Genomic DNA, 55367 nt, shown 5'->3' with positions numbered 1-55367 from the left:
CCGAGCTGCGCTCCCGCGTGGCGCGCCGTATGCCCGGGCTCGTCGACCGGCTGGCCGCCGACACCGTCGAAGCGCTCCACGGCGGGCCGGAGGTGCGGGATTCATGAGCGCCGTGCAGGTGGCGGGCGCGGTGCGCGCGCGGTCGATGGTCTCGCGATGCCTGGCCCCGGCCGCCGTCGCCGAAGTGGCGGGTGCCGCGACGCTGCGCGACGCGCTGGCCCGTCTGGCGGCCACGCCCTACCGCCACGACCTGGCCCCGGCGGCCGGGCTTGCCGAAGCGCAGCGGTGCGTCGCGGCGACCCTGCTCTGGCATCTGCGCGTGCTGGCCGGCTGGCAGTCGCGCTCCGGTGCCACAGCCGTACGCCTGCTGGCGTCGGGTTTCGAGATCGCCTGCATCGAGGCACACGCACGCGCACTGCAGGCGGGTGTTCCCTCCCGTCCGCCCTACCGGCTCGGCACGCTGAACACGGCTTGGCGGCGGGTCTCGGCGACAGCGTCTCCCGGCGCGTTGCGGTCCGCGCTCGCTTCCTCCGCGTGGGGGGACCCAGGCGCGCCCACCGAGGCCGCGCTCGCGACGGGCTTGCGGATATCGGCCGCGCAGCGCACCGCAACGGCGGTTCACGGGGGCGCGGCCTGGGCCGCCGGACGGGTGGCTCTGCTGGTGGCACGCGAGACATACCTGGTGGGCAGAGAGCTGCCGGCGCCGTCGGCGGAACGTGCGGCGCGGATCATCGGTCCAGCAGCCCTGCGGGCACCGCGTTACGACGATTTCGTACGCCGCCTCCCCGCCGGCGCGGCGTGGGTCGTCAGCGGCATCGAGGAGCCCGGTGAGCTGTGGAAGGCGGAGTTGCGCTGGTGGGACAGGGTGGAGCGGGACGGAAGAGGACTGCTCCGGCGAGCGGGCTTCGGCTTCGCCCCGGTTCTCGGTGCTGTTGCCGTTTTGTCCGTGAACGCCTGGCGGGTCCGGGCCGCGCTGGAGCTGGCCGCCCGCGGCGGTGGCGATCCGGAGGCCTTCGATGCGGTGGACTGAGCTGGCATTGCCCGTGCGCATGCAGCGGGTCGCGGTGGTGGCCCCCTACGAGAACCTGCGCGAAACGCTGATCCGAGTCGCCGAGAGCGGCTGCGTGCAGATCGACCTGATCGACGACCCCGCACACATCAGGCCCGGACCCGCCGCCCATCGCCTCGGCGCCCTGCGCGGCGCCCGCATGGCCCCGGTGCTGTCCGAGAGCCCGCCCGACCTCGACACCCTCGAACGCGATCACCGCGTCGACCTGCTTTCCGGCGAGCGCGAACTGGAGGAGCGGATGGACAGCGCCGTGCGGCGCGCCCAGGTCGCCGCCCTGGCGGGATGGTGTCCACGAGACCGCATGGCGGCCGCCGCCGACCACGTGGCCGGCGCCGGGGGCTCACTCGTGGCGCTGCCCCCGCCTCCGGGATCCGAACCGCCCACGCTGTTGCGGGCCGCCGGCTCCGTGCGGGGCTCCTTCGCCCCGGTGATCCGGGTCTACGGGACCGTGCCCTACACGAATCTGGACCTCACCGTGCCCGCCGGACTCGTCTACGTCGCCATGTTCGGAGTGATGTTCGGCGACGTCGGATACGGGGGCCTGCTCATCCTGGCCGCTCTCCTCCTGCGATGGGGAAGGCCGGGACCGCTGGCGAGGTGGTGCCACCTCTGGCCGTTCGTCGCGGCCGCCGGCACGGCCGGCATCCTTGCTGGAGCCGCCTACGGCGAGCTCTTCGGACCCACCGGTGTGCTGCCCGTGCTCTGGCTTGATCCTCTGCAGGAGCCCATGCGGTTGCTCCGCTTCGCCCTGGGCCTCGGTGTCGTACTGCTCGTACTGTCCTACGCGGCCGGAGCGGTCAACCGGTGGAGGGAGGGAGGGGGCACGACGGCTCTGTACGCGCTGTCAGGGCTCGCGGGCGCCGTGCTCTTCGCCGGACTGGTCTCGGTCGGCGCCGGCCTCGTCCTCGGCCGCACCAGTTGGTGGGCGAGCGGTGGCGCGGTGGCAGCCGCGGGACTGGTCCTCGCGGGAACGGGACTGTACACACTCACCCCCGGGGGCGCGCCCGGCGTGCTTCAGGCCGGCATCCAGCTCGTCGACGGCGTCATCCGCATCGGCGCCAACGTCTTCTCCTTCGCCCGCCTGGCGGCGTTCGGGCTGACGCACGCGGCGCTCGCCGCCATCGTCTGGCAGGGCACGCGCACCCTCGCGGCCCACGGTACGCCGGGGATCCTCGCGGCCGTCGTGCTGTTCGTGGTCGGCACCGCCGTCACCTTCGCCCTGGAAGCCCTGGTGGCCGGTGTCCAAGCGTTGCGGCTGGAGTTCTACGAGCTGTTCTCACGGGTCTTCGAGGGCGAGGGCCGCCCCTTCGAGCCCTGGCACCCACCCGTCCAGCGCAAGGAGACGGCGCCGTGATCGCCTGGCTCATCGCCCTGCCCGCCGTCGTGGCGGCCTTCACCCTCACCCACTTCCTGCTGCGCCGCAAGGGACGTGCCGTCTTGCGGGTGATCACCGGGGTGAACCTCCTGCTGCTGGTCGGAGCCGTCGCCCTGCTCACGGTCGCGCTGACCGACACGCCTGCCTCCGCCGGCGGCACTCAGCCGGCCGCCGCGTCGCCCGGCAACTCCGCCGCCCTGATCGGTGCGGCCATCGCGATCGCCGGAGCCTCCATCGGTGCGGCCATCGCCGTCGCGTACACCGGAGCCGCGGCCCTCGCCGCGCTGAGCGAACGACCCGAACTGTTCGGCCGGGCCATCGTCATCGTGGGACTGGCCGAAGGGATCGCCATCTACGGTCTCGTCGTCGCGATCCTCCTGATCGGGAAGGCCTGACCATGGGACGCGTCACCGCCGTCGGGGAACAGCCACGGGTCGCAGGTCTGGCCCTGGCCGGGGTGACCGTCCTGGTCGCCGAGGGCACGCAGGCCGTCCGCGAGGCCTGGCAGGCCCTGCCGGCAGACGTCGATCTCGTCATCGTCAGCGCGGCCGCGGCTGAGGTCCTGGGACCCGAACAGCTGTCGCAGGGACGTCCCCTCACGGCGGTGATGCCGGAATGACGGACTCACTGCAGCCCGTACGGGACAGCCTCCTGCGCCGGGCACAAGCGGAAGCCGACGACCTGCTCGCGAGGGCCGACAGGGACGCCGAGGCGACCTTGGCGGACGCGGAGGGCCGCGCCCAAGCGATCATCGACGAGGGCCGCCGCAAGGGCGAGGCCGAGGCCGGAAGAGCCCGTGCCGCCGCGATCACGGCGGCGCACCGGCAGATACGCGCCGGCCGGCTGGACGCACAGGCCATGGCTTACCGGGAACTGCGCCGCCGGGTCGCCGAGCGGGCCCTGGCACTCCGTGACGGTCCGGACTACCCCCGGCTCCTCGACGCACTCACCAGGCGGGCCCGGGCTCTGCTCGGCCCGGCTGCCGAAGTCCGGGAGCACCCTGCGGGAGGGGTGGTGGCCCGTGCGCCGGGACGCCGTGCCGACCTGAGCCTGGAGGCGGCGGCACTGCGGGTGGTGGACGGCGCGGGCGACGTCGTGGAGAGCCTGTGGACGCCCTGAGCCCCGGCGCCCCGTCCAGTCGCGTGCTGCGCGTCACCGGACCACTCGTCGAGATCGAGTACACCGGCGGCATGGCGATGCACGACCTCGTCCTCCTCGGAGGAACCGGATTGCGCGGTGAGGTCGTGGGCATCGAGGCAGGGGTGGTCACCGTCCAGGCCTACGAGTACACCGGCGGTCTCGCTCCGGGACATCCCGCCCGCGCGGCAGGACGCCCCCTGTGCGCCCGGCTGGGACCGGGACTGCTCGGAGGGATCTTCGACGGTCTGCTGCGCCCGCTGACCGGCATCGGCGACCGCATCCGGCCGGGGGTCCGCGTGGAAACCGCCGGCGCGGCCGGTGGTTGGCGCTTCGTCCCCGGGGTGTCCCCGCGGCAGCAGGTCTCCGAGGGCGAAGCCGTCGGGGAGGTGCGGACGGGCGGGCCGGTGTCCTTGCGCGTTCTGGTGCCTCCCGGCGTCACCGGAGCGGTGGATTGGATCGCCCCCGTCGGAGAACGGGGAGACGACGCGGCGGTCGCCGTGGTCGCGGGTACGGAGATCGCGATGAGCAGCCTCTGGCCCGTGAGACGTCCGCGTCCGGTACGGGCGCGCCGCGTCTCACGGCAGCCTCTCACCACCGGCCAGCGTGTCATCGACCTGCTGTTCCCCGTCGCCCGTGGCAGTACCGTGGCCGTCCCCGGGGGGTTCGGCACCGGTAAGACCATGCTGCTGCAGCAGGTCGCCAAATGGTCCGACGCCGACGTGATCGTCTACGTGGGCTGCGGCGAGCGCGGCAACGAGATGGCCGACGTCATCGACGAACTGGCCGCCCTCGAAGACCCCCGGACGGGCGGCAGGCTGGCCGAGCGTACGGTCACCGTCGCCAACACCTCCGACATGCCGATGATGGCCCGTGAGGCCGGCGTCCACACCGGCATGACGGTGGCGGAGTACTTCCGGGACATGGGCCTGGACGTGGTGGTCATCGCCGATTCCACCTCCCGGTGGGCCGAGGCGCTGAGGGAGTTCGCCTCTCGCTCGGGCGAGCTCCCGGCCGAGGAGGGGTATCCGGCGGGCCTCGCGTCCAGCATCGCCGCCTTCTACGAGCGCGGGGGCGCGGTGACCACGCTCGGCGGTGCCCACGGATCCGTCACCGTCATCGGCGCGGTCTCGCCGCCCGGGGGCGACATGACCGAACCGGTCACCGCCCACACGGAGCGCTTCGTGCGCTGCCTGTGGTCCCTCGACCGCGACCTCGCCTACGCGCGCCATTATCCTGCCGTCTCCTGGGCGGGATCGTTCTCCCGGGACGCCGCGACCCTGACCGAAGGACCGACGGCGGGCGACGCGTCCCGCTCGCGGCAGCGCCGGCGTATCGGCGCCCTGCTCGCCGAGGCCGACCGGCTGGCCGCACTGGTCGACCTCGTCGGCATCGCGGCACTCCCGGCATCGGAGCGCATGAGCGTGCTCGCGGGCCGCCTCGTCAGGGAAGGGCTGCTCCAGCAGAACGCGCTGTCCGCGCAGGACGCCTTCAGCGGCCCGGAGAAGACCGCCGCGCTCGCCGAGGCCGTGCTGGCCGTCACCGACCGGTGCCGCGAACTCGTCTCCGCCGGAGCGAGTCCCGAGGCCGTCGAGCAGGTCGACTTCGGGCCGCTGCTCCGCGCCCGTGACGCGGCCGGACCTCATGACGCCGCGGAGGTGACCACCCGGCGCGACGCGGCGCTGGAGGCACTCGACGCGCTGTCGGAGGCCGCGGCATGACCGCATGGGGCCAGGTGGAGTACACGGACGTCCGCGACGTGCGCGGACCGCTCCTGGTGGTCGAGGGGGTCGAGGGCGTCGGCTGGGACGAGTTCGCGGTCATCACCCTGGGCCCGGGGGAGCGGCGGCACGGCCTCGTCCTGGAGGCGGACCGGGACCTCGCGGTGGTGCAGGTCCTGGAGGGCACGGCGGGAATGGACCCACAGAGACTTCGCGTCGCCTTCACCGGCCGCCCCTTGCACATCCCGGTGGGGCCGGGGTGGCTGGGCCGGGTGTGCAACGGCCGCGGCGAGCCCGCCGACGGCGGTCCGCCGGTCACGGCGGCGGAACAGGCGGCCGTGGCGGGCGACCCGATCAATCCGGCGCGACGTCGGCCACCCGCGGAACCGGTGCTCACGGGTGTGGCGGCGGTGGATGGGCTCACCACCCTCGTCCGCGGCCAGAAACTGCCCGTCTTCTCCGCCGCGGGGCTTCGGCATCTGGAACTCGCGGTGCAGATAGCCGCCCAGGCCACCGTCGGCGGCGAGCCCTTCAGCGTGGTTTTCGCCGGCATGGGCCTGACGCATACCGACGCGTCGTTCGTCAGGGACACGTTGGAGGAACGCTCGGCCGGCCGCGAAATCGTGCTGCTCGTGAACACCGCCGACGAGCCGGTGATCGAACGTATCCTGGCCCCGCGTGTCGCCCTGACCGTCGCCGAGCACCTGGCGTTCACCACGGGCCGGCACGTTCTCGTCGTCATGACGGACATGACCAGTTACGCGGAGGCGCTGCGTGAGGTGTCCGCGGCCCGCGGGGAGGTCCCGGCCCGCCGCGCCTACCCCGGATACCTCTACAGCGACCTCGCGTCGCTGTACGAGCGCTGCGGGCGGCTGCGGGACCGGCCCGGCTCCGTGACCGTGCTGCCGGTGCTGACCATGCCCGCGGGGGATATCACCCACCCGGTTCCCGACCTGACGGGATACATCACCGAGGGACAGATCGTGCTCTCCCGCGATGCGGAGGCACGAGGCGTCTATCCGCCCGTGGACGCCTTGGCGTCGCTCTCCCGCCTGATGCGCAAGGGCGCCGGTCCCGGCCGCACCCGGGCGGACCACCTGGTCGTAGCCGCCCAGCTCCTGGCCGCCCTGGCGCGCGCCCGCCAGGTCGGCGAACTGGCCGAACTGGTGGGGCTCGGGTCGCTCAGCCCGGGTGACCGCCGTTTCCTGGAGTTCGACGAAGCCTTCCTGCGCCGATTCGTCGATCAGCGGCCCGACGAGGCGTTGACCATCGACCAAGCCCTCGAACGCGCGTGGGACGTGCTGCTCACACTCGGCCCTGAGCAGCTGACGATGCTCCCACCGGAACTGCGCGACGCTCACGGTGTGCGGAGGGAGTGACTCACATGACGGGCGGCTGCCCCGCACCGGGACGAGCGGCGCGCCTGCGCCTGCGGCGCAGTCTGCGCGTCGCCTCCCGTAGTGCCGATCTCCTCGAGCGCAAGCTCCACCTCCTCCACAGGGAGCGCGACGCCCTCGCGCGGACGCAGCGGGAGTGCGCCGTCGCCTGGCGGGCCTGCGTCGCCGACGCCGAGACATGGCTGCTGCGCGGACTGGTGATCGGGGGTGAACACGCCCTGGCTGCGGCCGCCACCGGTGCGGGCGGCCCTGCCGCTGTCGCGGTGGAGTGGACCACAACGCTCGGAGTGCACCGGCCGGCCGCCGTGACGGTCGAGTTGCCGCCGCGCGCGCCGGACGCGGCGTCTCCGGGCAACGCGGCCCTGGTGCGAGCCGAGGCCGCGTACCGGGAGGTGGTGAGATCGGCCGCCGCGAACGCGGCGGCTCAGTCGGCGGTACGGATCGTGGAGGCCGAGATGCGCCGCACACAGCGGCGGGTGCGTGCGCTGCGTCGCCACTGGATTCCGCGCCTCGAAAGCGAACTCGAGCGCGTGGACCGCGTCCTGGAGCAGGCCGAACACGAGGACGCGGTGCGGCTGCGGCGGGCACAGGCACTGCGCGGACGCGGCAAGGGAGGCCCCGCGGACAGGGGCTGACGGCGGCGGCCCGCGGTCCCGTGCCGCGTCACCCGCGCGGCACCAGGGTCACCGGGTATGCCGCGTGCTCCAGCACGGCTCGGACGACCCGTCCCAGCGAGGCGGAGGGGGGCTCTGCCGCGGCGCGGACGGACGCGACCGCGGGCGCCATGCTCTCCGGACGGTGGTGTGAGGCTCCATGCGCCGAGCATCCCCGGGGCCGCATCACGTCGCCGGGCGTACAGGGCGGCAACATGTGGTGCGGCGCGCGGCGCAACGCCCGTCAGCTCTCGGTGATCTCGACGTGCCTTGACGTGGCGCTCTGGGCCTTGGGGACGGTGACGGTCAGGACGCCGTCCGACAACTGGGCCTTGACCTGCTCGGCGTTGACGCCGGAGGGGAGCAGGGCGCGGTACTCGAAGTGTCCCGTTCGCCGGGTGCTGCGGCGCAGGACGCCTTCGCGCTCGCGCTCCTTGTACTCGCCGGTGATGCGCACTTCCTGGTCGTCGACCTCGACGTCGATGTCCTCGCACTTGATGCCGGGCAGTTCGGCCTCGATCACGTAGGCGTCGTCGGTCTCGTGCATGTCCGCAAGTGGCGACCAGGCGCCTGCGGGCGCCGCGGCGGCGGCGGATGCCAGCAGCTGGTTCATCCGATCGAAGAGTTCGTCGAACTCGGCGGCCACCGGCTCGCCCCAGCCGAGAGCGGGGAACCTCTCCATGAGCCGGGCGGGCCGGCGGTGGGCGGGCAGTGTCATCGCGGTTCACCTCCGCGACAGGACGGCAATGGGCTCGTATCCATAGTGCGCCCGCCTCGTCGGACGGGGCCAGCCGAGGGCGGTCCGCCAGGACGGGACCGGGCCTGCCACGGCCGGCGCGTCCGGTCTCCCGCTCAGCCGGGTTCCATGTAGGGGCGGCGGAAGGGCGGAGCCTGGACGGTCCCCCAGGGGCGCATGGCGGCCAGCGCCTGCGCTACCGCGGATTCCAGGGGGCCGCTGGTGTCGATCGTGACGGCTTCCTCCCACGGGGGTTCCGCGGCAGCGAGCGCGCGGGCGATGGCGAGGTCGGCGTCCGATGCGCCGGGGCCCCGTACACGCAGCCGGGCCGCCGACAACTCGTCGGGCACCGCGCAGTGCAGGGCGACCAGGTCGGCGTCGGCGTGCTCGGCCGTGCGCAGCGCCGCTTCACGTTGTCCCGGATCGGACCAAGTGGCGTCCAGGACCACGGACTCGCCGTGGGAGAGCAGGACGGCCGCGCGGTCGAGGAGTCGCTCGTACGTCCTGCCGGTCCATTCGGGGGTGTACAGGCCCTGGAGGTAGTCGGCGGCCGCGGATTCCTCCACCGGGATGCCGGCCAGTTCCTTGCGGAGGCGGTCACTGCTGAGCAGGGTGAGACCGAGCCGGTCCGCCAGGGCCCCGGCGAGAGTCGACTTGCCGCTGCCGGGCAGGCCGCCGACGAGGGTGAGGCCGACAGCGGAGGTCCGCAGGTGGCGCAGTGTCGTGGTGACCAGCCTCCGGTATGCCGCGGCGGCCCCGCTCGCGCCCTGCTGCGCCTGGACCAGGGAGACCTTGGCGCGGACGAAGGCGCGATAGGCGACGAAGTGGTGCCACAGGGAGCGGGGGGCCGGGTCCCCGGAGTACTCGCTGTAGCGGCTGAGGAAGAAGGAGGCGGCCTCCGGCGCGCCGAGCTGTTCCAGGTCCATGGCCAGGAAGGCGGCGTCGTCGAGGCCGTCGACGAAGCGCAGGTGGTCGTCGAACTCCAGGCAGTCGAGGACGCGGGGGCCGTCGTCGAGGCAGAACACGTCGTCGGCGAGCAGGTCTCCGTGTCCGTCGACGATGCGGCCCTGCTCGATGCGGGCCTCGAACAGCGGGAGCCGGCCCGCGAGATAGCGGCGGACGAGCCGCTCGACCTCGTCGAGGTCGTCGCGGACGCCGTCGGAACGGTCGCCGCCGGTCAGATCCCGTACCTGGGCGAAGCTCGCCGCCCAGCGCGCGGCCAGCGCGTCCCGGGTGCCCTGCTCGTCGACCTCGCGGCTTCGTTGTGCGTCGGCGTGCCTCGCGGCGAGCTGTCGGGCGACGGCGCGCAGGACGTCGTCGACGGCGGCTCCCTCGTGGACGAGCCGGGACAGGCGGCGGTCCGCGGGCAGACGTCGCATCACGACCATCGGTTCCGGCGCGTCCGCGTCCGGACTGCGCATGTCTCCCACGCCGAGGTACACGTCGGGGGAGAAGCGCCGGTTGAGAGCGACCTCGCGCTCGCAGGCGGCGCGGCGGGCCGCTACGGAGGTGTAGTCGAGAAACGTCAGGTCGACGGGCTTCTTGACTTTGTAGGCATGGTCGCCGAGGAAGATCACCACCGCTGTATGGGTCTCGCAGATCTCCGCGCGCGGTAGCGAGGGCACTGCGGGTCCGGGCTCCGGTCCAGGCCGGAGGACGGACGCATCGGGCTGTGGCGGTGCTCCCGTCACGTCGGTGCTCGGGCCGCGCTCAGTCATGGGGGACGACCGCCACGGGGCAGCGCGCGTGGTGGACGGCGGCCGCTGCCACTCCGCCGAGGTGCGGCGAGAGGGCGGGACGGTGCTCGCGTCGGCCGACGACCAGCAGCGCGGCGTCGGCCGCCGCGTTCACGACCGCCCTGGCCGGGCTCTCCAGACGCACGGTTTCGGCCGCGAACACCTGCGGGAACTTCTCGCGCCACGGACGGAGGGCCTTCTGCAGTTCTTTGTGCGCGTCCTTGCGGATTTCCTCGGCGAGATCGTGGTCCACGCCCCAGGGCACGTGTGCGTGCAGAGGCAGGCTTCGGCCGTGGACCGCGCGGAGCGGGGCGCCCCGTGCCGCGGCGCTGGTGAAGGCGAACTCCAGCAGGTCGTCGCAGGGCCCGTGCAGTTTCAGTGCGGCCACCACCGTCCCGCCCGGTCCGTGGGACGGCGGCTCCCCGGTGCCAGGGCTTCCGGTGCGCACCAGGACGACAGGGCACGCGGCCCGCGCGACGACGGGCATGCTGATGTCACCGAGGAAGTAGCTGGCCACGGGATCCAGCCCTCGCGAGCCGAGGACGATCATCTCGGACTCCGATGCGGCCTGGATCAGGGCGTTCTCGGCATCGTCGGCGACCAGGTTGCCGACGATCGTGAGACCTGGATGGCGGTCCTGCAGTTCGGCGCGCGCGTTGTGCACCAGTCGTTTCGCCCAGTAGTTCTGGTCGACTTCCGCCGGGAGGCGCGTCGGTTCCGGGGCGAGCATGGGCCAGGCGTGCAGCAGCCGCAGCGTGAGCCTGCGCCGTTCGGCTTCGCCGGCCGCCCATCGGGCGGCGGCGAGGCTCTCGGGCGAGCCGTCGAGGCCCACCGTGACGACCGGATCCATCGTCCCTCCGTTCCGTGAGTGCCCCGCGTCGCGGTTGCGGGGTGCGGTGGGCGGGGCGGACGGCCGCTTCTGCTCCTGGCACCGGACCGGTCCGCGCCACCTTCGAGGACTACCGCACGGCCCCGTCCGGCGCACCCCGGACGGGGCCGCCGGAGTACCGCCGGGTCCTTTTGCGGGCGCTGTCGGTTCACTCGACGTCGAGCACGTCCGCCACGGGTCGGCGTGGCGTGGCGGCGCCCTTGGGTCCGTACCCCAGTCGCAGCACCATCTGGGGGTGGCCGACGGGTGCCCCCGGGTCGCGTACCGCCCAGCGCAGGTCGGACCATTCGAGTGCCTGGGACGTGAGCGCGGTGGACAGGCCGTCGAGGGTGGCCGTGAGCAGTACGCGTTCCATCGCCTGCCCCGCGCGCAGCCAGTCCACCGGCCGGTCACCGGCGGTGCAGAGCAGTGCGAGGTGCGGTGTGTCCTCGAAGGCCGCCGTTTCGCGTCCGGCGACGGGACGCCTCCCGGCGAAGTCGCGGACCGGAGTGTGTCCGCGCCGCTCGCCCGGGCCGAACGCGTACTCCGGCACGCCGTCGTCGGCCGTATCCGCCTCGGTGCCCCTGCGGGTCCAGTGTTCGAGCTCCTTCAGGCGCCCGGGGTCGGCGGCGTCGCGCCCTTCCGCGTCGTGGACCAGTTCCAGCAACTCCCTCGCGTGCCAGGCGCCGGGGAAGAGGAGCTGCGCGTCCTCTTGGCGAGCCGCCTCCTGCAGCGCCGCCCGGACGGCCGGGGGGATCTCCCTGAGCTCGAACGGGGAGCGGCTGGTGTGCCGGCGGTGTACCGCCGGATACAGCTGCGCGAGAGCGGAGTCCGGGCGTTCCGTGCCGGCCAGGCGCACCGTCGCGAGGAGGTCCCGGTCGTGGGGGTCGGGAAGCAGCGTGACGACTGCCTCCCAGCCCGCGTGGGCGACCGCGGTCCGCAGGTTGCACAGGGCGGCACCACACCCCAGGTGGAGCCCGCGGTCGTCCGGGTCCGTGAGGGGCATCCGCCGCGACGGGTCGGCACGTACGTGCAGCGTGCTTTCCGCCGGGAGGAAGCGGAACCTCCAAGGCTGCGCGTTGTGCATGGACGGAGCCGCCGTGGCGGCCTCCACCAGGGCTGTCGCGGCGCTCGTATCGATTGCGTGCACCGGCACTTGACCGTCTCCTTCCGCTCCGTGCTGGCTCCCGTGTTCACGGGCCTGGAAAGCGCCTGGGACCTCACGTCGTGTGCGCGACGAGGAAGTCCGCGCTGTCCGAGAGCGTGGTGAGCGCGGGATAGTCGTCCTCGTCGATGTCGACGCCGGTCCGTTCGACGAGGGTCTCGACGAACCCGAGGAAGTCCAGGGAGTCGAGTTCCAGGACCTCCCGGAAACTCTCGTCCGGTCCGAGGCCGGTGAAGTCGGCGTCCGGCGCGATCCGGGCGATGGATTCCTTGACGGTGTCCAGGGCTTCGGTTCGGTTCACAGCTCCTCCGGTCGTTGCAGCAGCCGGTCCACCGTCGTCAGGTAGCGGCCGCCGATGGCTCCGTCGGTGGCCCGGTGGTCGGCCGAGAGGGTGGCCGTCACGGTCGGCCGTACGCCGAGGAGCCCGTCGACGGCACAGGGCCGCTCGACGACGGCTCCGAAGCCCACCAGGGCCACCTGCGGCGGATGGATCACACCGAAGACGGATTCCACCCCTTGATCCCCGAGATTGGTGACCGTGATGGTCGCCCCTGTGGTTTCCGAAGAGCGCAACCTCCCGGCGCGCGCCCGGTTCACCAGGTCCTTCAGGGCGGTCATGAGATCGGCCAGCGGCAAGGTGTCGGCGTCGTGCAGCGCGGGAGCCAGCAGACCGCCGCCCCGCAGCGACACCGCCACGCCGAGGTGGACCCCCGGCCCCGGGACGAAGGCGTCGTCCTGCCAGAACCCGTTGAGTTCCGGGACCTGCTGTGCGGCAATGGCCGCTGCCTTCAGCAGCAGTGCCGCCGGTACCAGGCGCCGGGAGGCCGGGTGGCTGCGGTTCTGCTCGCGCATCCAGCCCAGAGCGCGTTCGAGGTCGATGGTGGTGGCCAGGTAATAGTGAGGGATCTCCCGCTTGGAGCGGGCCATCAGGCCGCCGATGGTGCGGCGCATGGTTGCCGGGCGGTCTTGTCGTCGCCGGTCCCGGAGCGCGTGTGGTTCCGGCCGCGGCGCCGGGGTTCCGGCTGCCTTGCGCACGTCGGAGGCGCGCACCACGCCGTTACTGCCGGTGCCCGAGACGTCTTCGAGACGTACCCCGAGTTCCTCGGCGAGGCGGCGGGCGAGCGGGGAGGCGTGGACGCGTCCGGGGGGCGGGGGCGCGTGTTCGATGTCGGCCTTGGTGACGCGGCCGCCCGGCCCGCTGCCGTGGAGACGGGCCAGGTCGATGCCCTTCTCGTGGGCGAGTGCGCGGACCAGCGGGGTGGCCGCGGGCTCGCCGGCAGCGGTCGGCCGCGGAGGGGGAGTCCGCTGTGTCCTGTCGGGACGACTCGCCGCCGTCGGTTCCGTGTGGGGCGAGGGTGCCGGCCGGGCGGGGTGCGCCGGTCGTGTCACCCGCCGCGGGGACCGGCCAGCACCGATGACCGCCAGCGGAGTGCCGACGGGAACCGTCGTCCCGGGTTCGACGAGCAGACGTTCGACGGTTCCGGAATGGAAGCACTCGGCCTCGATGGTGGATTTCGCGGTCTCGATCACCGCCACCACGTCACCTTTGTCCACGTGCTGACCCGGTCGTACGAGCCACTCCTGCACGAGACCCTCGTCCATGTCGGCGCCCAGTGACGGCATCGTGAACTCGGCCATGTCAGCCGACCACCCGGTGTGCCGCGGCCACGATGTCGCCGACCTGGGGGAGCGCTGCTTCTTCGAGTCTCCGGGCGTACGGCATGGGCACCTCGGCGCTGCACACGCGCTCCACCGGCGCGTCGAGTTCGTAGAAGGCCTGTTCGGTGAGGCGCGCGGAGACCTCGGCGGCGAGGCTTCCGCTGCGCCAGCCTTCGTCGACGACGACTGCCCGGTGCGTCCTGGTCACGGAAGCGGTGAAGGTGGTGTCGTCCAGGGGCCGGAGGGTGCGGAGGTCCACGACTTCGGCGCTGATGCCTTCGCCGGCCAGCTCGTCCGCCGCGGCGAGGGCCTTCTGCAGCGACCCGCCGTAGGCGACGACGGACACGTCGTCGCCCGAGCGCCGGATGGCGGCGGTGTCCAGTCCTGCCGAGGCGTAGTCCGGGTGGAGCTCGCCGGAGGCGTTGTACAGGGAGCCGTGCTCGAAGATCAGTACCGGGTCGGGGTCCGCGAGTGCCGGGGCCAGCATGCCGCGCGCGTCCTCCAGGGTGGCCGGGGCGAGCACGCGGATGCCGGGGATGTGGGCGTACCAGCCTTCGAGGCTGTGCGAGTGCTGGGCGGCCAGTTGGCGTCCGGCGCCGGTGGTCATGCGGATGACCAGCGGGACGGAGAACTGCCCGCCGGACATGTGCAGCATGGTGGCGGCGGTGTTGAGGATCTGGTCCAGGGCGAGCAGGCTGAAGTTGACCGTCATGATCTCCACGATCGGCCGCATACCGGCCAGGGCGGCGCCGATGCCCGCTCCTACGAAGGCGGACTCCGACAGGGGGGTGTCGCGAACCCGCTCCGGACCGAACTCCTCCAGCAGACCGAGACTCACGCCGAAGCAACCTCCGTACCGGCCCACGTCCTCACCCATCAGGAAGACGCGGTCGTCCTCGCGCAGGGCCTCACGCAGTGCTTCGCGCAGAGCCTCGCGGTAGGTGGTCTTCGTTCCGTTCCCGGAGTCGCTCACGGCAGGCTCGCCCCCTCCGCCTGTCGGGGCGGACTCGTCACATAGCGCAGGAGTTCCTCGACCGGTTCGGCCGGAGCCCGCTCGGCGGCGTCGACGGCGGCTTCGATCTCCTCGCCGATCCGCTGCTCGATCCCGGGGAGTTCCTTGTCGACGGGTTCCCCCGCGGCGCGCATCCGTGCCAGGAGGAGGTCGATCGGATCGCGCTCCTTCCACCGCTCGATCTCGGTCTTTTCGCGGTAGCGGTCGGGGTCGTACATCGAGTGGGCGCGGAAGCGGTAGGTGCGCAGCTCGAGGAAATGGGGGCCGCTCCCCGCCCGGATGCCCTCGACCGCCCGGCGGGCCGCGCTCGTGACGGCGTGGACGTCCATGCCGTCCACGGCCCAGGCGGGCATGCCGTAGGAGGCCGCGCGCATCGCCAGGTCCGTCTGGGCGTGTTCCCTGGGGAGCGCTGTGCCCATGGCGTACTGGTTGTTCTCGCATACCAGCAGCAGGGGCAGATCCCACAGCGCGGCGAGGTTGGCGGTCTCGTGGAACTCGCCCTCGGCCATGGCCCCGTCACCGAAGAAGCAGCACGTCACGCGGGGCCGGTCGTTCATGCGGTCGGCGAGCGCGAGGCCTGCGGCCAGCGGCAGGCCGCCCCCGACGATCGCGTTGCCCCCGTAGAACCGGTGGGCCGCGTCGAACAGGTGCATGGATCCGCCGTGCCCGCGACTGCAACCGGTCACCTTGCCGTACATCTCCGCCATGACCGATTCCGAGGAGATCCCGCGCGCCAGGGCGTGCCCGTGCTCGCGGTAGGTGGACACCACGGCGTCCTCCGGCGCCAGGGCGGCGCAGACGCCGACAGCCACGGCTTCCTCCCCGATGTACAGGTGGACGAAGCCCCGGATCTTCGCCGCGCTGTACAGCTCCACACAGCGCTCCTCGAAGCGGCGGATACGCAGCATCGCGGTCAGCGTGTCACGGTCGTGCGTGCTCTGGGGCGCGGACTTGCGGGGGCGTGTCCGCGGGGCGCGTGCGGCGGTCACGGTGATACCTCCAGTGTCGAGGTGTCCCCCTCGGGCAGTCCGAGCTCGCGGGCCCGCAGCAGGCGGCGCATGACCTTGCCGCTGCGGGTCTTGGGCAGGTCCTGGTCGAACGCGATCTCGCGGGGGGCCACGGCCGGGCCGAGCCGACGCCGGGAGAAGGCCAGGAGTTCCTGCCGCAGAGCCTCGTCCGGTCGGTGGCCGGGCCTGAGGGAGACGAAGGCCTTCACGACGGCCCCGGCCACCACGTCGGGTCGGCCGATGACGCCGGCCTCAGCGACCGCCGGGTGCTCCATGAGCGCGCTCTCCACCTCGAACGGCCCGATGAGATGCCCGGCCGACTTGATCACGTCGTCGGCGCGTCCGACGAACCAGTACCACCCGTCGGCGTCCTGCCGCGCCACGTCCCCGGTCAGGTACCAACCGTCGGCGAAGGCGGCGTCATAGCGTGCTGTGTCGTGCAGGTAGCCCCGGAACATCGACGGCCAGCCGGGCCGTAGAGCGAGTTCGCCCTCCGTCCCCGGTTCGCGTACGACGGTGACGCGGCCGTCGGTCACCCTGGCCCGGCCGTCCTCGCCGCGCTCCAGGACCGCCGCCTCGATGCCCGGCAGGGGGCGTCCCATGGAACCGGGCCGGATCTCGGTGCCCGCGAAGTTGGCGATCATGATGGCTCCGGTCTCGGTCTGCCACCAGTTGTCGTGGATCGGCAGGCCGAGTGCCTCCTGGCCCCACAGCACCGCTTCGGGATTGAGGGGTTCCCCGACCGAGGCGATGAAGCGCAACGCGGACAGGTCGTACGCACCGGCCACCTCATCGGCGACGTGCGGCGACGTGCACCGCATCAGCATCCGCACGGCCGTGGGGGCGGTGTACCAGACCGCCACTTTCTCCTCGGCGAGGATCCGGTACCAGCGCCGTGCGTCGTAGTCGCCCTCGTCGACCACTACGGTCACGCCGTGGACGAGGGGGGCGATGATGCCGTACGACATGCCGGTGACCCAGCCGGGGTCGGCCGTGCACCAGTACACGTCACCAGGGTGGAGGTCAAGGGCGTAGCGCGCCGAGGCATGGTGGGCGACGACGGCCTCGTGCACATGAACGGCTCCCTTGGGCGTCCCCGTGGTGCCGCTCGTGAAGTGGAGCAGGGCCATGTCCTGCGGATCCGTGGGAGGAATGGTGAAGTCGTCGTGGGCGGCAGCCATGAGATCGTCGAACGAGACGGTGCCGGGCAGCGGCTGCGCCGGGCGCGGACCGGTCAGCAGCACGTGTTCCAGACCGGGCAGTTCGTGGCGCCGGTCAGCGACCTTGCGGCGGTAGAGCGACTCCGTGGTGACCAGGACACGCGCGTCGCCGAGCCGCAGCCGCTGTGCCACCGGGTCCGGGCCGAAGGCGGAGAAGAGCGGGCACAGCACACTGGTGTTCTTCAGGGTGCCCAGTACGGTGACGTAGAGCTCTGGGCAGCGGCCGAGCAGGGTGAAGACGCGGTCGCCGCGTCCTGTGCCGAGGGCCTGCAGGACGTGGGCGAACCGCGAGGACGAGCGGGCGAGGTCCGCGTAGGAGACGGATCTCGTGGTGCCGTCACGCGCCACGCAGCGCAGCGCGATCCGCCCACCGGAGCTTCCTTCCGCGTGCCTGTCCACGGCCTCGTGGGCGATGTTCAGGCCGCGGCCGTCCGGAAGGCCCGTGAGGGCGGCGCGCGCCCGCGCCCACGAGAAACCGCGGCAGGCCTGCTCGTAGTCGACCAGGTTGGGCCTCACGCGCGGGTGCGGGTCCTTGCGGATCGTCTCCCATGCCACAGAACACTCCCTCCATGGCCCAGTCACGAGACTTGCCGAATCGGAGCGGAAAGGCACCGGCCGAACGGCTCCGCCACCATGGGCCGAGCGGCCCGCGCGCTCGGGTCACGTCCTGTCCGACGGGGGCCCTTCCAGATGGCGGACGTGTGCGTCGGGTCCCGGGAAGACGAGAGACGTCCGGTCCGTGTCCGACCAGCGGACGTCGTACGGCGGCGTTCCGTCTTCGTGGTGGAGTCCGACGATCTCTCCCTCGCGCCGGGTGGCCCCGGTGCTCGGGCTCTCCACGACGAGCTGGTCGCCTAGGTGGGCGTGCATCGCCATCTCCCGTCCTGCGTCGGATGTGACATGTCGTACCGGCTGTCAGGCTCCCCGCGGCTGAGCCGGGTGGAAAGTGATGAATGTGGGAGTGCCGTCCTGCGCGACGATCCGCACAGCCGCCTCGGGCACGTCCGTCGTGACGATGTCGATCTCCCGGGGGTGCATGATCATGTGGCGGAGGACGACCGGGTACCGCGGCGGCCGGCCGCCGACCGCGGCGATCACCGCGTCGTCCCTGGGGTCGTAGTCGAGATAGGAGAAGGGCAGTCGCTCGGCTTCGTGCTGCGGTCCGAGCGACGGTTCCAGCACCTCGATGGTCACCAGGTCCCCGTCATGACGGGCGGTGATGCCATCGAGCACCATCTTCCAGTCGCTGCGGTCGAGTACTTCGCTGTCCATGATCGTGGTTCCTGTACGCCGGCCTTCCCCGTCGGAGGCGGAACCGCCGCCGGATTCCTCGTCACCGCCGGCGCCAAGCCCGGACGGGAGGTGCCACGACGGTCACACACATGCCTACCACCATGGTGCTACGCGAGCGGGGGACGCACCTCCGAAGAGTCACCCACGGCGGGCACGGAGCGGATGGGCCGTCCGGCCCACGAGCCGGACCGCTCGGCACTGCCGTCGTCCAGCGGTAAGCGATGCACTGGGAGAAGCGCGCCGGATCCCGTGCAGGTGCCTCGTCCGCCCGGCGGACGGGCACGAGGCCGGCGGGGCGGGCGTCCCGGATCCCCGAGGAGGCGGCAGCGATGTCCCGAGCGCTCACCACGGATCTCTACGAGGTCACGATGGCCCTGTCCTACGTCCACGAGGGCATGACCGCGCCCGCGACCTTCAGCCTGTTCGTCCGGGACCTCCCCCGCGAGCGGGGTTTCCTCGTCGCCGCCGGTCTGGACTCGGTGCTCGACTACCTGTCCGGCTTCCGCGTGCGTCCGGAGGACGTCGCGGCTTACGCAGACCTGCTGCACCGGCCGCGGGCCGACCTCGCTCCCCTGCAGGGCATGCGGTTCGACGGCGAGGTCCGGGCCGTGCCGGAGGGCAGGATCGTCCTGGGCGGCGAACCCCTGCTGGAGGTGACCGCGCCCCTGCCCCAGGCCCAACTGGTCGAGAGCTTTGTCCTCAACCAGATCAGCCACCAGACCGCGATCGCCTCGAAAGCGGCCCGCTGCGTACTCGCAGCCGGCGGACACCCGGTCGTGGACTTCTCCCTGCGCCGCACCCACGGCATCGAGGCGGGTATGAAAGCGGCCCGGCTGGGCGCGATGGTCGGTTTCGCCGCGACGAGCAACGTGGCCGCCGCCACCGCCTACGGTCTGACCGCCACCGGCACGATGGCCCACTCGTATGTCGAGGCCTTCCACGACGAGGAGACGGCCTTCCGTGCCTTCGCGGCAACCCACCCCGGGCCGGTGACCTTCCTCGTCGACACCTACGACACCGTGGCGGGTACGTCCACCGCCGCACGCGTGCTCAGGGAGCTGGGCCCGCCCCAGGGCTGCGCAATACGGCTGGACAGCGGCGACCTCGCAGCCCTCGCCGTGATCACCCGCCGCGTTCTCGACGAAGCCGGCCTCCCCGACGTACGTATCGTCGCGAGCGGCGGCCTCGACGAGTACCGCATAGAGGAACTGATACGCGCCGGCGCACCGATCGACACCTACGCCGTCGGCACGCGCGTGGGAGTGTCGGCCGACGCTCCGTACCTGGACTCGGCTTACAAGCTGGTCGCCTACGACGGTCGTCCCGTGATGAAACTGTCCACGGCCAAGGTGACCGCTCCCGGGCCCAAGCAGGTCCTCCGGCGTTCCTATGGCGCCGACGTCGTCGCGCTGAAGGACGAGGATGTCCCCCCGGGCGCAGAGCCGCTGCTGGTCACCGTCATGTCGCACGGCCGGCGGACTTCGAAGCCGGAACCCCTGGCCTGGGCGCACGCGCGGTTCGCGGCCGACCTCGCGGCCCTGCCGCACAACGCCCGAAGGATCCGCGGCCCCATTCCGCCGCAGGTCACCCGCTCGGCCGCCCTGGAAGAGCTCACCCAGCGTGTCCGCCGCCGGATCGAGCACGACATACTGGCCACCACGTAGGTGAGGCGGCGTGCGGGTTCCCGGGTAGGCGGCCGTGCTGGACGCGCTCGGCGTCCGTGGGGTCCGCCCGTACATCGTCCGGCGACGTGTCAGCCGGGCCGGGCGGTCACCGCGATCCAGGCGCTCCAGCCGATCGGCTGGAGCGCCCAGTAGCTGACAGCCCGGTACAGCAGCGTCGCCGCGATCGCCTGCGCCGGTTCGAGTCCGCAGGCGACCAGGAGTGCGGACAGACCCGCCTCGACCACCCCCAGGCTGCCCGGGGTGAGCCGCAGGCTCCCGGGGAGCTGGGTGAGGGCGTAGGCGAGCAGCAGCCCGCGCCAGGGCACCGGAATACCCAGCGCCCACATGCAGCAGACCAGGCACGCGGCATCCAGGACCCAGTTCAGCAGGGCCAGGCAGGCCGGCCACAGCCACGGGCGCACGCCGGGCTGAAGGGTGCGGGTCTGTACCGCCACCGCAGCCAGTGCCTCCTGACCGCGGCGCACCCGAGGCGAGCGACGGCCGGCAGACGCCCACGCCCGCCTCACCGCGCCGCGGAAGCGAGCCGACCGGGACAGGCCCAGGACGGCCGTCGCAGCGGCCGCCGTGACCATCAGGACGCCTGCGACAGGCCGCAGGAACGCCGGGGTCCCGATCGCGCCGAGGCCGAACATCCCGCCGGCGGCCAAGGCGGCCAGTCCGAGGGCCGACAGCGCCCCGGCGGCGACCAGCACGGTCGCGGCCAGGGCCGGTGACACACCCCGGCGGCTGAACTGGCGATACGACCACGCCGTGGCGAAGGCCGCCCCGCCGGGCAGGGCACCGGCCACGGCATTGCCCGCCACGGTGATCCCGAGCACGCGGCGCAGGCTCCAGCACACCCCGCCGGCGGCCAGCAGCCGGCGCGGCACCGCAGCGGAGCACAGCAGCGAGACGGCCTCGCAGGCCACGGCGACCGTCAGTTCAGGCCCGCGAACTCCGGCGATCAGGCCGTACGCCTGAGCCAGTTCGCGCCGATGGGAGCCTGCCAGGAACACCACTCCGGTCACGAGGACCGCTGCCCCCGCCCATCGTGCCCATCCGGGCCAGCGGCCCCGCGGTGCCTGTCCGGCGGCCGGCCCGGTCTCCTCAGGCTTGGGCACGGCGAACTCCATGTGGACCCGGGTGGACACACAGGGTCACTGCTGTCACGGAGCGTGTGCCTTTCCGCCCCGTATGACCGTCATATGAGCACAAGGGCCACAATGCCGCACCCGCTCCGCGGACGCGGGGCGGCCACGCGGTGCCGGGGCGGCCTCCCGCGGCCTTCGGGGACAGCTCCCATCACCGGCTTGTGGCGACGAGCGGCTCGATCCTGCTCGGCGTACGGAAAGTCCGGCACGGGGCGTGCGGCCTGCGGGCTCTGTCTCCTCGGTTGGCCGTGTCCGCCGCTTCTGGACTGGCGGGTTGCCGACCGGTCTGTTGCGCTGAAGGGAGATCGGACGAAGGAGGTGGGCGGCTGTGCAGGGTGACCCGGACCGGTCCGATCCGGCGGCCGGAGACTCCTTCGACGGTGACAGCCTGGCCGGCCGCGTCGCGCTGCGGCGGGAGCAGTTGGGCATGTCCCGGGAGGAGTTGGCCACCAGAGCCGGGATGTCGACGGCGTATCTGGGCCAGGTCGAGCAGCTGGGTGCAGGCTTCGACCCCGGCGCGCTCATGCGTCTCGCCGTCGTTCTCGAGGTGTCGTACGAGGAACTGCTGACGGGCTCCCGCGAGGCACCGCCGGGGCGGGGCGGCCCGGCGGCCCGCCCCGTCCTTCAGCGGCTGTCCGAGCGGGAGTGCTGGGACCGGATGGGTACGCACGGGATCGGCCGGCTGGCCCGCGCGGCCGGTACGGGCAACGAGGCTCCCGTCCTGGTGCCCGTCAATTTCCTGGTGGATGGGCGGACGGTCGTCTACCGAACGGATCCGGCCGGCGCGGCGGCAGTCGCCGCCGGAACCGAGGTGGCCTTCGAGACCGATTATGTCGACGAGGCGGGGGGTGTCGGCTGGAGCGTACTGGTGACGGGTCCCGCCGAGCACATCACCGACCCCGCCGCTGTGGAGACCCTCAGCCGGCGTCCGGGGGCCGATCCCTGGGCCGGGGGCAGGCGCGAGCTGTGGATCCGCATTGCCCCGCGCCAGGTGAGCGGCCGTGCCATCCGGGCACTACCGGAGGCCGAGGATCCGGGGAGGGGGGCCACCGGGGAGTAGAACCGCCGGGTACGGCCGATGCGAGTCTTCTCGGCAGTACCTGCAGCACCAGGTTGACGGTCCTGCTGCGGCCCGGTGCATCCATGGCGGTGGTCGCGTTTCGCGTCTCGCCCACCGATCGCCTCCGCAGTCCTCGCCTGGGAAGCAGGCGGTGGATGTGGTGTCCGGGGCGAGTCGGGGCACGGTAGCGCAATCCACTGAACAGGCCGTGCTCGCCGGGCGCGGTCAGCCCTTGACGATGGTCCTCTCGACGTCGGGAAGTCCCTTGTCCCACCAGTGTCCGTACCGTCGATAGACAGCCGGATCGCGGTCAGCGAGCAGCGCTGACAGTCTTTCCGCCTCCTCGGTCAGACCTTGCCACGCAACCTTGCCGAGCCTGCGGAAGGCGGTCAGTTCCACTCCGCCCTCGGCTGCGCGCCATACTCCGACGACCTGCCCGTCGACGAGCAGGCAGGGCAGCACGTCGCCGTTACGCCGGACGACCAGGGGCCGGTACTCCGGGGGCATGACCCGCCCGGGGACGGCGTGAGCCAGCAGCGTGCTGTCCCACATCGGCAGCAACCTCGGCGGCGCCGGGGCGTCATCGGCGGGCACGGAAGCGTCGGCCAGGTCGAACAGGGCAGCGCGGCTGGGGCCTGGCACCCGTACTACCTGGTCGCCGAGTTCATGCAGCGCTTTGGTTATCGCGGTGCGGGTCAGCAGGGTGAACCGGGCGAAGTCCTGGGTAGACGCGGGCCCGAACGCGCGCAGGTAGGCGAGCAGCAGGCGCTGGACCCCAGCGTCGGCTTCCTGCGGGGCGGCCGCAGGGGCCGCCGGGGAGGCGCGGTAGGTGTTCGGCTGTGTGAACGACCACGGGCCGCCGGTCGGTGCATGATGCACTGGCGCGAACGTACGCAGCGCCCACCACACGCGGTGTGCGTGCTCGCCGTGCTTCCCTGTGACCTCGGCTTCCACCTGGGCGCCGGTGCGGGGCCGCTTCAGGAACCCGGCGAGCTCTGGGAGCAGCGCGTCGGCGTCGGTGGGGGTCAGCCCTGTTGCGGTGAAACGGCGGTCGTACAGCCGTGACGCCCGCAGAGTGCTCAGCATGGCAGCGCGGTAGGGCTCGTAGTCCTCGGCATGGACGACGTGCAACGTGATCCGCATGAGGGTCGCCTTCACGATCCGGCCGTGCGCGAATGCTGCGTCGAGATCCTCGGGCACGAAGTCCTGCACGCGGTTCCATAGCGCCAGGTACGGCGACGCTGGTGCCTGCGCCTGCAGAGCGCAGACCCGGCGAACCGCCTCCGCCACATCGAGGCGCTGGCGTTCGAGCAAGAGCTGACGGTCCAACATGGCCAGGGCGAGCTGTCGCGCGGTGAGGCTCATGACCGGATCATGCCACCTTCGGCTCTGGCGGGAATCAAGTGGATCTTCGATCCTCTCTGTCGGCTGTCGGCACGGCGTTTCCGACGTGAGGGTCTGTACGGTCAACGGCTCTGGCCCAGCCGGTGGTGACGCCCTGTGATGACTCACGGGGTGGGCGCGGCGGCCTCCCGTGCTGCCGGGAGTGCCGATGCCGACATCGCGACGCTGTGAGTGCCGCTCGTCGTGTCCACCGCGTTCAGGAACGCCTTCAGAGGTCGCAGCCCACTCCATCGGCGCGATCGTGCGCGGACCAGTATGCGGTTGCCGGGAGACCAGTGCCTTGGCGTTCGGCTGCGGCTCGCCGCCGTGCCGGTCAGCTGAAGGGGCGTTCGCTGTCCAGGAACCGGGACACGTGGTTGACGAACAGCTCGGGGTACTGGAACAGCGCGCCGTGCCCGGAGTCGGGGTAGATGATCAGCTGCGCACCCGGAATGTGCTGCTGCAGAATGTAGGAGTTGATCGTCGGCACCATGATGTCGTGGCTGCCGTTGACGATCAGGGTGGGCTGCTGGATGGTCTTCAGCTCGCTCCACCGCTCACCAACCGGCTCGCGCCATTTGCCCATCGCCCCGGCCTGGGCCTTGGCGACCTGCATCGAGCTCGGCGGGTCGACGTCGACGGTGCGCTGGTGGCGCCGCGCCCAGAAGTCCTTGCCGGCCTGCTGGCTGGCTTCGGACGGCTCGAAGAACAGGAACATGTACCCATCCTCGGTGATCTCCGGATCATGCCCGGCCACCTCGTATATCTTTGGGTCCTGTCCCTCGAAGTCTCCTGCCCGCGGTCCCGTGCCGACGAGCACGAGCCGGCGCACGAGCTCGGGGTGGCGCAGCGTCAGAGTCTGGGCGATGTAGCCGCCGATGGAGAAACCGAGAACGTCGGCCTGCGCAATGCCCAGCGCCCGGATGACGGCCGCGCTGTCGTCACCGAAGCCCTCGAACGTCTCGGGCACCTGGCCGCTGGACCCGGCCACCCCGGCGTAGTCGAACAGGATCACTTCCCGGTTCGCGGCCAGCCCGTCGGTGACCGCCGGGTCCCAGTTGTCCATCCCGCCGCGGAAGTGCACCAGGAACACCAGTGGGGTGCCACCCGGCTTGCCGAACCGGCGGTATGCGTGGCGTACTCCCGCCGCCTCCACGTACTGCGTGGGTGCGGTGAGGTGCGTGTGCGACATGCTCTGCTCCTTTGTTTCCCGTACTTGTCATGCCTGGACCCTGTCGTCCATGTCCGGCTCCGCCCTTGCCCCCTGGCGGTTGCCGGGAGACCAGTGCCTTGGCGTTCGGCTGCGGCTCGCCGCCGTGCCGGTCAGCTGAAGGGGCGTTCGCTGTCCAGGAACCGGGACACGTGGTTGACGAACAGCTCGGGGTACTGGAACAGCGCGCCGTGCCCGGAGTCGGGGTAGATGATCAGCTGCGCACCTGGAATGTGCTGCTGCAGAATGTAGGAGTTGATCGTCGGCACCATGATGTCGTGGCTGCCGTTGACGATCAGGGTGGGCTGCTGGATGGACGCCAGCTGGCTGAACCGCTCACCAACCGGCTCGCGCCATGCCATGATGGCCGCGACCTGGGCCTTGGTTACTTCCGGCCCGCTGAGCGGGTCGACGTCGACGATGCGCCGGTGGCGCCGCGCCCAGAAGTCCTTGCCGGCTTGCTGGCTGGCTTCGGACGGCTCGAAGAACAGGAACAGGAAGTCCTCCATGGTCGGCACCGGATTCCCGGCCACCTCCAACGCCTTCGGATCCCGGCCTTCGGCCTCGCCGCCACGCGGCGCCGTGCCGACGAGCACGAGCCGGCGCACGAGCTCGGGGTGGCGCAGCGCCACCTCCTGTGCGACGTAACCGCCGATGGAGAAACCGAGAACGTCGGCCTGCGCAATGCCCAGCGCCCGGATGACGGCCGCGCTGTCGTCACCGAAGCCCTCGAACGTCTCGGGCACCTCGCCGCTGGACCCGGCCACCCCGGCGTAGTCGAACAGGATCACTTCCCGGTTCGCGGCCAGCCCGTCGGTGACCGCCGGGTCCCAGTTGTCCATCCCGCCGCGGAAGTGCACCAGGAACACCAGTGGGGTGCCACCCGGCTTGCCGAACCGGCGGTATGCGTGGCGTACTCCTGCCGCCTCCACGTACTGCGTGGGTGCGGTGACGTGCGTGTGCGACATGCTCTGCTCCTTTGCTGCCCATTCCGGACGTGCCAGGACCCTGGCGTTCAAGTCCGGCTCCGCTGGAAACCGATCTGTTTCCTTGCGCTCTGTCGAATGAAAACCGATCGGTTCCCACCATTCCCGAGGTCCGGCGCGCCTCGCCCCCGGGAAACCCCCGGGGGTTCGTCCCGTGACCGGACCCCCGGGGGTTCGTCGTGAGCGGACCCCAGGGGGGCATCGCACTCGCGGTGGAGCCGCCGTGACTCTGGGTCGCGTACGGGCGCGGATGATTGCCACCTCCGGCGGCGGTGAATTCCGCGTGCCGAGGGTGGCATCAGAGGGCCGGGCAATGATTCTGGCGTCACATGGATCCGCGATTCAGCCCGCCGGACACCCGACGGTGCGGTGGGCGCCGCACTGGGGCACGCTGAGTGCATGCGGTCGCTGTCCCGCTCGTCTCCCGGGCCGGGAGCGGGCAGCCATAGCAGGGCCCTCCTGACACTCGCGCAGGCTGTGCCCTTCGTGATAGCGGTGGGCGTGCTGGCAGTCGAGCTCTCACCCGCCCACTTTCTGGTGACCGGCCCTGTCCTCACCGCGGTGCCGGCGCTGGCGGCGCTGACCATGGGCCCGAAAGGCACGCTGTCGGCGGCGGCGGTCGCTCTGGCCGTCGACGTGACCACTGCCACCTACAACCATGCGTGGGGTACCCAGCAGGTTTTCGGCAACTTCCTGGGTCTGCTGGTGGTGTCGGTGGCCAGTGTGATGCTGAGCAAGGCGGTGCGCGCGCGTCGGCAGAGTGAGCTCGATCAGGTTCGCCGGATCGCCGTGGCGGCACAGGAGGTCATCCTGCGGCCTGTTCCCGCGCGGTTGGGTCCGGTGCGAGCGGCCAGTTTGTGCCTCGCGGCGGGGACGGGGGCGCAGGTGGGCGGGGATCTGTACGAGGCGGTGCTGACACGGTACGGCGTCCGATTCATCGTGGGAGACGTGCGCGGCAAGGGGCTGAACGCCATGCGGGCGGTCGCGGTGGTGTTGGGTGCCTTCCGGGAGGCCGTCCACTACGAGGACGACCTGGTGGAGGTCATGAACCACTGCGCGGCCGCGCTGCTGCGGGAGGCCGCCGTGCCGGGGGCGTTCGAGCAGGAAGCCGTGCTGGAGGGATTCACCACCGCCCTGTTGGCCCAAGTGCCGGACGCCCCGGGCGATTTCGTGGTGCAGCTGATCAATCGTGGCCATCCGCCTGCGTTGCTGCTGCACCAGGGCAGGGCGCAGGCCCTGTCGTCTTCCTGCCCCCTGCCGCCCTTCGGCCTGGAAGCCCTCTGCACCGGTCCCTCTCCCAAACCCGAGAGCTATCCGTTCCTTCCCGGCGACCGTCTGCTGCTGTATACCGACGGAGTCACCGAAGCCCGCAACCGCGACAACGACTTCTTCGCCCTGCCGGAGGCTGTGGAGGCGCTGCAGGCCAGCGCCCCGGTGGAGTTTCTGGAACGACTGCACAGGCAGCTGCTCCGCCACACCGGGGGCCGCCTGGCGGACGATGTGGCGGCGATCCTTGTTGACCGGCTTGACGAGGCCGACTACGCCGCCGGCATGCGGGGGAACCCCCGCTGACCAGCTGCCGACGCCCTTGAGGCAGGCTGTGGGCACCTGCCGGGCCCGTGGTCGGCGGCGGTGTCCGCGGCCGCGGTCGGATCCGCCTCCGCCGCCCGGTCCCTGCCGTCGGGGTGGCCGGCCGCCTCGTTCTTGGCTGATCAGGGGGGCTCGGTCGCCGAGGCCCTCGCGGGCCGGCTCCTTTGGCCTCGGTAGCCTTGTGGACGCGCCCGGTGCGGCCGTCGACCACCCGCCGGCAGCCCGTCCGCTTCCAGCCGGTGGAGCATCGGATGCAGGGTGCCGGGGCTGAACCGGTAGCGTGCATGGCCAGTTCGTCGGTCATCCACGGAGCGCAGATCTCTCCTCGGCCACGTGGGGCAGGATGTGCCGCCGCCCCGCACCCCGCTGGAACTCTCGCATCCCGGCCCACCTCGAGCAGGGACGAGACCGATTGCGGCTCCCGATCCTCTCCCCGGAACGCCGGATCTCTCTCAGCAGTGCCCGGCACCCGGATCGTGAGGCGACATCGGGTGCCAGTCTTTGCTGCGCTCGGCGGCCCGCAGTCGCGTGACGGTGGCATCCAGGTAGCGGGTCGTGCCGGCACGGAGGCGTTCTGAGGTCCAGGCCGAGTGCGCCAAGCTGGTTCTCCAGCCGTTCGCGATATGCCTGCACGTTCCGCCCGTGCCTGCCGTGGCAGATGTGTCCCATGCGTGGGCCGATCGGTGCACCGGCCGGGTCCGGACGGCCCCTGGGCGGTCCTCGCAGGCGGAGCGAGGCTGGAGAGGACAGGCCTGCCTCCGCCGGGTACAGGCGACGTGGCCGGAACGGCCTGGAAGGGTGATGGTCATGTCCAGCACGAGCAGGCGGACCGTCGCGGCGCTCGCGGCCCTCGCGCTGGCCGGCACGCTGGCCGCCGGATGCGCGGCAGGCGACAGTACGTCCAGCGGTGCCTCGCACCGCGCGGCGGCCGTGCCAAGTCTCTCCGGCAGCGATTGCTGGGCGCCGGGCACATCGGGCGACGGCTGGGACGGCTGGGACTCATGGGGGCCCGGCACGGGGCCGGGCATGATGGGCCGCGATGACTGCGTGTGGGGTCCCGGCATGATGGGCGGGCACTATTGGCAGCGCGGAGACGGCACCCCGGTGAAGTCCCTGGACCGGGCCCGACAACGGGCCGGCGCCTTCGCCGACCGACTCGACCTGCGTGTCGGTGAGGTCATGCGGTTCTCGAAGAACTTCTACGCCGAACTGGAAACCCCTGGCGGGAAGCTGGCCACCGAGATCCTCGTCGACCCGGCCGACGGTGATGCCGGGATCGAGTACGGCCCGGCGATGATGTGGAACACCCAGTACGGCATGCACCACCGCGGCCGGCCCCAGACCCGGATCTCCCCCGAACAGGCCCAGGACCGCGCCCAGCGGTGGCTGCGCGACCGCGGCAGCGACCTCACCGTCGGCGAGGCTGAGGCATTCCCCGGCTACTACACGCTGCACACCATGCGTTCGGGGAGGATCAACGGCATGCTGTCGGTCAACGCCTCCACTGGTGCCGTGTGGAACCACACCTGGCACGGGACCTACATCGCCACCAGCGAGCAGTGACAGGCAACGGAGAAGCCACGACCGTCCCCGAGCCATGACTCGTGCGTCCCTGCGAACGCCGCCCGGTGGGGACCGGCCGGCTCGCGTTCACGTTCTTCGCCCGTCTCGGACCAGCACCGCGGGACAGGTGGCCGGATGGATGCTCCTCCCCACCGGCGCGACGGTGGCCACCGGGACCGCGTGGGCCCTGCCGGCGACCGGCACCGTGCCGTACGCCCCGGCGGAACCGCGGTGGTGGCCACGCCCCCCGTCCGCGCCCCGAACGAAGCGGTACGGCCTGCCTTCGGCTGGGACCCCACCGGCTCGCCGGGGGAGCGGAGCGCGGGGCGCCCTGCTGCGGAGACATGCCCCGGCCGAACCTCGACAGTGCCCGGACTGCTGCGGATCGGCTCTGGTCCGGTTCGGTGGCGGCCCCGCAGCCCCTGGGGGGACGCCGGGGCGAGCCGCGGGCAATCGAACAGGCCGGGGGCCCCGCCTCGGGAATTTCTGAGGGGCGACGGGCTTGAGGGGCCCGTCGTGGACCGTCTCGGGTCACAGCGACCCTTTCAAGATCGGCGACTCCTTCTCGCAGGCCGGGTCGAGGGGCCTTGAGGCATGGTCGTCCCTTCCGGGTGGTGGCCGGGCGCGTTATTCGACGTGCTGGAGCACGGTGGTGAACTGCCAGTCGACCGTGTTGTGGTCTATCGCTTCGTGTACCGGTGAGTCGCTCATCTCGCCGGTGATCCCGGCGGCTCCGGAGCGGGCGTTCTTGATGTTGTCGTAGGCGACGATGTCCAGGATCGTGCCGTCGCCGCGCAGGAGGATGCGGCGCCACTGGAAGCCGGGCCGGCGTTTGAGGTACTCGTTGATGTCGGTGTTGGCGGCGACGAAGTCCTCCGGGGTGAGGCCGGGCGCGGGCCGGAGTGTGGTCACTTCCAGGATCTCGGTCATGGCGGGGGTGTCTCTTCCGATGGTGGGTGATCGTGGCCGGGCGGGTGTCACCCGTCGGCGTCGGCTCCAGCGTGAAGGACGGGTCGGCAGGCAGGAAGGCAGCGTCTTCCTGGGTGTGCGGCACCCAGGAAGCGGCCAATGGTCCGGGTCGGGCGGTGACGGTTCAGGCCGGTCCTGTCGCTGAGGCCAGATAGGCCATGGCCTCCTCGCTGCGGCTTCCGGGCTCGGGAGTGCCGACGAGCAGTGTCTGCCCCGGCGCGTCGATCACGTCGAAGGTCTGGTAGGTCAGCTCGATCCGCCCCGCCTCGGGGTGCACGAACACCTTGAACGCCCGGGGCAGGCTTCCCACGCTGTGCTCTTCCCACAGCACGTGGAACTCCGGTGAGGTCTTCGTGAGCTCGGCGACGAGTTCGTTGATGACCGCGTCGCCGGGAAACCGGCCGGCGTTCAGGCGCAGCGCGTGCACGGTGCTGCGCCGCAGCAGTTGCCAGTCGGTGAACACCGTCTTTGCCTGGGGGTGGGTGAAGAGGATGCGCGGCATGTTCCGTTCTGCCCCGAACGGCGACAGCAGCGCGTCGGCGATGGGGTTGGTCGCCAGCACCTCGAAGGCCGGGCCGAGTACGTAGGCCGCCGCGGAAGGGAAGGCCTCCAGCAGGTGCAGGAGGGACGGGTGCACGCGATCCCGGGGGGTGTCCGGTCCGAGCCCGGGGTTCAGTCCCGCCAATCGGTACAGATGCTCGCGTGCATCGGGTGTGAGGCGAAGCGCGCCCCCGATGGCAGCGATCACCTGCGCGGAGGGATTGCGTTCACGCCCCTGCTCGAGGCGGGCGTAGTAGTCGGCGCTCACCCCGGCGAGCACGGCGACCTCTTCGCGTCGAAGGCCGCGGACACGTCGCTGGGATATGCCGCCGGCGAGTCCGGCGTCCGAGGGCTCCACCCGTGCGCGGCTCGCGCGGAGAAAGGCCCCGAGTTCGTTGTCGCGCGTCGCCATGGCACCGATGCTAGCGAAGCTCGCCGGATCCGCGACGCGGCGATCGGGGACCGTCAACCCCATGACCATGCGCGCTGTCCTGTTCTGCTCGCGGCACCTGCGCGGGGCAGGCCCGCGTTCCGCGGCCATCGGATGCCGTCCTCGTCCCGTTTGGGCCGAGGGCGTGTCCCGATTGCCGGAGCGAGGCCGGGCCCGGGGCGTCGCCCTTCGTGCGGGTACCGGTCGAGCCACCAGTGTCCGTCGACGCCTCGCGACGAAGAAGGCAGTGGGTGCCTGGGTGTGGCGCACCCAGGCACCCACTCCCTTCCCGGATCCGTCCCGGCGTTCTTGAGTCATGGGGGCGGCGGTCGCCGCCGGAACACCCGAAGGATGAACATGACCACATCACAATCGAAGGCCGTCCTGATCACTGGCGCCAGCAGCGGCATCGGCGAGGCAACCGCCCGCCGTCTCGCCGGACTCGGGCATCGAGTACTCCTCGGTGCCCGTCGGACCAAGCGTCTCGCCGCGCTCGCCGAGGAATTGCGGGTCGAGGGGGCATCGGTTGCCCACCGCGAGCTGGACGTGACGAGCCTTGACTCCATGCGCGCCTTCGCCGCCGCCGGCCTGGAGGAGTACGGCCGCATCGACGTGTTGATCAACAACGCCGGCGTGATGCCGCTGTCGCCGATCGCCGATCTGCGCATCGCCGAGTGGGAGCGGATGATCGACGTCAATCTGCGTGGCGTTCTCCATGGCATCGCCGCTGTGCTGCCTCAGATGCAGCGGCAGGCAGGAGGGCACATCGTGAATGTGTCCTCGGTGTCCGGGCACCGGGTGGACCCGACCGCGGCGGTCTACAGCGCCACCAAGTTCGCGGTGGCGGCACTGTCGGAGGGGCTGCGGCAGGAGAGCCGGGACATCCGCGTCACCGTCGTCAGCCCCGGCTTCACGCAGAGCGAACTGACGCACCACGGCGGCTCGGCGGAAGCCCAAGCCGCCGCCCGAGCGGCGGCCGAGCAACTGGCGATCCCCGCTTCGGCCATCGCGGACGCCATCGCCTTCGCCGTCGACCAGCCCGCGAACGTCGACGTCAACGAACTGATCGTGCGGCCCACCGCTCAGGGCTGACATCGACCGCCGACGAGGATGGAGACCGGTCGGACGTGATCAGCAGGGGTGCGGGGGTGGCCCGCCGTGGCTCCGTCGGTGTCCAGCCCGACGCCGGCGATGCCGAGGTCACCGGACTGTCGATGACAGCCCGGGGCCGCCGGCGGTCGACCGCCGCTCCCCGGCTCCACGTACCACCTGATCGTCGACCGCTGTGGAGAGCTTGTCCGCGGCCGTCACGGGCGGAACCCGGTACGACGTCACACGACCGGCGGTGTTCTCGGGGAGGACTTCGGATGGGACGGTCCATGTGCCGGCGGCGTCCGAGGTTCCGGACCGCACATGTGCACCCGTATCGTTCCACGCGAAAGGCCGGGATGAGGCGCATGCTGGAGATACGGATTCGTCCCGGCCTCCTCCACGGCCGGCGGCGAGCCGCTCGCAACGGGGCTCCCGTCGAGAGGGCTGCGGTGGGATCCCCGCGTCAGGGACCAGACCTCGCCAGCCCCGTCTCTTATGACCGAGCCCGCCGACTCCGGTATCCAGCGGTCGGCTTCTGCGCCGCGACTTTCGCAGGTGCCTGAGCAGGGGCCGATGGTCGCCGTGGTCGCCATTGGTGGTGCGCTGGGAGCGTGTGCACGGTATGGCGCGGGCTTGCTGTGGCCGACGGTGCCGGGCGCCTTTCCGTTGACCACGCTCGCTGTCAACGCGGTGGGCTGCGCCGTGATGGGCGTCTTCATGGTGGTGATCACCGAGATGTGGGCCGCACACCCGCTCGTGCGGCCGTTTTTCGGAACCGGCGTACTGGGGGGCTTCACCACCTTCTCCACGTACGCGGTCGACATCCACACTCTGGTGCAAGGCGGTCACGCAGCAGCCGCCCTGGCCTACCTCGCGGCCACGCCCGTGCTCGCGCTGGCCGCGGTGTGGACCGCGGCGACGGTGACCCGACGTCTGAACGGATGGAGGCAGCCATGACACGCCTGCACGGCACCGTGCTGCGGTTGACCGTTCTGATCGGCGACAACGACACCTGGCACCACAAGCCACTGTGCACGGAGATCGTCCACCGGGCGCACGAGGCAGGCTTGGCGGGGGCCAGCGTCTTCCACGGTGCGGAAGGCTTCGGAGCCTCCTCCCTGATCCACACCACGCGGCTCCTCTCCCTGAGCGACAACCTTCCCGTGATGGTCGTCATCGTGGACCAGGCGGAACGCATCCGTGCGTTCCTGCCGCAGCTCGACGAGCTCGTCACCGAGGGGCTGGTGACCTTGGACGAGGTCGAGGTCATCCGCTATGTCGGACGGGGAGCCGAACGGTGAACTGGGTCTTGGTCATCATCGGAGCCATGGTCGGAGCACCCTTGCGGTACCTCACCGACCGTGCCGTCCAGGCTCGGCACGACACGGTCTTCCCGTGGGGCACCTTCACGGTCAACGTCACCGGCTCCCTGATCCTGGGAGGTCTGGCGGGCGCTCTGACCTACGGCGCCGCATCCCATTCGGCACAGCTCCTGATCGGCACCGGTTTCTGCGGGGCGCTGACCACCTACTCGACCTTCTCCTACGAGACGTTGCGCCTGGCCGAGGGCGGAGGGCGGTTCCTGGCCGCCGCCAACGTCGTCGCCAGTGTCGTCGCCGGCCTGGGAGCGGTGTTCACCGGTGCGGCACTGGCCCAGGCGATCTGGGCTTGAGTTCCCGGCGCCCGGCTCGGGCGCGGCCCCACGGCCGGCATCACCATGCGGTTGCCTTGACCGTGTGCCGACCCGCACGGACGAGGGGGGCGCGATCAGCGGCGCGGCGGTGGAATCGGTCCACACCAGCACAGCGGCTCGTTCGCGGCCAACCCGAGGAGCGCCACGCTCTGACTTCGCGATGCTCAGCAGACGCTCGTCACGAGGCGATCGAGCAGACAGCGGACGTTGACCCTGATTCGCGGGCCTGAGTGGTTCCGGAGGCCATGGCGCGTTCGGGCGGCAGCTCACGCGCAGCCGCCGAGGCGAAGCCGCGGCCTCTGGGCAGGGGCGCGATACGCATCCTGGATACGCGGTCAGCGGCCCCGGCAAGAGCGGCGCAGGCGGCAGCCGGCGGCGAGGCCGGCTTGGCTGCCGCCGATGACCACCACAGGGACCTGGTGGATCACTTCGCTGATCGGCCGAAGACCAGCGCGACCAGGGCCACGCCGACGACACCGCCGACCACCTGCATGCCGATGAAGCCGGGCACGGAGGCCGGGGCGATCCCGGCGAAGGTGTCGGAGAAGGCCCGGCCGATGGTGACGGCGGGGTTGGCGAAGGAGGTGGAGGAGGTGAACCAGTAGGCGGCGCCGATGTACGAGGCAACGGCGACCGGCGCGAAGTGCAGCCGCCGTGTGCGGGCAAGCCCGAAGATCAGCAGCACCAGGCCGGCGGTGGCGACGACCTCGCCGAGCAGCAGATGCCCGGCCGATCGGTCGTGCGTGGACCACTTCACCAGCGGTTCGGCGAACATGGCATCCGCCAGGACCGCGCCGGCGATCGCCCCGGTGACCTGAGCCGGTATGTAGGCGGCGGCTTCGCGGGCCGTGACGCCGTCGCCGCCCTCGCGGCGGGAGGTCCACCACTCGGCGACGGTGACGACCGGATTGAAGTGCGCCCCGGAGACCGGGCCGAGCAGGGCGATGAGCACGCCCAGGCCGAAGACCGTGGCGATGGCGTTCGCCAGCAGCTGGACGCCGACGTCCTTGCTGAGCTCGGTGGCCTGGACACCGGAGCCGATCACGATGGCGACCAGGGCCGCTGTGCCGACCAGCTCGGCGGCTGCCCGGCGGGTCAGCGGGACGCGCGGCGCGGGGACGACGGCGGAGGCGGATTCCGCCGTGAACTCGGGGGCGGTCTCGGTGGCGCTCAACGGGACTCCTGTCGGCGAGGCGCGGGGGACGGGGATCAGGGGCAGGCGCGCTTGGTGTTCGTCTCGGCGGTGGCCCGCGCGGTGGCGGCCAGATCGGCGAAGCCCCTGGCCAGGCTTTCGATGACCTCCGGCCGCAGCCGGTAGTACGTGAACCGGCCGCACGGCTCGGTCTCGACAACACCGGCCTCTCTGAGCACCTTGAGGTGATTGGAGAGGTTGGTCTGACGGGCGCCCGTCTCCTCCACGAGATGCGTGGTGCACAGCGTCTCGCGGGCGAGCAGGCTCACGATCCGGAGCCTGAGCGGGTCCGCCAGGACCCGGATCAGATCAGTGTCGACTGACGTCAGCATGGGCTGATACTGTCACATCGGCCGGGGCTGATGCCAGCCCGGGCATTCCGTCGTAGACAAGAGAGACCGCCATGTCCGACAAGCCCTCCGTGCTCTTCGTCTGTGTCCACAACGCCGGCCGCTCCCAGATGGCCGCCGCGTGGCTCACTCACCTCGCCGGGGACCGCGTCGAGGTTCGCTCGGCCGGCTCCGACCCGGGCGACCAGGTCAACCCGGCCGCCGTCGAGGCGATGAAGGAAGTCGGCATCGACATCTCCGCCGAGATCCCGAAGGTGCTGACCGTCGAGGCGGTCCAGGCATCCGATGTGTGCATCACCATGGGCTGCGGCGACACCTGCCCGGTCTTCCCGGGCAAGCGGTACCTGGACTGGGACCTGGAGGACCCGGCCGGTCGGGGCGTGGAGGCCGTCCGCCCCATCCGTGACGAGATCAAGGTCCTCATCGAGGGTCTGATCGCCGAGATCGCCCCGGAGCCTGCGGCATGAGCGAGCAGGTCCGCGAGGTCGTCGTCATCGGCTCCGGCCCCGCCGGGTACACCGCCGCGCTCTACTCCGCCCGCGCCTCCCTGAATCCGCTGGTCGATGCCGGCCCCCAGCGTCTCCGTCGACCGCGACCCGGTGAGGCCCCGATCACCCCGTCCGGCAGCGTCAGGGCGGGGATTTCCGCCGGATGGCCGTCCCGGGACCTCCTCGGGGAATCGAGTCGGCCCCGACGCTGACGGTGGAGGCTCGCACCCGGGCGCGGCGGTTGGCGCGCCAGATCAGCGGGGTTCCGACCGCGGCGGGCAGTAGCCAGTAGGTCAACGGGGGCAGCCGGTCCCAGACCGGTAGGTGGGGGCCGTTGTCGACGTAGAACGCGGTCAGCATCGCGACGTAGGAACCGCCCATGCCGATGATGTGCGCCGCATCGCCGGGCCAGCGCCGACGTCTGGCCGTACGTCCGAGACATGCCCCGGCGAACGCCGCCGCGCCGATCAGGAACAGGCGGTAGTCCTCGCGCGGGCGCACAGCCGTCAGGGCCGTGGCGGTGGCGAAGACCACGCAGATCGCCCAGAAGTACACACCGCCGAGATTGCCGTGTCGCCCGCGGCCCTTACGCCGCACCAGCGCGGCCGCCGCTCCGGCCACCACGGCCACCAGTGCCGCCACCACGTGCACGGCCAAGAAGCCAAGAAGGACCGGCGAGCTCTCCGGTACGTGGATTCCGAACAGGTCCATCCACCCGCCCCTATAAGTAGTGTGGCTACCTAGATAGGAACGCTACCGCTCGGTCTCTGGTCCGGGAAGCCCTGGACGAGTAGCGTCACTACGCATGAGGGCAGAAGTACTGAAAGGTCACCTGGATGCCTTGCTGCTGGCCACGCTCGAAGAGGGCCCCCGGCACGGCTACGCAGTCAGAGAGGCACTCCGCGACCGCTCGGCCGGACGCATCGACCTGCCCACCGGCACCATCTATCCGGCGCTGCGCCGCCTTGAGGAGTCGGGCCTGATCACCGGCACTTGGGATACCGACGGCCCCCGCCCCCGCCGCAGTTACACGCTCACCGAGGCCGGCCGCACCGCCCTGGCCGGCGAGCGCACCGGCTGGCAGGAATTCTCCGCGCTCATCACGACCCTGCTGGAAGGCCGGCCGTGGCCACGCCCCACCTGATCGGCGCCTACCTTGACGCCCTGCGCGACCGGCTGCCCGCCGACATCGCCGCCGAACTGGCCGACGGCCTGATCGCGTCCTACGACGACCTCCGCGAACAGGGGCATGCCCCCGACGCCGCAGCCAAGGCGGCCATCGCCGATTTCGGCACCCTCGAACAGGTCACCGACGCCTTCGCGCACATCGCTCCCGGGCGCCGCCTCGCCCGCAGACTGCTCGCCACCGGCCCCTTGGTCGGCGGCTGCTGGGCCACCGTGCTGCTCACCACGCCGACCTGGCAATCCATCCCTGCCGTCGTGCACGCGGCCGTGCCGCTGACTCTGCTCGTGGTCATCGGCCTGCTCGCGGTCGCCTGGCGCGGACCGTACCGCCGCATCCGGCCCGCCGCGACCGCGGCCGGTACCGGCCTGGTGACCCTCGACGCCGGAGCGCTGGCCATGCTCGCCCTTCTCGCGCCGCCTCTTACCGGCCCCCTCCTGCTCGCGGCCACCGCAAGCGCCTGCCGGCTTGCCCTGACTCTGCGCGCGCTTCCGCGTCTCCGCACAGTCGCGTGATTCGACGCACCCTCCACTTTTGAAGGTGAGGACCCTGTGCCCAGGGCTCGATGAGGGCTGAGCGGATGATCTGGCGCACCTTGTCCGGACCGTCCCCGGTCCACCGTGCACCTGGCACCCGGATCCCGCGGCGCTCGCGACTCGGGACATCGGCATGCGCGCGGACGGTGTGCGGACCGCCGGGCGATGCGGCGAGGTCTCAGGCCGTCGTGGCGCCGGCCAGGAGCCTGCCCATCGCGGCCACTACCGACGGCTCGACGCGGTAGTAGACCCATGTGCCGCGCCGCTCGGAGCTCAGCAGGCCGGCTTCCTTGAGCTTCTTCAGGTGGTGGGAGACGGTCGGCTGGGAGACGCCGACGTCGGAGATGTCGCACACGCACGCCTCGCCGCCCTCGTGGGAGGCGACCGCGGAGAACAGGCGGAGCCGGACCGGGTCGCCGAGGGCCTTGAACATCTTGGCGGCCCGCTCGGCCTCCTCCGCGTCCAGGGGCCGCTCGGTCAACGGCGGGCAGCACGGCACGACGACCTCGGAGTCCAGGACCGGCAGCAGCTCCACATTCGACATGCTTCTATGTTGACATACGTCGAACCAAAGAGGCCAGGGCGCCCGGTCCTCGCCCCTGGTGGCCGAGGTTTCCAGCCGGTCGGCGGTTCACGGCGGCGTCCCTGCCGGTCTGCGCATCGCGTTCGACGACAGACTGCTCCGCCGGCCCCGGGGAGCGCCGGGCCGCGGGGCCGAGGGGGGTGCCGTAGCGGTGGCGGGGCTGCCGTGGGCGCCCAGGGTGTCATCGAGGGAGGCGGGGTGGGACGCGTCCGGCGGAAGGCGGTGGCGAGAAGGGTGGCGCCGGCCTCCTCCGTGATGCCGTCGCCGCCCCCCCGACTGGTCGACCCCCGTCACCGCGACATCGATCCGCTCCGTGGATGAACCTCCTGTTTCTATGGATGTCTATGTTGACGTTCGTCAAAGTAGCTGCCACTCTGGCGGCACAAGCATCGACGGATGTCGAAACACCGAGGAGTCGTCGTGAACGCGCCTGTCACCACCGAGCTGCCTGTCGTCGTGATCGGAGCCGGGCCCGCGGGGCTTGCCGCGGCCGCCGACCTGCTGGAGCGAGGTCTCGAGCCCCTGGTGCTGGAGGCCGGCCCGGTCGCGGGCAGCGCGGTGCGCGAGTGGTCGCACGTGCGGCTGTTCTCCACCTGGGCCGAGGTCACCGCCCCGGCAGCGGAGAAGCTGCTCGCCCCGACCGGGTGGGTCCGTCCGGACGGCGCCACCTACCCGACCGGGGGCGACTGGGCCGAGCAGTATCTGCAGCCGCTCGCCGGCGTCCTCGGTGACAAGGTCCGCTACGGCGCCACCGTGACCGGGGTCTCCCGCGCCGGACGGGACCGGATCGTGGACGCCGACCGGGAGACGCAGCCTTTCGTGATCCAGGTCGCCCACGCCGACGGCCGCGAGGAGCGCGTCACCGCCCGCGCCGTCATCGACGCCTCCGGCACCTGGGCCGTGCCCGGCCCGGCGGGAGGCAACGGCCTGCCCGCCCTGGGCGAGAAGGCGGCGGCCGACCGCATCTCCTACCGCGTCCCGGATCTGAACGACCCCGCCGTGCGGGCCCGGTACGCGGGCAAGCGCACCGCGGTGATCGGCTCCGGCGCCTCCGCGTTCACGGCCCTGGCCCATCTCGCCGACCTGGCCAAGTCCGAGGGCGGCACCGGCACACACGCCGTGTGGATCCTGCGGCGCGGCATCTCCGGCTCCACCTTCGGCGGCGGCGCGGCCGACCAGCTCCCCGCCCGCGGGGCTCTCGGCCTGGCCGCCAGGGCCGCCGTCGACAACGGCCACGCCGACGCCGTGACCGGCTTCCGCACCGAGGCCATCGAGCGCGACACCGACGGCCGCCTGGTCCTGGTGGCCGAGGACGGACGCCGCCTGGAGCCCGTCGACGAGGTCATCGCACTGACCGGGTTCCGTCCCGACCTGTCGTTCCTGTCGGAGATCCGGCTCGGACTGGACGAGCGCCTGCAGGCCCCGACCGCCCTCGCCCCGCTGATCGACCCCAATGTGCACTCCTGCGGCACCGTCCACCCGCACGGAGTGAACGAACTGTCCCACCCGGATCAGGGCGTTTACCTGGTCGGCATGAAGTCCTACGGCCGCGCCCCGACCTTCCTGGCCATGACCGGCTACGAGCAGACCCGCTCCATCGCCGCCGCCATCGCCGGTGACCGCGAGGCCGCCGAACGCGTCGAGCTCACCCTCCCCGACACCGGGGTGTGCGGCGGCGCCGGCCTGTTCGACCAGCCCGACACCCCCCAGGACGCGGGTGGCGGCTGCTGCGCTGCCCCCGCCGTCCTGCGGATCGCCGTCGGCGCCCCCGCCACCACCAGCAGCGGCTGCTGACCCCCACCCACCCGGAGAGAAGAGGCACGTCATGTCCCGCGTACAGCTGGCCCTCCGCGTTCCCGACCTTGAGGCGTCCATCGCCTTCTACAGCAAGCTGTTCGGCACCGAACCCGCCAAGCTCCGCGACGGCTATGCCAACTTCGCCATCGCCGAACCCCCGCTCAAGCTCGTCCTGTTCCAGGGCGAGCCCGGCGAGGACACCCGTATGGACCACCTCGGCGTCGAAGTCGCATCCACCGACGACGTCACCGCCGCCACCCGCCGACTGGACCAGGCGGGCCTGGCCACCACCGAGGAGACCGACACCACCTGCTGCTACGCCCTGCAGGACAAGGTCTGGGTCCACGGCCCCGGCAGGGAGCCCTGGGAGGTCTACGTCGTCAAGGCCGACGCCGGCGACCTGACCGAGCAACCGGCCGGCACCTGCTGCAGCACCGGCACCGCCCCGGCCGAACCCGCCGCCACCGCAGCCGGCGGCTGCTGCTGACCCCGTGACGGAGCTCCGATCACGCGCGGCCCGGATCGGAGAAGGGGGCCGGTCCGGGCCGCGCGGCACCCCGCCCGAGCAGCGATCAGTGCCGCTGGACGCCGGTGTCCCGGGGGGAACCGTTCGGCCCCGGCGTGCATCTGACCCGGACCCCGAGACGGTGTACCGGCTGTGTGGGGGTGCGGTATGCGAGTCCGCGAGCGCGGCCGCCGACGAGGAGCGGATGCTGCTGCGCGTGCCACTGCCGGATTCGGTGGGCTCCGAGCGGGTCACCGTGCGTCTCACCGTCACGGGCAAGGGCAGCCGCAAGCCCTTTGTGGACGAACGTACTCAGGTCACGCTCAGGAAGTCGCAGCCCAACGGGCCGCAGTGTGAGCCCACCGCTTACCAGGCGAGTCTCCGCTACGAGCCGGCGGAAGGCCTGGTCGCGGCAGCTTGAGCGCCCTCGTCGCGGGGCGGACTTCGGCGGCCGGCGGACTGCAGCAGATCACGAACTGCAGGCCGTCGAGGGAGGAAAGCCATACGATGTGCCGCTTCGGGCGGCGACGCAGCCGCGGCGTGAAGGCTGCTGTTGGGGGACAAGACCGCCGCTGTCCACGGCTCGGCCGGGACGATTGTGCGGACAGGGCCCGAACCCTCGGCCGCAACCGGTCGCAGGCTTGCGGGGCTTGAGGAGCCGGCCCAGGAGAGTGAGTCCGCAGGTGGCCGCCGGAGATTGTCGTCCACAGCTCGACGAGCTGGACCCGGAGGCCGTCGAGCGGCACGCTGCCAAGGTGGTTCGGACAGCATGCCGGCTCGACCTCTCCGTCAACGCCGTCAACACGCATGGGGGACCGGCCTACTGGCGGCCGCCCGCATCCAAGCGTCAGGGAGGCGATCCATGGAGGCTCTGCGTGCCGGCGCCCGCTTCCGGCCGGCTCAGACGGCGGTGGCGTTGATGATGACGGGGATGTTGCCTCGGGTGGCCTTCGAGTAGGGGCAGAGCTGGTGGGCGGCGTTGGCGAGTTCGGTGGCCGTGTCCTGGTCGACGCCGCCGAGTTCGAGGTTGAGGACGGCGGCGAGGGAGAAATCGCCGTCGCTGTGGTTGAGGGTGATCTCGGCGTTGATCTCCGTGCTGGCCAGCTTGACCTTCCGGTCGGCGGCAGCCCGACGGACGGCGCCGAGGAAACAGGCGGACCAGGCGGCGGCGAAGAGCTGCTCGGGGTTGGTGGCGGTGCCCGCGCCGCCGAGTTCCTTGGGGAGGGACAGGGGGGTCTCCAGCAGACGGTCGTCGGAGCGGACGCGGCCGCCGTTGCGGCCCTCGCCGGTCACGTTCACGACGGCGGTGTAGCTGTTCGACATTGCATGTCCTTTCGGGGGTGCGGAATGTTGCGGGTCTCTTGAGCCGGAAAGCCGACCGGCGGGCGCGCTCACCCGTGTCACCTGCTCAGGAGGTGATCCAATAGTTGCAACGCGTCCATCACCTGTCAAGGTGGTGACGATGGAAGGGGGGTGGGCAAGGCCCGGCCACTGCGGGTTGGCTGCCGGCGTCCAACCTCTCTTTGAGCAGGCGTGATTGAGGTGCGGAATGCCGGTGTGTCATCGGTTTTCAGCCCAGTAGTTCGGCTGAGGTGGTCACGATGTTGTGGGGGACGTGGTGGCCGAGGCCGTGTTCGAGGTAGTCGACGTGGTATCCCGCGTCCTCGAGGGCGGTCACGATGCGGTGGCTGGCCCGTGTGACGGGCAGGGTGGTGTCGTGCCGTCCGTGGGAGACGAAGATGGTCGGCCGTCCTGTCCTGCACCCGGGTGGGACGTGCCCGGGGGAGTAGGCCAGCACGCGGGTGAACAGGTTGCCGTTGGCCAGGCCCAGACCGAGGGCGTAGGAGGCGCCGTCGGCGAACCCGGCGACGGCGACGCGGTCGCGGTCCACCCGGAAGTGACCGAAGACGGTGTCCATGGCGTGCTGGCTGCTGACCGCGTCCTTGCCGAATCGGCCGCCTCTGACGGCATCCCAGGTCATCCGGTCGGAGCGAGGGGCAAGGAGCAGGACTTTGCGCCGCTCGGCTTCCGCGCGCAGCAGCGCGATCATGTCGCCGGGCGCGCCCCCGGTTTTGTGGAAGGCGACCAGTAGCGGGGCCGGCCGGAACGGGAGCCGGGTCGGCACGTACAGGAGGGCGGGTTTGGTGGGGGTGGCCAGCTGGTGCAGGCCGGGTGACAGCGGGGCGTGGATCGGGGGTGCCGGATGGACGTTCAGGACACCGTGGATGAGATCCGGTGAGGCGGTGCGCATGGTTTCTCCGTGAGGCGAAGCTCTCTTCGCTGGTGATGGGGTTGGTGCGTGGCGTGAGCGGGGCGGTGGCGTTCCCTGAATTCCCCGGGCAGGGGACACGGCGCCATCGGTCATGTGCGGGTTCGTCGCAGGCTGGGAGGCTTGGAGAACGACCTGCATCTGCCGGACGGTCCCGGTCTCTTCGTGTGCGGCGCCGGCCGCGCACCTGCCGCGGTCGGTGGTTCCGGCGTTTCAGCGCCGGTGAGGTGTATCTGCCTCTGCTGGTTCTGGGGCCGTGCGTCGGTCGTCGGCGACGGGGGCCAGGGCGGGCGCGGCGACGTCTACGTCGGTGTGTGGTTCGTCCGCGTCGTCGCTGCGCATGGCCTTGGTCTCGCTCTTGAGGATCCGCAGCGACTGCCCGAACGACCGGGTCATTTCCGGGAGCCGCTTGGCGCCGAACAGGAGCAGGATGACGACGAGGACGAGGATGATCTCGGGTGTTCCGAGCTTGCCGAACATGGGCTTTCCTTTCTGGGGGAATGGGGCACAGACGGTGCTCCCATGCGGTCTGACTGGTCGCCGGCGGACGCGGGAGCCGCGCTCTGCGTGCTGATCGGTGCGCTGACGTACTGGACCGACGGCGATCGCAACAGCCGGTGGGGAGACGACGGCAGGACGGTAGGAGTAGGCACAGCCCCGCGCTCGTGAACGTCCGGTTGGGCAATCCTGATTCGGCGGGGGAGTGGTCCGGGTTCCGCCCAGGGCGGCGTGCGGCCGTCAGACCTCTTGGACCTCGCGGGCTCACACGGCGCTTCGGCCGGTGTCAGCGATGAGCCCCGTGGCTCGGACCCACACTCGTGGATCCGAGCCACGGGGCGTGACCCTGAGTTGGACTCCCGTCCGGCCTCAGATGTCGACCGAACGTCCGCTGACCGCGTCGGCTTGCGCTTCACCCATCAGGTGGGGTCGGCCGTCGCACCCCGCGTCACGCCGGGGTCGTCTCGGTACCGTGCCGCGAGGCCGACTCTCCGGATCCATGGCCCCGGCCGGTTCGCGGGATGGACGGTCAGCGCGCCGCGCTTGGCGGCGAGGAGCCCATGACCGGGCTACATCATGTGGTGCTCCTCGCCGCGGCTGAGCGCCAGCAGACCGCTGTGGATCTCGTGCACAGCCGGCGGCATGATGACGAAGGGCCGCATCATGCCCTCGTCCTCGTGGTCGAAGAGGTGGCAGTGGTACATGACCCGGCCGGTCTGCTCGGCGATCTTTCCACCGATCGTGACCATGGTGTTCGCGTTGACGGTGATGGTGTCCTTCCAGCCGGACTCCTCAGGGGCAACGGGCACCTGGTCGCCGACGGTGATGGGAGAGGTCGTGGTGCCGTTGGCGAAGTCGAATCCGCTGACGTCGACCGCACGCCGGTCCACCACCTGGAAGTCCATCAGGTGAATGTGAAGCGGGTGGTAGATCGGCACGTTGGGCGGTGCGATGCTGATGATGTTCCACTTCTCCCACGTGTTGCTCGACGCGAAGAAGTTGGTGGAGTCCTCGAAGATCGAGGCCTTACGACGGAGGGTCTTCGTCTCACCGGACACGGTGACCTTCACGACGCCCTCGCCGGATGCGTCGTCGGAGGTCTCCTTCATCTCCCAGATCACCGGCATGCCGGCCTTGTCAAGGGTGAGCACGACGAACCGCTCCACACTCGCGGAGACGTCGTCGAGGGTGACCTTCTTGAAGCGGGGAGACAGAGCCGCCGGAACGGTGTAGGCCTTGTTCCCCTCCCTCCCGACGCGGAACTGCATGATCTGGGGGTAGGGCATGAAGGCGTCAGGCACGGCGGTGCCGGCGTCCACACCGGGAATGGTGTTGACGAGCGTGAGCTTCTTGCCCGGGAAGGCAGCGAAGTCGATCACGACGTCGGCGCGCTCCGCCGGGGAGAGCGACAGCGTCTCGTCGACGGTGCGGGGAGCACCGAGCAGGCCCAGGTCGGTGGCGACGACCTTCATGGCTCCCTTCACCACCTTGCCGGTCGACTCGTCGATCACGGCCATCCGGTAGACACGGGCCGGCGACAGGTTCAGCAGACGGAATCGATAGGCACGGGCCTCCACGTTCAGGTGAGGCCACACCACACCGTTCACCATGGTGAACGGGCTGAGGCTCGCGAACGACGGCGGGATCATCCCCGGCTCCGGCTTCGCGATATAGACCTTCTTGTTGAGAACCTGCCCGGTCAGCCGCCCCTGGTCGTCGGTGTCGAAGTTGACGTCCTGGATCGTCAGCGGGATCTCGTACGCGCCGCTGGGCAGACCGAGCTGATCCTCCACGTCGTCGCGGATGATGTAGTTGCCCATCAGTCCGGACTGCACGTTCAGCGCGGTGACCGCCATGGCGTGGTCATGGTAGAAGAGGCGCGTCGCGGCCTGGTCGTTGCCGTATTCGGCCAACTGCGCGCTGCCGGGCGTGACCGCGAGGTCCGCCCCGCCGTCGTTCAGGGCGTGGCTGTGGCCGCCGTGCAGATGGACCGTGGTCCAGGCAGTCAGCTTGTCGACCTCGGGGCGCGCGATCGCACCGTCGGATCCCGGCTTGTTGTAGGGCAGCAGGCCGGGCCCGGGGCCGTCCGGGGCCACGAACACGGCCTTGATGGGTATGGTCCCCTTCAGCGAGTTCTTCCACGCGATGCGGACCTGCTGCCCCCTGCGCACCTCGATGGTCGGGCCGGGGAAGTGGCCCATGTAGGTCCACAGGCGACTGGCCGGCATCTGGGAGTGCAGACGGATCTGAGACTCCACGAGGTTGACCTTCGTGATCTCCTCGTCGCCGGGGCGCAGCGTCGGAGGGATGCGCAGCGGGTCCTTGAAGGACTTGAGTTCGGTGAACTGCGGGGTGCTCACGCCGTCGAGCGGCGCGCTGCCACCGGTGAGTGTCTGGCTGGCCTGTGCGCTTCCCTGGAACAGGCCGGTCGCGCCGAAGATGCCGGTGCCGGCCACTGCGGCAGCGACCGTTGTGCCGCCGGCCATGCCGAGGAAAGTCCGTCGGTTATGCTTCATATTAGGTTTTTTCCTGAATTTGAAGTGTATTATTGTGAATGTGTATTTTGGGCGTCGCCGAAGGGAGCTGCGGTCCGGCGCCCCACCGAATTCAGTGATGTGACAGGGCGTGCGGCCGTGTGAGGTTCTCCCCGTGCGCCTGACATCGATATCGGCCCTGAGGTGCGGCGTACTCGAGATCGTGCGGCTTTCCGCGGCGAGAATTTCCCGGTCCAGCCCGGCGGAAAAGGCCCCCCGTGCCGCGGATATACCTGGTTCAAGCGGGACGTGGTTCCGTACAGGCACTCCGGCTTGATGATCGCCTCTCCCCCCGGAGTGCTGTCAGTCAATGCGGTGGGAGCCGATGGTCGCCCCATCAGTGCTCATCACCGTATTGCCGACTGTCGTCCATCGGCATCTCAACCACGTCATGTATGCGGTGAGTTGCCGATTTCCTCGTCTGATGGTTCCTCCCCCTTCCTTCCGCAGACTCCATGCGTCGCGCGCAATCCCGGCATTCCATGGGATCGTTTCGCGAGAGAGGTCGATGAGCCCGTATGTGACCTCGAAGCGGGTTTCGCACCGAGCGTGCAACAGGGCGGCGGCCGACTTTCCAATGGGTTTCCGGAGAGTCGGTCCGCTGAGAATCGTAAGCAGGACAACGGCGGCAGTCGGAGCACTCCTGTCGTCCCATGCCTGCTTAAATCACCACATTTCACCCACCGGGTGGCTCACCGCGCTGTGGGTACCCACGCCATGGGTACCCAGAATGAGAAGAAAAGAGGGATTTATGGTGGTATGTGATGGTGGACTGCCGGCCTTCGGTGGACGCCTCGCCGGCCGGCCGGAACGGCGTCGCCTGGACGGACGCCCTTCAGGCCGTGATGTGCATGTCGGTCCGGCTCGGCCCTCGGATTCCACGCTCCGGGTCGCCGCGTGCCCGGACGGCGGGTTGAAGGGTTCGATGTGGCTGCTGAGGGCCGGTGTGTCCGGTGCCTGCGGTCGCGGGGCCGTCAGCTGCGCGGATGCCCTCAAGGGCCTTCTGTGGGGCCTTCCGGTTCTCGCCGGGATTCGGGGCCGGGAGCTTCGGACCGGGAGGTTCTTGCCGTCCCGCCATTGGGAGCATATGCTCCCAATGTGAGCAGGATGTGGAACGTCAAACTCGGAGACTTTCTCCGCGCCCGGCGGGCAGCACTCTCGCCCGCGGACGCCGGGATCGCCACTCATGGTTCGCCGCGCCGAGTACCGGGTCTGCGGCGCGAGGAGGTGGCGCGGCTGGCCGGGATGAGCGTGAACTATTACACCCGCATCGAGCAGGGAGAGGGTCACCACTTGTCCGGAGCGGTGATGGAGGCGATCGCGGGCGCGCTGCGCCTGAACGAGATCGATCGGCTCCACCTCCTGCGCCTGGCGTGGCCCCCGGAGGTCGCGCGGCATCAAGTCGGGCCTGAAACGGTGCGGGACTCGGTGCTCGCTCTGGCCGAGAGCGCCACCGAGCAGGCGGCGTACATCGTGGGCAGGCGTACGGACCTGCTCGGCGGCAACCGGCTGGGGTTCGCACTGTTCGGCCTGAACCCGGACCAGCGGCCGAACCTGGCACGGCATTTCTTCCTTGAACCCGCTATGCGCGAGCTGATCGTCAACTGGAGTTTCTGGGCGGGCCACGTGGCGGGCTATCTGCGGGTGGCCTCGGAGGAATACCCCGGTGATCTGCTCATGGCCGAGCTCATCAGTGAACTGAGGGCCGAGAGTCCAGAGTTCGAGAAGTCCTGGGATGTCCAGACGATAGCCGAATGCACGCACGCTGTCCGGGAGTACGATCACCCACTCGTCGGACGCCTCACTCTCAGTGAGGAAGTCGTGCACTTTGCCGACCCGCCCGGCCAACGCATCGTCTTCAATGGCGCTGCCGCCGGCTCCGAATCCGCCGAACGGCTCAGACTGCTGGCTTCGCTGGTCTCCTGAAAGCGTGCCACAACTGCCGCGGCCGGAGCGTCGGATCGGGTGCGAATGGATGGGTCGAGGCTGAGAACATCCAACGGAACGATCTTGAAACCCCGGTGATCAGGGACGGCAGGGAGCCGGCAGCCGCCGTGGACATGCCGTACGGACCGCGGACGCGGATCGAGCCGTCACCGCCCCCGACGCTCTCGGTCCATTCGGAGAAGGAACTCCACAACGCCCGCACCTGGCTGCCGAACGCGGCCTCCAGGGCCCCGGCCGCGAGGGGCGCACGCGGCGGCTCGGTCGTCGCCGACTCCTCCGCCGGGACACACCTGGCCTGCACTGTGAGGAGCGGGCACCTCGCTCGTCTCCAGGTGGTGTCGTCGCATCCCTCGCCCGGACCCGCTGGGAGGGGTCCCGCGACGCGACCCCGGCTGCCGCCGGAAGGTGCCCCCAGGCACGGCGCCCCCAGCCTTCGGCCGGGGGCGCCCCCATGCAGCGGTGTCGAATCGTCCCGGTAGCCGACTACGAGGACGGCTCTCCGCCTTGCGATGCAGCGCACTTGGGGGCGCCCCCCCCAGTGGAGCCGGGGGAGCGCCGAGGCCCGCCGTTCGGGCGGCCGGCGCTCATTCGGGACACGACCCAGGAGGCCGCACCCACAGCGATGCCCGCAGGGACGTGTGTCACTGGCACTCACGTCCCACACCACCTGTCACGCGCTTTGCGATCGGAGAAGCACCGATGAACTCCTATGCCATACGTGCCGGTTCGATGTTCGACGGTTTCAGCCTGTCGGGCCCCGCCACCGTGTACGTCGCGGGAGACCGCATCCGGCGTGTGGACCGAACCGGCGCAATGCTCGACCACGGCACTGCCCTCATAGATCTCGGCGACTCGGCATGTCTGCTGCCCGGCCTCATCGACACGCGCGTCCATCTGGCCTTCGACGCCGGTCCGGACCCCGTGACGTCCCTGCTCGCCACCTCGGACACCGACTTGCTCGCCGGCATGCGGGTTGCCGCCCGCTCCGCTCTGCTGTCCGGCATCACCACCGTGCGCGACCTCGGTGACCGTGGCTACATCTCGCTGGCCCTCGTGGAGGAGTTGGCCGAGCATCCCGAGCAAGGACCGGAGATCCTCGCTGCCGGCCCTCCGCTGACGACACCGGGCGGCCACTGCCACTTCTTCGGTGGCGAGGTCAAGCGGGACGCCGACGCGCTTCGCGCTGCTGTCCGGGAGCGTCACGCCCGGGGCTGCGCCGTCATCAAGATCATGGCCAGCGGTGGCGCCATGACGCCCGGCTCCGTGCCGCCGCACGCGTCGCAGTTCAGCTTGGAGGACCTGCGTGTCGTCGTGAACGAGGCGTACCGCCTCGGCTTGCCGGTAGCCGCCCACGCCCACGGCAACCAAGCCATCCGCGACGCCGTGGAGGCGGGCGTCGACAGCTTGGAACACGTCTCCTTCCTCTCCGCCGACGGCGTCGCCTCCGACACCGACCTCATCGACAGCATCACGCGAAGGGGCACCTTCGTCAGCCTGACCCTGGGCCAGGATCCTGCCGAAGTGATGCAGCCGCCCAAGGCAATGGCCGGGTATGGCGATGCCATCCTGGCTGCCTACAGCAACCTCCACAACTACGGCGCGAACGTCGTCATCGGATCCGATGCCGGCATCGGGCCTGCGAAACCTCACAATGTCCTTCCCCACGGCCTGGCCGACCTGGCCCGTCTGGGCGTCGACCCGTTGGATGCATTGATCTCCATGACCAGCCTCGCGGCCCGCCTGTGCCGCGTCGAAGGCCGCAAGGGCCGCATCACCGCCGGCGCCGATGCCGACATTCTCGTCGTCAACGGGGACCCCACCCACGACACAGCAGCCATCTTGGACGTCCAGGCGGTCTTCCGCGCCGGTATCCGCGTGTGCTGAGCAGTCCGTCGGCGGTTCGCCACCGCCGTCCCGCTGCGGGTGTGCGCGATACGCGGCTTTCGGGTGGGGGCCGACTTATGGCCGGGCTTCGGGGGGAAGGACCGCCGGTGCTCGGGTAGTTGCCGCCTTGCCGCCACTCAAATAAGAGCATATGCTCTTAGGTGCTGGGCGGGCCTTACCTGGTGCTGCATACCGCGGCATCGCCCGTGTGCTGGGCCGGGTTCCACCCGTTGCTCTTCGGCGAGTCGGACGGCAGGCCCACCAGCGGCGCCGCCGCGGGACGGGGCTCTTCGACCCGTGCGAAACGGCCTGCGACCAGGCGCTTGTCGGTGGGTCGGCCAGGCGGGTGCGGCCGAAGACCTCCACCGCCCGGGATCTTGCGAAACACCGCGCGACACACACTTTCCAATCGGAGATATGCCGATGAATTACTTTGCCATACACGCCGGTTCGATGTTCGACGGATTCAGCCTGTCGGGCCCCGCCACTGTGTACGTCTCGGGGGACCGCATCGTGCGCGTGGACCGTGCCGGAGCGCTGCCTGCCGACGGCACCGAGGTCATCGACCTCGGTCCTTCGGCCTGCTTGCTGCCCGGCCTCATCGACACCCACGTCCACCTTGCCTTCGATGCCGGTCGAGACCCCGTAACCTCCTTGGCCTCCACTTCCGACAGTGACCTCCTGGCACACATGCGGGCCGCGGCCCGGTCCGCTCTGCTGTCCGGCATCACCACCGTGCGCGACCTCGGTGACCGTGGCTACCTCTCGCTGGCCCTCGTGGAGGAGATGGCCCAGCACCCGGAGCAGGGACCGGAAGTCCTCCCCGCCGGCCCCCCGCTGACCACGCCGGGCGGTCACTGCCACTTCCTCGGCGGTGAGGTCGAAGGCGCCGAAGCGCTGCGTGCCGCTGTGCGCGAGCGTCACACTCGCGGCTGCGCCGTCATCAAGATCATGGCCAGTGGCGGCCACATGACACATAATTCCGTACCGGCGCACGCGTCGCAGTACAGCCTGGAGGACCTGCGTGTCGTCGTGAACGAAGCGCACCGCCTCGGGCTGCCGGTGGCCGCTCACGCCCACGGCATCCAGGCCATCCGCGACGCCGTGGAGGCGGGCGTCGACAGCCTGGAGCACGTCTCCTTCCTCACCGCTGACGGCATCGTCTCCGACCCCGACCTCGTCGACACCATCGCGAGGACCGGTACCTTCGTCAGCCTGACGCTGGGTCTGGACCCCAGCAAGCCCGTGAAGCCGCCCAAGGGCATGGACGCGGCTGCCATGGCCGAACACGTCAACGCCATGTTGGACACCTACAGCAACCTGCACAAGCACGGTGCCAACGTCGTCATCGGATCGGACGCCGGTATCGGGCCCTGGAAGCCTCACAACGTCCTCCCTCACGGCGTGGCCGACCTCGCTGGTCTGGGTGTCGCGCCGCTGGACGCGCTGATCTCCATGACCAGCTCGGCGGCCCGTCTGTGCCGTGTGGAGGGCCGCAAGGGCCGGATCTCCGCCGGTGCCGACGCCGACATCCTGGTCGTCAACGGAGACCTTGCGCATGACCCCGCAGCCATCCTGGACGTACAGGCGGTCTTCCGCGCCGGAATCCGCGTGCGCTGAGGCACCGGCGCCCGATCTGCCCCCTTGCGGACACCCGGCGCGTTCCTCGTGGGGTGGCCGTGTGATCCTGGCCGTCAAATTCGACAGGTCCGGAGTGCGCCGACGACTTCGGGCGATCCGGGTTCCACTCGCACCGACCGAGCGGAGATCATGTCAACGACCACGCCGGGTGCTCTTTCCGTAAAGCGGTCTGCGGTCCTCTGCGCAACGGGTGTGAGCCTCGCCGCAGGACTCCTCCTCGGCGTGCTCACCAATCTCGCCCAGGGGCTGGCTTCCCGGCGCCTCCAACCATCTGGCCTACTCGGGGGCGGTCTGGTCCGCTGTCGCCTTCGTCGTCGGCGCGGTCCTCGCCGGCCGGGTCTCCCTCATGGTCGCCGCCGTGGCCGGGCTGCTGACCGAACTGGGCCTGGTCGTGGGCTACTACGGCTATGCCGAGTTCGGGCGCGACGGCATCGGCGCCCTCGACCTGCCGCTCGTCTGGACGGGCGCGGCCTGCGTCGCCGGCCCCCTCTTCGGCGTCGCGGGCCTCTGGTCACGCAAAGGCCATAGCAGCGTGCGTCGTGTCGTGGGGGCCGCCGCCCTCGCGGGCGTCTGCGGCGGGGAAGCCGTCCACCTGGCGAGGGTGTTGCACTACTGGATCGAGGCAACCACCTGCTTCGTAGCGCTACTGCTCCTCTCCCTCCTGTTGCCTCGTACCCTCAAGGATCGCGTCCTGGCCTTGTCGGTCGCCGTCGCCCTCTCTCTTCTGTCCTACGTCATCGTCGGCGTCGCAGGGACCGTCGTCTCCGCCGACGAACCGAAGGTGGGCCACGTCCAGGGCCTGACCGACGCCGAACTCCAGGCGATGCTGGCCGCGATGCTCCCGCCCGGACTCGAAGAGATCGGTCACGGAGGCCAGAAGGGTGAGAACGCGTATGTCGTGGTCACGGACGGCGGGGGCGGCTCCCGCGTCGAGGTCACGGTGCAGACGGGGACGTCCTGGACGAAGGACGAGCTGTTCAGTGGTTCCACCAACCTGCCGGGCGGAACGCTGCTCAAGACGTCGAAGGAGGCGGACGGGGCGGGCGGCCTCGTCACTTGGTCGGCCGACACTGCGACAGCGCACTCACCGACTGAGATGACTTCTCAGTGCTTCACTGTCGTGGGAGTGGGCGCGGAGACACAGACGAGGAGGGGCAGTTCGCTCGCGTCCGACAGGATGTGCAACAGCCGGTGCAGTGCGGGAGGCCCCGCCCCCGGTCATCCGGCGCGCCCGCGCCGGATGACCGGGGGCGATGTCCGCGACGACGGTGATCCCGAGGACGAGTAGTGTCAGTCGAGCGCGATGACGGCCGGGGCGCCGAGGATGGGCAGCGGCAGGGGCAGGCTTCGCCAGGTGTCGCGGGCCGGGGCCCTGCCGGGGGAGGCGGTGCGGTCGCCGCGTGTGGGCCGGCGCCACCCGAGAACCGGGGTACCGGTCGTCGGCTCAGTTGCCGGCCACCGGGTAGCGGCTGGTGATCGCGACGCGGTTGAAGGCGTTCATCACCGTGGCCAGCCAGGCGACCGCCGAGATCTGCTCCGGTGAGAGCACGGCTGCGGCCGCGTTGTAGTCCTCGTCGCTCACGTGGCCCTGCGACACGTGTGCTATCGCCTCGGTCAGCCGCAGGGCCGCGCGGTCGGTCTCGGAGAAGTAGCCGGTTTCGGCCCAGGCGGGCAGCACGGCGATCCGGTCCGGGTTCTCGCCCTTCTTGAGGGCGTCGCGGGTGTGCATTTTGAGGCAGAACGCGCAGCCGTTGATCTGGGACGTGCGGATCTTCAGCAACTCGACCAGAAGCGGGTCGAGACCTGCCGCGGTGGTGCTCTCCTCCACCGCCGAGGACAGGCCGAGAAGCGCCTGGTAACTGGCCGGATGCTGCTTGCCGATGTTGACGCGCTGCTGTTCGGTCATGAGTTTCTCCTCCTTGCGCGGTTCGACGGGCGAGGGACCTTGCCCGGGCTCGCCAGATGGGCGCCGTCCGCCTGGTCGAAAGCCTGCGTTCACGTGCCGGGGTGATCGGCCGAGCTGACGACAGTCACGACGGGCGGGGCCCGTCAACAGTAGTTACGAGCATATGCTCTTATTTGACTGGCGGCAAGGCCGTGGCTACCCGGCGCCCGGGATTCCCCCTTGGCCGCAGGCGCGAGTCCTGTCGGGGGCGCGTCCCGCGCCCCTTCGTGCCTGCGCGACGACCCGTGGGCTTGCGCCCACCCCGCATCCACCGCCGTGAGCTGCGTCACATCGAGGGTGACGGCTCTGCGCTCGGAGGGGGCTCACAGGTTGAAGACATCGACGGAGTGCACAGCATCGTGCGCCCCCCTGAATCGAAGTGACGGAACGACATGGCTCTCATTCCCGCTCTGCGCGGATTCTGGCCGGCGACGGCCGTGGCCGGTGTGCTGGTACTCGCCGGATGCTCCCAGGGCGACGGCGGCTCCGCCGCGCCCGCCGACTCCGGCGACCGCGCGCCGTCCTCGCAGGCCGGCTCGCCCGCGAAGGGCGAGCTGGCGATTCCCGAGGACGCCGACGAAGGCACCAGGCAGGAGTACGTGTGGCAGAACGCCATGGCCGCCTGCATGCGGGCGAAGGGCTTCACCTACACCCCGCACGTGTCGGGCTCGGGGACCACCGAGAGGAACCCGGTCGACGGGCGGGACTACGCGCTGGCGAAGAAGTACCGGGAGAAGTTCGGCTTCGGCTTCTTCGCCGGGGCCGTCTACCCGGACGACCCGAACGTCTGGGGGAGCAAGGCATACGAGGCCCGGGAGTCGGCCAACCCTGACGCGGCCTACCTGAACGCGCTCTCGCCGGCCCAGCGGAAGGCCTACGACAAGGCGATGGGCACTGCGAAGCAACTCGCCAACGGGAAGAAGGTGCAGCTTCCGGGGTGCGTGAAGGACGCACACACCAAGGCCTACGGACCGGACAAGTCCCAGGCCGAAATCGATCGTGAGAGTGCCGCGAACGAGGAGCGGGACCGCTCGGCGAAGCAGGCGCTCAACGGGGATCCGCAGTTGATCTCCCTGGCGCAGCAGTTCGCGTCCTGCCTGCGCGACGAGGGCATCGCGGTCACCACCACGCAGCCGACCGCCATCGGCGACATGGTGAAGTTCGCGACGGCCGAGCAGACCCCGTCGAGCGGCGTCCAGAACATGGACAGGGACGACGCCGCGGCCAAGCTCACCCAGGAGATCGCCGTCGCCCTGAAGGACCTGGAGTGCGGCAAGGAGTTCCGGGCCGCGTACTTCCCCAAGCTCGCGAAGCACCCTTTCTCCGGGCTGACCGGATGAGCCGCGGTCTTCCCGGCGGTCCCCAGAGCCGCGGCCGGCAGGTCGTGGTGATCGTCGGAGTGGTGGCCCTCGTGGGTGCGGGCGGCTGGTTCGCCGGCACGCAGATGCAGTCGCCCGCCGACGCCGCCGCCGCACGGCGGGCGCCGGACGCGGGGCCGGTCACCGTCGCCGTGGAGCGGCGGAAACTCACCGCGACGGTGATAGCCCAGGGCGGCGTGGAGTTCGGCACACCGCGCTCGGTCTCGCTGTCCGGCCTCGTCGGTTCCGCCGGTGGCCCGGGAGAGGGCGACGCGGCTCAGCGGGTCACCAAGGTTCCGGCGGCGGGCACCACGCTGCGCGAGGGCAGTGTCCTGATGCAGGTGAGCGGGCGCCCGGTGTTCGTGCTGCGCGGCTCGGTCCCGATGTACCGCACTCTCGGCCCGAACAGCTCGGGCGACGACGTCCGCCAGTTGCAGAGCGCGCTGCGCAGGCTCGGTCACGATCCGGGGGCCGTCAGCGGGAACTACCGGCAGGGCACGGCGGCGGCGGTGACCCAGTGGTACCAGAGCAAGGGGTTCGAGGCGCAGCGGCCCAGTGCGGCCGACCAGCAGCAGCTCGGCGACCTGGAAGCCGCGGTCACGCAGGCGCAGTTGGCCGTCCTGGCCGCGCAGGGCGGTGGAGCAGGCGGAGGCGACGGCGGCAAGAGCGACGGCGGCACGGCCGGCCCGCCCGCCTCCGGCGAGGCGTCCGCCCTCGAACTGCGAGCCGCGCGCCAGCAGTTGGACCGGTCGAATGCGGCGCTGAGCGCGTTCACCGCCACGTTCGGAACCAAGGTCCCGGCGGGCGAGGTCGTCTTCCTGCCGGACCTGCCGGTCCGGGTCGACAAGGTCAAGGTGCACCTCGGCGACGCCCCGGACGGGGAGGTCGCCACTGTGACGAGCTCCGACGTGGTGGTGCGGGCGGTGGTCCCCGGGGCCGACGGCGCCACTCTGCGCGAAGGCATGGTGGCGCGGCTCGAGACCGGTGACGGTACTCGGGTGCGTGGCGTCGTGGCGCAGATCGGCGGCCCCGATCCCCGGGAAGGCGGCTCGGGCAAGGGCGGCGAGGGTGAGAAGTCCGGCGACGGTGGCGGCGGCGCGGCTCCGGGCGACCCGTCCGCTCCCGTGCAGTTGGTGATCTCGGTGTCCGAGCCGGGGCGGCTGAGGAGCGAAGCGGGGGAAACCGCCAAGGTGACCATCGAGGTGGGCGCCTCGAAGGGATCCGTGCTGGTGGTGCCCGTGGCGGCGGTGCGCACCAGCGCCGACGGCAAGGCCCGGG

At 70.9% G+C, this 55367-nt stretch carries 54 protein-coding genes and 2 pseudogenes (1 of these 56 running past the window's edge); 30 read left to right on the top strand and 26 right to left on the bottom strand.

Annotation, left to right across the window (positions count from 1 at the left end):
- The 9 genes in view from ACWDAS_RS36210 to ACWDAS_RS36170 are tightly spaced (at most 19 nt apart) and all read left to right on the top strand, a layout consistent with a single transcriptional unit that may run on beyond the window.
- A protein-coding gene (locus tag ACWDAS_RS36210) for a hypothetical protein (protein WP_450399382.1) crosses the window boundary here: on the top strand, window positions 1-107 show its end. Its footprint begins 340 nt before the window's first position; only the last 107 of its 447 coding nucleotides appear in the window; its start codon lies beyond the left edge, outside the window; the stop codon is at window positions 105-107.
- Window positions 104-1030, top strand: a complete 927-nt coding sequence (locus tag ACWDAS_RS36205; RefSeq protein ID WP_450399379.1) for a hypothetical protein — start codon at window positions 104-106, stop codon at window positions 1028-1030. Before ACWDAS_RS36210 ends, ACWDAS_RS36205 begins: the two co-directional genes overlap by 4 nt.
- Before the next feature lie 19 nt (window positions 1031-1049).
- The gene (locus ACWDAS_RS36200; protein WP_450399412.1) at window positions 1050-2423 is read left to right on the top strand and encodes a V-type ATPase 116kDa subunit family protein; all 1374 of its coding nucleotides are present in this window, start codon (window positions 1050-1052) and stop codon (window positions 2421-2423) included.
- On the top strand, window positions 2420-2839 hold the full coding sequence (locus ACWDAS_RS36195) for an ATP synthase subunit C (RefSeq protein ID WP_450399378.1): 420 nt from the start codon (window positions 2420-2422) through the stop codon (window positions 2837-2839). Before ACWDAS_RS36200 ends, ACWDAS_RS36195 begins: the two co-directional genes overlap by 4 nt.
- 2 nt (window positions 2840-2841) lie before the next feature.
- Window positions 2842-3063, top strand: coding sequence for a hypothetical protein (locus ACWDAS_RS36190; RefSeq protein WP_450399376.1), 222 nt, complete (start codon window positions 2842-2844; stop codon window positions 3061-3063).
- A complete protein-coding gene (locus tag ACWDAS_RS36185; protein ID WP_450399374.1) occupies window positions 3060-3563 on the top strand; it encodes a hypothetical protein in 504 nt (167 codons plus the stop codon). Before ACWDAS_RS36190 ends, ACWDAS_RS36185 begins: the two co-directional genes overlap by 4 nt.
- Complete coding sequence (locus ACWDAS_RS36180; RefSeq protein WP_450399372.1) at window positions 3551-5302, top strand: V-type ATP synthase subunit A; 1752 nt, start codon at window positions 3551-3553, stop codon at window positions 5300-5302. The genes ACWDAS_RS36185 and ACWDAS_RS36180 overlap by 13 nt, the downstream gene beginning before the upstream one ends.
- Window positions 5299-6681 (top strand): V-type ATP synthase subunit B, encoded by a 1383-nt coding sequence (locus tag ACWDAS_RS36175; protein ID WP_450399370.1) that lies wholly within the window; start codon window positions 5299-5301, stop codon window positions 6679-6681. The genes ACWDAS_RS36180 and ACWDAS_RS36175 overlap by 4 nt, the downstream gene beginning before the upstream one ends.
- A gap of 5 nt (window positions 6682-6686) precedes the next feature.
- Window positions 6687-7334 (top strand): V-type ATP synthase subunit D, encoded by a 648-nt coding sequence (locus tag ACWDAS_RS36170; protein ID WP_450399368.1) that lies wholly within the window; start codon window positions 6687-6689, stop codon window positions 7332-7334.
- Between the two features lie 262 nt (window positions 7335-7596).
- Here the strand turns inward: ACWDAS_RS36170 and ACWDAS_RS36165 are convergent, their stop codons facing one another.
- From ACWDAS_RS36165 to ACWDAS_RS36115, 11 genes and pseudogenes are all read right to left on the bottom strand, one after another.
- Window positions 7597-8070 carry an Hsp20/alpha crystallin family protein gene (locus ACWDAS_RS36165; RefSeq protein ID WP_450399366.1) on the bottom strand — a complete coding sequence of 158 codons (474 nt, stop codon included), beginning with the start codon at window positions 8068-8070 and terminating at the stop codon, window positions 7597-7599.
- Between the two features lie 134 nt (window positions 8071-8204).
- Entirely contained in the window at window positions 8205-9689 is a 1485-nt protein-coding gene (locus ACWDAS_RS36160) for a bifunctional aminoglycoside phosphotransferase/ATP-binding protein (RefSeq protein ID WP_450399409.1), read from the bottom strand.
- A gap of 109 nt (window positions 9690-9798) precedes the next feature.
- Window positions 9799-10674, bottom strand: coding sequence for a universal stress protein (locus tag ACWDAS_RS36155; protein ID WP_450399365.1), 876 nt, complete (start codon window positions 10672-10674; stop codon window positions 9799-9801).
- Between the two features lie 187 nt (window positions 10675-10861).
- Entirely contained in the window at window positions 10862-11848 is a 987-nt protein-coding gene (locus ACWDAS_RS36150; protein WP_450399363.1) for an Acg family FMN-binding oxidoreductase, read from the bottom strand.
- A 64-nt stretch (window positions 11849-11912) separates the two neighbouring features.
- A complete protein-coding gene (locus ACWDAS_RS36145) occupies window positions 11913-12158 on the bottom strand; it encodes an acyl carrier protein (RefSeq protein ID WP_450399361.1) in 246 nt (81 codons plus the stop codon).
- On the bottom strand, window positions 12155-13495 hold the full coding sequence (locus ACWDAS_RS36140) for a dihydrolipoamide acetyltransferase family protein (RefSeq protein ID WP_450399360.1): 1341 nt from the start codon (window positions 13493-13495) through the stop codon (window positions 12155-12157). The genes ACWDAS_RS36145 and ACWDAS_RS36140 overlap by 4 nt, the downstream gene beginning before the upstream one ends.
- Window position 13496: 1 nt before the next feature.
- Complete coding sequence (locus tag ACWDAS_RS36135; protein ID WP_450399357.1) at window positions 13497-14489, bottom strand: alpha-ketoacid dehydrogenase subunit beta; 993 nt, start codon at window positions 14487-14489, stop codon at window positions 13497-13499.
- A complete protein-coding gene (gene pdhA / locus ACWDAS_RS36130) occupies window positions 14486-15517 on the bottom strand; it encodes a pyruvate dehydrogenase (acetyl-transferring) E1 component subunit alpha (RefSeq protein WP_450399354.1) in 1032 nt (343 codons plus the stop codon). Before pdhA ends, ACWDAS_RS36135 begins: the two co-directional genes overlap by 4 nt.
- Window positions 15514-17310 (bottom strand): acetate--CoA ligase, encoded by a 1797-nt coding sequence (acsA, locus tag ACWDAS_RS36125; RefSeq protein ID WP_450399353.1) that lies wholly within the window; start codon window positions 17308-17310, stop codon window positions 15514-15516. The genes pdhA and acsA overlap by 4 nt, the downstream gene beginning before the upstream one ends.
- Window positions 17311-17439: 129 nt before the next feature.
- Window positions 17440-17625 (bottom strand): annotated as a pseudogene (locus ACWDAS_RS36120) (DUF1918 domain-containing protein); the annotation flags it as partial.
- 45 nt (window positions 17626-17670) lie between these two features.
- Window positions 17671-18027, bottom strand: a complete 357-nt coding sequence (locus ACWDAS_RS36115; protein ID WP_450399350.1) for a DUF5335 family protein — start codon at window positions 18025-18027, stop codon at window positions 17671-17673.
- A gap of 350 nt (window positions 18028-18377) precedes the next feature.
- Here ACWDAS_RS36115 and ACWDAS_RS36110 point away from each other — a divergent pair, with 350 nt between their 5' ends.
- A complete protein-coding gene (locus tag ACWDAS_RS36110; protein ID WP_450399349.1) occupies window positions 18378-19712 on the top strand; it encodes a nicotinate phosphoribosyltransferase in 1335 nt (444 codons plus the stop codon).
- 89 nt (window positions 19713-19801) lie between these two features.
- Here the strand turns inward: ACWDAS_RS36110 and ACWDAS_RS36105 are convergent, their stop codons facing one another.
- The gene (locus ACWDAS_RS36105; RefSeq protein ID WP_450399347.1) at window positions 19802-20833 is read right to left on the bottom strand and encodes a lysylphosphatidylglycerol synthase transmembrane domain-containing protein; all 1032 of its coding nucleotides are present in this window, start codon (window positions 20831-20833) and stop codon (window positions 19802-19804) included.
- Window positions 20834-21191: 358 nt separating this feature from the next.
- Between ACWDAS_RS36105 and ACWDAS_RS36100 the strand changes: the two genes are divergently transcribed.
- A complete protein-coding gene (locus ACWDAS_RS36100; RefSeq protein ID WP_450399345.1) occupies window positions 21192-21923 on the top strand; it encodes a pyridoxamine 5'-phosphate oxidase family protein in 732 nt (243 codons plus the stop codon).
- Window positions 21924-22148: 225 nt separating this feature from the next.
- Here ACWDAS_RS36100 and ACWDAS_RS36095 read toward each other — a convergent pair whose 3' ends face one another.
- From ACWDAS_RS36095 to ACWDAS_RS36085, 3 genes are all read right to left on the bottom strand, one after another.
- Complete coding sequence (locus tag ACWDAS_RS36095; protein ID WP_450399343.1) at window positions 22149-23288, bottom strand: winged helix DNA-binding domain-containing protein; 1140 nt, start codon at window positions 23286-23288, stop codon at window positions 22149-22151.
- 352 nt (window positions 23289-23640) lie between these two features.
- A complete protein-coding gene (locus ACWDAS_RS36090; protein ID WP_450399341.1) occupies window positions 23641-24498 on the bottom strand; it encodes an alpha/beta fold hydrolase in 858 nt (285 codons plus the stop codon).
- 131 nt (window positions 24499-24629) lie between these two features.
- Window positions 24630-25535: an alpha/beta fold hydrolase gene (locus tag ACWDAS_RS36085; protein ID WP_450399340.1), complete on the bottom strand. Its 906-nt coding sequence runs from the start codon at window positions 25533-25535 to the stop codon at window positions 24630-24632.
- A 444-nt stretch (window positions 25536-25979) separates the two neighbouring features.
- Between ACWDAS_RS36085 and ACWDAS_RS36080 the strand changes: the two genes are divergently transcribed.
- Together ACWDAS_RS36080 and ACWDAS_RS36075 are read left to right on the top strand one after the other, a co-directional pair.
- Entirely contained in the window at window positions 25980-27074 is a 1095-nt protein-coding gene (locus tag ACWDAS_RS36080; protein ID WP_450399339.1) for a PP2C family protein-serine/threonine phosphatase, read from the top strand.
- 825 nt (window positions 27075-27899) lie between these two features.
- Complete coding sequence (locus ACWDAS_RS36075) at window positions 27900-28655, top strand: hypothetical protein (protein ID WP_450399337.1); 756 nt, start codon at window positions 27900-27902, stop codon at window positions 28653-28655.
- Window positions 28656-29282: 627 nt separating this feature from the next.
- Here the strand turns inward: ACWDAS_RS36075 and ACWDAS_RS36070 are convergent.
- Together ACWDAS_RS36070 and ACWDAS_RS36065 are read right to left on the bottom strand one after the other, a co-directional pair.
- Complete coding sequence (locus tag ACWDAS_RS36070; RefSeq protein WP_450399334.1) at window positions 29283-29585, bottom strand: hypothetical protein; 303 nt, start codon at window positions 29583-29585, stop codon at window positions 29283-29285.
- A gap of 163 nt (window positions 29586-29748) precedes the next feature.
- Complete coding sequence (locus tag ACWDAS_RS36065) at window positions 29749-30639, bottom strand: helix-turn-helix transcriptional regulator (RefSeq protein WP_450399333.1); 891 nt, start codon at window positions 30637-30639, stop codon at window positions 29749-29751.
- Window positions 30640-30945: 306 nt separating this feature from the next.
- Between ACWDAS_RS36065 and ACWDAS_RS36060 the strand changes: the two genes are divergently transcribed.
- From ACWDAS_RS36060 to crcB (ACWDAS_RS36045), 4 genes are all read left to right on the top strand, one after another.
- Window positions 30946-31686 carry an SDR family oxidoreductase gene (locus ACWDAS_RS36060; protein ID WP_450399331.1) on the top strand — a complete coding sequence of 247 codons (741 nt, stop codon included), beginning with the start codon at window positions 30946-30948 and terminating at the stop codon, window positions 31684-31686.
- Between the two features lie 495 nt (window positions 31687-32181).
- Window positions 32182-32643: a fluoride efflux transporter CrcB gene (gene crcB, locus ACWDAS_RS36055; RefSeq protein ID WP_450399329.1), complete on the top strand. Its 462-nt coding sequence runs from the start codon at window positions 32182-32184 to the stop codon at window positions 32641-32643.
- Window positions 32640-32987, top strand: coding sequence for a DUF190 domain-containing protein (locus ACWDAS_RS36050; protein WP_450399326.1), 348 nt, complete (start codon window positions 32640-32642; stop codon window positions 32985-32987). Before crcB (ACWDAS_RS36055) ends, ACWDAS_RS36050 begins: the two co-directional genes overlap by 4 nt.
- Entirely contained in the window at window positions 32984-33358 is a 375-nt protein-coding gene (gene crcB / locus ACWDAS_RS36045) for a fluoride efflux transporter CrcB (protein ID WP_450399324.1), read from the top strand. The genes ACWDAS_RS36050 and crcB (ACWDAS_RS36045) overlap by 4 nt, the downstream gene beginning before the upstream one ends.
- A 445-nt stretch (window positions 33359-33803) precedes the next feature.
- Here crcB (ACWDAS_RS36045) and ACWDAS_RS36040 read toward each other — a convergent pair whose 3' ends face one another.
- Window positions 33804-34553 carry an aquaporin gene (locus tag ACWDAS_RS36040; protein ID WP_450399321.1) on the bottom strand — a complete coding sequence of 250 codons (750 nt, stop codon included), beginning with the start codon at window positions 34551-34553 and terminating at the stop codon, window positions 33804-33806.
- Between the two features lie 35 nt (window positions 34554-34588).
- On the bottom strand, window positions 34589-34903 hold the full coding sequence (locus tag ACWDAS_RS36035) for an ArsR/SmtB family transcription factor (protein ID WP_450399319.1): 315 nt from the start codon (window positions 34901-34903) through the stop codon (window positions 34589-34591).
- A 71-nt stretch (window positions 34904-34974) separates the two neighbouring features.
- On the opposite strand from ACWDAS_RS36035, the gene ACWDAS_RS36030 reads away from it, so the two are divergent.
- Window positions 34975-35388, top strand: coding sequence for an arsenate reductase ArsC (locus tag ACWDAS_RS36030; RefSeq protein ID WP_450399317.1), 414 nt, complete (start codon window positions 34975-34977; stop codon window positions 35386-35388).
- A pseudogene (locus tag ACWDAS_RS36025) lies at window positions 35385-35492 on the top strand (FAD-binding protein); the annotation flags it as partial. The gene ACWDAS_RS36030 and the pseudogene ACWDAS_RS36025, both read left to right, overlap by 4 nt.
- Window positions 35493-35550: 58 nt before the next feature.
- Here the strand turns inward: ACWDAS_RS36025 and ACWDAS_RS36020 are convergent.
- On the bottom strand, window positions 35551-36120 hold the full coding sequence (locus tag ACWDAS_RS36020) for a hypothetical protein (RefSeq protein ID WP_450399314.1): 570 nt from the start codon (window positions 36118-36120) through the stop codon (window positions 35551-35553).
- Between the two features lie 94 nt (window positions 36121-36214).
- On the opposite strand from ACWDAS_RS36020, the gene ACWDAS_RS36015 reads away from it, so the two are divergent.
- Both ACWDAS_RS36015 and ACWDAS_RS36010 read left to right on the top strand, forming a co-directional pair.
- Complete coding sequence (locus ACWDAS_RS36015; RefSeq protein ID WP_450399311.1) at window positions 36215-36553, top strand: PadR family transcriptional regulator; 339 nt, start codon at window positions 36215-36217, stop codon at window positions 36551-36553.
- Complete coding sequence (locus ACWDAS_RS36010; protein ID WP_450399308.1) at window positions 36535-37107, top strand: permease prefix domain 1-containing protein; 573 nt, start codon at window positions 36535-36537, stop codon at window positions 37105-37107. Before ACWDAS_RS36015 ends, ACWDAS_RS36010 begins: the two co-directional genes overlap by 19 nt.
- 199 nt (window positions 37108-37306) lie before the next feature.
- On the opposite strand, the gene ACWDAS_RS36005 is transcribed toward ACWDAS_RS36010, so the two are convergent.
- Window positions 37307-37672 (bottom strand): ArsR/SmtB family transcription factor, encoded by a 366-nt coding sequence (locus ACWDAS_RS36005; protein ID WP_450399305.1) that lies wholly within the window; start codon window positions 37670-37672, stop codon window positions 37307-37309.
- A 459-nt stretch (window positions 37673-38131) separates the two neighbouring features.
- On the opposite strand from ACWDAS_RS36005, the gene ACWDAS_RS36000 reads away from it, so the two are divergent.
- The 3 genes from ACWDAS_RS36000 to ACWDAS_RS35990 all read left to right on the top strand — a co-directional run bounded on the left by ACWDAS_RS36000 (window position 38132) and on the right by ACWDAS_RS35990 (window position 40434).
- Window positions 38132-39505 (top strand): NAD(P)-binding domain-containing protein, encoded by a 1374-nt coding sequence (locus tag ACWDAS_RS36000; RefSeq protein WP_450399303.1) that lies wholly within the window; start codon window positions 38132-38134, stop codon window positions 39503-39505.
- 31 nt (window positions 39506-39536) lie between these two features.
- Window positions 39537-39995 (top strand): ArsI/CadI family heavy metal resistance metalloenzyme, encoded by a 459-nt coding sequence (locus ACWDAS_RS35995; RefSeq protein WP_450399301.1) that lies wholly within the window; start codon window positions 39537-39539, stop codon window positions 39993-39995.
- Between the two features lie 223 nt (window positions 39996-40218).
- Window positions 40219-40434 (top strand): hypothetical protein, encoded by a 216-nt coding sequence (locus tag ACWDAS_RS35990; protein ID WP_450399299.1) that lies wholly within the window; start codon window positions 40219-40221, stop codon window positions 40432-40434.
- A 479-nt stretch (window positions 40435-40913) separates the two neighbouring features.
- On the opposite strand, the gene ACWDAS_RS35985 is transcribed toward ACWDAS_RS35990, so the two are convergent.
- The 4 genes from ACWDAS_RS35985 to ACWDAS_RS35970 all read right to left on the bottom strand — a co-directional run bounded on the left by ACWDAS_RS35985 (window position 40914) and on the right by ACWDAS_RS35970 (window position 45266).
- A complete protein-coding gene (locus ACWDAS_RS35985) occupies window positions 40914-41336 on the bottom strand; it encodes an organic hydroperoxide resistance protein (RefSeq protein WP_450399297.1) in 423 nt (140 codons plus the stop codon).
- Window positions 41337-41583: 247 nt separating this feature from the next.
- Window positions 41584-42264 carry an alpha/beta hydrolase gene (locus tag ACWDAS_RS35980; RefSeq protein ID WP_450399295.1) on the bottom strand — a complete coding sequence of 227 codons (681 nt, stop codon included), beginning with the start codon at window positions 42262-42264 and terminating at the stop codon, window positions 41584-41586.
- Between the two features lie 231 nt (window positions 42265-42495).
- Window positions 42496-42762 carry a Sec-independent protein translocase subunit TatA gene (gene tatA / locus ACWDAS_RS35975; RefSeq protein WP_450399292.1) on the bottom strand — a complete coding sequence of 89 codons (267 nt, stop codon included), beginning with the start codon at window positions 42760-42762 and terminating at the stop codon, window positions 42496-42498.
- Between the two features lie 587 nt (window positions 42763-43349).
- On the bottom strand, window positions 43350-45266 hold the full coding sequence (locus tag ACWDAS_RS35970) for a multicopper oxidase family protein (protein ID WP_450399291.1): 1917 nt from the start codon (window positions 45264-45266) through the stop codon (window positions 43350-43352).
- Between the two features lie 1155 nt (window positions 45267-46421).
- Between ACWDAS_RS35970 and ACWDAS_RS35965 the strand changes: the two genes are divergently transcribed.
- From ACWDAS_RS35965 to ACWDAS_RS35950, 4 genes are all read left to right on the top strand, one after another.
- The gene (locus ACWDAS_RS35965; RefSeq protein WP_450399287.1) at window positions 46422-47240 is read left to right on the top strand and encodes a helix-turn-helix transcriptional regulator; all 819 of its coding nucleotides are present in this window, start codon (window positions 46422-46424) and stop codon (window positions 47238-47240) included.
- A gap of 720 nt (window positions 47241-47960) precedes the next feature.
- Window positions 47961-49145, top strand: a complete 1185-nt coding sequence (locus ACWDAS_RS35960; RefSeq protein ID WP_450399285.1) for a metal-dependent hydrolase family protein — start codon at window positions 47961-47963, stop codon at window positions 49143-49145.
- Between the two features lie 423 nt (window positions 49146-49568).
- On the top strand, window positions 49569-50765 hold the full coding sequence (locus ACWDAS_RS35955; protein ID WP_450399282.1) for an amidohydrolase family protein: 1197 nt from the start codon (window positions 49569-49571) through the stop codon (window positions 50763-50765).
- 253 nt (window positions 50766-51018) lie between these two features.
- Window positions 51019-52074 (top strand): DUF6518 family protein, encoded by a 1056-nt coding sequence (locus ACWDAS_RS35950; RefSeq protein WP_450399406.1) that lies wholly within the window; start codon window positions 51019-51021, stop codon window positions 52072-52074.
- Between the two features lie 156 nt (window positions 52075-52230).
- On the opposite strand, the gene ACWDAS_RS35945 is transcribed toward ACWDAS_RS35950, so the two are convergent.
- Window positions 52231-52692, bottom strand: coding sequence for a carboxymuconolactone decarboxylase family protein (locus tag ACWDAS_RS35945; protein ID WP_450399280.1), 462 nt, complete (start codon window positions 52690-52692; stop codon window positions 52231-52233).
- 431 nt (window positions 52693-53123) lie between these two features.
- On the opposite strand from ACWDAS_RS35945, the gene ACWDAS_RS35940 reads away from it, so the two are divergent.
- Both ACWDAS_RS35940 and ACWDAS_RS35935 read left to right on the top strand, forming a co-directional pair.
- Window positions 53124-54071 carry a hypothetical protein gene (locus ACWDAS_RS35940; protein WP_450399277.1) on the top strand — a complete coding sequence of 316 codons (948 nt, stop codon included), beginning with the start codon at window positions 53124-53126 and terminating at the stop codon, window positions 54069-54071.
- Window positions 54068-55367 (top strand): peptidoglycan-binding protein (locus ACWDAS_RS35935; RefSeq protein ID WP_450399275.1); only part of this gene is annotated, 1300 nt, incomplete at its 3' end. The genes ACWDAS_RS35940 and ACWDAS_RS35935, both read left to right, overlap by 4 nt.

The sequence above is a fragment of the Streptomyces sp. NPDC001070 genome (genome assembly GCF_053598835.1).
This window is presented reverse-complemented; position numbering and strand designations above follow the sequence as displayed.

What these genes read in the sequence shown, in the direction of transcription:
- ACWDAS_RS36050 (WP_450399326.1), top strand. Translation starts at nt 32,640, where the DNA reads ATGACACGCCTGCACGGCACCGTGCTGCGGTTGACCGTTCTGATCGGC.
- ACWDAS_RS36075 (WP_450399337.1), top strand. Translation starts at nt 27,900, where the DNA reads ATGTCCAGCACGAGCAGGCGGACCGTCGCGGCGCTCGCGGCCCTCGCG.
- ACWDAS_RS36030 (WP_450399317.1), top strand. Translation starts at nt 34,975, where the DNA reads ATGTCCGACAAGCCCTCCGTGCTCTTCGTCTGTGTCCACAACGCCGGC.
- ACWDAS_RS36155 (WP_450399365.1), bottom strand. Translation starts at nt 10,674, where the DNA reads ATGGATCCGGTCGTCACGGTGGGCCTCGACGGCTCGCCCGAGAGCCTC.
- ACWDAS_RS36015 (WP_450399311.1), top strand. Translation starts at nt 36,215, where the DNA reads ATGAGGGCAGAAGTACTGAAAGGTCACCTGGATGCCTTGCTGCTGGCC.
- ACWDAS_RS36090 (WP_450399341.1), bottom strand. Translation starts at nt 24,498, where the DNA reads ATGTCGCACACGCACCTCACCGCACCCACGCAGTACGTGGAGGCGGCG.
- ACWDAS_RS36190 (WP_450399376.1), top strand. Translation starts at nt 2,842, where the DNA reads ATGGGACGCGTCACCGCCGTCGGGGAACAGCCACGGGTCGCAGGTCTG.
- crcB (WP_450399329.1), top strand. Translation starts at nt 32,182, where the DNA reads ATGACCGAGCCCGCCGACTCCGGTATCCAGCGGTCGGCTTCTGCGCCG.
- ACWDAS_RS36060 (WP_450399331.1), top strand. Translation starts at nt 30,946, where the DNA reads ATGAACATGACCACATCACAATCGAAGGCCGTCCTGATCACTGGCGCC.
- ACWDAS_RS35990 (WP_450399299.1), top strand. Translation starts at nt 40,219, where the DNA reads ATGCTGCTGCGCGTGCCACTGCCGGATTCGGTGGGCTCCGAGCGGGTC.
- ACWDAS_RS36065 (WP_450399333.1), bottom strand. Translation starts at nt 30,639, where the DNA reads ATGGGGTTGACGGTCCCCGATCGCCGCGTCGCGGATCCGGCGAGCTTC.
- ACWDAS_RS35955 (WP_450399282.1), top strand. Translation starts at nt 49,569, where the DNA reads ATGAATTACTTTGCCATACACGCCGGTTCGATGTTCGACGGATTCAGC.
- ACWDAS_RS35995 (WP_450399301.1), top strand. Translation starts at nt 39,537, where the DNA reads ATGTCCCGCGTACAGCTGGCCCTCCGCGTTCCCGACCTTGAGGCGTCC.
- ACWDAS_RS36200 (WP_450399412.1), top strand. Translation starts at nt 1,050, where the DNA reads ATGCAGCGGGTCGCGGTGGTGGCCCCCTACGAGAACCTGCGCGAAACG.
- tatA (WP_450399292.1), bottom strand. Translation starts at nt 42,762, where the DNA reads ATGTTCGGCAAGCTCGGAACACCCGAGATCATCCTCGTCCTCGTCGTC.
- ACWDAS_RS36140 (WP_450399360.1), bottom strand. Translation starts at nt 13,495, where the DNA reads ATGGCCGAGTTCACGATGCCGTCACTGGGCGCCGACATGGACGAGGGT.
- ACWDAS_RS35985 (WP_450399297.1), bottom strand. Translation starts at nt 41,336, where the DNA reads ATGTCGAACAGCTACACCGCCGTCGTGAACGTGACCGGCGAGGGCCGC.
- ACWDAS_RS36185 (WP_450399374.1), top strand. Translation starts at nt 3,060, where the DNA reads ATGACGGACTCACTGCAGCCCGTACGGGACAGCCTCCTGCGCCGGGCA.
- ACWDAS_RS35970 (WP_450399291.1), bottom strand. Translation starts at nt 45,266, where the DNA reads ATGGCCGGCGGCACAACGGTCGCTGCCGCAGTGGCCGGCACCGGCATC.
- ACWDAS_RS36205 (WP_450399379.1), top strand. Translation starts at nt 104, where the DNA reads ATGAGCGCCGTGCAGGTGGCGGGCGCGGTGCGCGCGCGGTCGATGGTC.
- ACWDAS_RS36095 (WP_450399343.1), bottom strand. Translation starts at nt 23,288, where the DNA reads ATGAGCCTCACCGCGCGACAGCTCGCCCTGGCCATGTTGGACCGTCAG.
- ACWDAS_RS35965 (WP_450399287.1), top strand. Translation starts at nt 46,422, where the DNA reads ATGTGGAACGTCAAACTCGGAGACTTTCTCCGCGCCCGGCGGGCAGCA.
- ACWDAS_RS35945 (WP_450399280.1), bottom strand. Translation starts at nt 52,692, where the DNA reads ATGACCGAACAGCAGCGCGTCAACATCGGCAAGCAGCATCCGGCCAGT.
- ACWDAS_RS36035 (WP_450399319.1), bottom strand. Translation starts at nt 34,903, where the DNA reads ATGCTGACGTCAGTCGACACTGATCTGATCCGGGTCCTGGCGGACCCG.
- ACWDAS_RS36110 (WP_450399349.1), top strand. Translation starts at nt 18,378, where the DNA reads ATGTCCCGAGCGCTCACCACGGATCTCTACGAGGTCACGATGGCCCTG.
- ACWDAS_RS36005 (WP_450399305.1), bottom strand. Translation starts at nt 37,672, where the DNA reads ATGTCGAATGTGGAGCTGCTGCCGGTCCTGGACTCCGAGGTCGTCGTG.
- ACWDAS_RS36170 (WP_450399368.1), top strand. Translation starts at nt 6,687, where the DNA reads ATGACGGGCGGCTGCCCCGCACCGGGACGAGCGGCGCGCCTGCGCCTG.
- ACWDAS_RS35940 (WP_450399277.1), top strand. Translation starts at nt 53,124, where the DNA reads ATGGCTCTCATTCCCGCTCTGCGCGGATTCTGGCCGGCGACGGCCGTG.
- ACWDAS_RS36175 (WP_450399370.1), top strand. Translation starts at nt 5,299, where the DNA reads ATGACCGCATGGGGCCAGGTGGAGTACACGGACGTCCGCGACGTGCGC.
- ACWDAS_RS35960 (WP_450399285.1), top strand. Translation starts at nt 47,961, where the DNA reads ATGAACTCCTATGCCATACGTGCCGGTTCGATGTTCGACGGTTTCAGC.
- ACWDAS_RS36165 (WP_450399366.1), bottom strand. Translation starts at nt 8,070, where the DNA reads ATGACACTGCCCGCCCACCGCCGGCCCGCCCGGCTCATGGAGAGGTTC.
- ACWDAS_RS35980 (WP_450399295.1), bottom strand. Translation starts at nt 42,264, where the DNA reads ATGCGCACCGCCTCACCGGATCTCATCCACGGTGTCCTGAACGTCCAT.
- ACWDAS_RS36020 (WP_450399314.1), bottom strand. Translation starts at nt 36,120, where the DNA reads ATGGACCTGTTCGGAATCCACGTACCGGAGAGCTCGCCGGTCCTTCTT.
- ACWDAS_RS36115 (WP_450399350.1), bottom strand. Translation starts at nt 18,027, where the DNA reads ATGGACAGCGAAGTACTCGACCGCAGCGACTGGAAGATGGTGCTCGAT.
- ACWDAS_RS36070 (WP_450399334.1), bottom strand. Translation starts at nt 29,585, where the DNA reads ATGACCGAGATCCTGGAAGTGACCACACTCCGGCCCGCGCCCGGCCTC.